Annotated in this window: 50 protein-coding genes, 1 other RNA gene and 3 pseudogenes (2 of these 54 only partly in view); 29 read left to right on the top strand and 25 right to left on the bottom strand. The window is 73.6% G+C overall.

Annotation, left to right across the window (positions count from 1 at the left end; all coding sequences use genetic code 11):
• From ACFY7C_RS12635 to ACFY7C_RS12650, 4 genes are all read left to right on the top strand, one after another.
• Positions 1-684, top strand: partial view of an acyl-CoA dehydrogenase gene (locus ACFY7C_RS12635; protein ID WP_389648024.1) — the 3' end only. 1488 nt of this gene lie to the left of the window's left edge; the window shows 684 of its 2172 coding nt (coding positions 1489-2172); its start codon lies beyond the left edge, outside the window; the stop codon is at positions 682-684.
• Positions 685-697: 13 nt separating this feature from the next.
• Positions 698-1900 (top strand): lipid-transfer protein, encoded by a 1203-nt coding sequence (locus ACFY7C_RS12640; protein WP_389648027.1) that lies wholly within the window; start codon positions 698-700, stop codon positions 1898-1900.
• Positions 1901-2034: 134 nt separating this feature from the next.
• On the top strand, positions 2035-3579 hold the full coding sequence (locus tag ACFY7C_RS12645; protein ID WP_389648030.1) for an MFS transporter: 1545 nt from the start codon (positions 2035-2037) through the stop codon (positions 3577-3579).
• Positions 3580-3593: 14 nt separating this feature from the next.
• The gene (locus tag ACFY7C_RS12650; protein WP_389648033.1) at positions 3594-4886 is read left to right on the top strand and encodes a phosphatidylserine/phosphatidylglycerophosphate/cardiolipin synthase family protein; all 1293 of its coding nucleotides are present in this window, start codon (positions 3594-3596) and stop codon (positions 4884-4886) included.
• Between the two features lie 67 nt (positions 4887-4953).
• Here ACFY7C_RS12650 and ACFY7C_RS12655 read toward each other — a convergent pair whose 3' ends face one another.
• From ACFY7C_RS12655 to ACFY7C_RS12675, 5 genes and pseudogenes are all read right to left on the bottom strand, one after another.
• Entirely contained in the window at positions 4954-5586 is a 633-nt protein-coding gene (locus ACFY7C_RS12655; RefSeq protein WP_389649482.1) for a response regulator, read from the bottom strand.
• A gap of 39 nt (positions 5587-5625) precedes the next feature.
• Complete coding sequence (locus ACFY7C_RS12660; RefSeq protein WP_389648035.1) at positions 5626-6084, bottom strand: MarR family winged helix-turn-helix transcriptional regulator; 459 nt, start codon at positions 6082-6084, stop codon at positions 5626-5628.
• Between the two features lie 94 nt (positions 6085-6178).
• On the bottom strand, positions 6179-7315 hold the full coding sequence (locus tag ACFY7C_RS12665) for a sensor histidine kinase (RefSeq protein WP_389648038.1): 1137 nt from the start codon (positions 7313-7315) through the stop codon (positions 6179-6181).
• 10 nt (positions 7316-7325) lie between these two features.
• Positions 7326-8048: pseudogene (locus ACFY7C_RS12670) on the bottom strand (ABC transporter permease).
• On the bottom strand, positions 8045-9007 hold the full coding sequence (locus ACFY7C_RS12675; RefSeq protein ID WP_389648041.1) for an ABC transporter ATP-binding protein: 963 nt from the start codon (positions 9005-9007) through the stop codon (positions 8045-8047). The pseudogene ACFY7C_RS12670 and the gene ACFY7C_RS12675 overlap by 4 nt, the downstream one beginning before the upstream one ends.
• Before the next feature lie 261 nt (positions 9008-9268).
• On the opposite strand from ACFY7C_RS12675, the gene ACFY7C_RS12680 reads away from it, so the two are divergent.
• The 3 genes from ACFY7C_RS12680 to ACFY7C_RS12690 all read left to right on the top strand — a co-directional run bounded on the left by ACFY7C_RS12680 (position 9269) and on the right by ACFY7C_RS12690 (position 12316).
• Positions 9269-10126, top strand: a complete 858-nt coding sequence (locus ACFY7C_RS12680) for a MaoC/PaaZ C-terminal domain-containing protein (protein WP_389648044.1) — start codon at positions 9269-9271, stop codon at positions 10124-10126.
• Between the two features lie 47 nt (positions 10127-10173).
• A complete protein-coding gene (locus tag ACFY7C_RS12685; protein ID WP_389648047.1) occupies positions 10174-11250 on the top strand; it encodes a Zn-dependent alcohol dehydrogenase in 1077 nt (358 codons plus the stop codon).
• Positions 11251-11371: 121 nt separating this feature from the next.
• Entirely contained in the window at positions 11372-12316 is a 945-nt protein-coding gene (locus ACFY7C_RS12690; protein WP_389648050.1) for a 3-oxoacyl-ACP reductase, read from the top strand.
• 81 nt (positions 12317-12397) lie between these two features.
• On the opposite strand, the gene ACFY7C_RS12695 is transcribed toward ACFY7C_RS12690, so the two are convergent.
• On the bottom strand, positions 12398-12520 hold the full coding sequence (locus tag ACFY7C_RS12695) for a hypothetical protein (RefSeq protein ID WP_389648052.1): 123 nt from the start codon (positions 12518-12520) through the stop codon (positions 12398-12400).
• A gap of 47 nt (positions 12521-12567) precedes the next feature.
• A complete protein-coding gene (locus tag ACFY7C_RS12700) occupies positions 12568-13731 on the bottom strand; it encodes a hypothetical protein (protein WP_389648055.1) in 1164 nt (387 codons plus the stop codon).
• Between the two features lie 349 nt (positions 13732-14080).
• On the opposite strand from ACFY7C_RS12700, the gene ACFY7C_RS12705 reads away from it, so the two are divergent.
• The 5 genes and pseudogenes from ACFY7C_RS12705 to ACFY7C_RS12725 all read left to right on the top strand — a co-directional run.
• A complete protein-coding gene (locus ACFY7C_RS12705) occupies positions 14081-15121 on the top strand; it encodes an ABC transporter substrate-binding protein (RefSeq protein WP_389648058.1) in 1041 nt (346 codons plus the stop codon).
• Between the two features lie 112 nt (positions 15122-15233).
• Positions 15234-16064 carry a Nif3-like dinuclear metal center hexameric protein gene (locus tag ACFY7C_RS12710; RefSeq protein ID WP_389648061.1) on the top strand — a complete coding sequence of 277 codons (831 nt, stop codon included), beginning with the start codon at positions 15234-15236 and terminating at the stop codon, positions 16062-16064.
• On the top strand, positions 16061-16804 hold the full coding sequence (locus ACFY7C_RS12715) for a zinc ribbon domain-containing protein (RefSeq protein WP_389649485.1): 744 nt from the start codon (positions 16061-16063) through the stop codon (positions 16802-16804). Before ACFY7C_RS12710 ends, ACFY7C_RS12715 begins: the two co-directional genes overlap by 4 nt.
• On the top strand, positions 16804-18336 hold the full coding sequence (locus ACFY7C_RS12720; RefSeq protein WP_389648064.1) for a bifunctional RNase H/acid phosphatase: 1533 nt from the start codon (positions 16804-16806) through the stop codon (positions 18334-18336). The genes ACFY7C_RS12715 and ACFY7C_RS12720 overlap by 1 nt, the downstream gene beginning before the upstream one ends.
• Before the next feature lie 560 nt (positions 18337-18896).
• Positions 18897-19214: pseudogene (locus ACFY7C_RS12725) on the top strand (GNAT family N-acetyltransferase); the annotation flags it as partial.
• Positions 19215-19255: 41 nt separating this feature from the next.
• On the opposite strand, the gene eda reads toward ACFY7C_RS12725, so the two are convergent.
• Both eda and yaaA read right to left on the bottom strand, forming a co-directional pair.
• Positions 19256-19906 (bottom strand): bifunctional 4-hydroxy-2-oxoglutarate aldolase/2-dehydro-3-deoxy-phosphogluconate aldolase, encoded by a 651-nt coding sequence (gene eda, locus ACFY7C_RS12730; protein WP_389648067.1) that lies wholly within the window; start codon positions 19904-19906, stop codon positions 19256-19258.
• A 116-nt stretch (positions 19907-20022) separates the two neighbouring features.
• Positions 20023-20790 carry a peroxide stress protein YaaA gene (gene yaaA / locus ACFY7C_RS12735; RefSeq protein ID WP_389648070.1) on the bottom strand — a complete coding sequence of 256 codons (768 nt, stop codon included), beginning with the start codon at positions 20788-20790 and terminating at the stop codon, positions 20023-20025.
• A 95-nt stretch (positions 20791-20885) separates the two neighbouring features.
• On the opposite strand from yaaA, the gene ACFY7C_RS12740 reads away from it, so the two are divergent.
• Positions 20886-22337, top strand: coding sequence for an RNB domain-containing ribonuclease (locus ACFY7C_RS12740; protein WP_389648073.1), 1452 nt, complete (start codon positions 20886-20888; stop codon positions 22335-22337).
• On the opposite strand, the gene ACFY7C_RS12745 is transcribed toward ACFY7C_RS12740, so the two are convergent.
• Positions 22282-23178: a hypothetical protein gene (locus ACFY7C_RS12745; protein ID WP_389648076.1), complete on the bottom strand. Its 897-nt coding sequence runs from the start codon at positions 23176-23178 to the stop codon at positions 22282-22284. The genes ACFY7C_RS12740 and ACFY7C_RS12745 overlap by 56 nt on opposite strands.
• Positions 23175-23978, bottom strand: coding sequence for a MerR family transcriptional regulator (locus ACFY7C_RS12750; protein WP_389648079.1), 804 nt, complete (start codon positions 23976-23978; stop codon positions 23175-23177). The genes ACFY7C_RS12745 and ACFY7C_RS12750 overlap by 4 nt, the downstream gene beginning before the upstream one ends.
• A gap of 146 nt (positions 23979-24124) precedes the next feature.
• Here ACFY7C_RS12750 and rnpB point away from each other — a divergent pair.
• Together rnpB and ACFY7C_RS12760 are read left to right on the top strand one after the other, a co-directional pair.
• An RNA gene (gene rnpB, locus ACFY7C_RS12755) (RNase P RNA component class A) lies at positions 24125-24523 on the top strand.
• Positions 24524-24652: 129 nt separating this feature from the next.
• The gene (locus ACFY7C_RS12760; protein WP_389648082.1) at positions 24653-24985 is read left to right on the top strand and encodes a nuclear transport factor 2 family protein; all 333 of its coding nucleotides are present in this window, start codon (positions 24653-24655) and stop codon (positions 24983-24985) included.
• Between the two features lie 24 nt (positions 24986-25009).
• On the opposite strand, the gene ACFY7C_RS12765 is transcribed toward ACFY7C_RS12760, so the two are convergent.
• Complete coding sequence (locus ACFY7C_RS12765) at positions 25010-25768, bottom strand: SDR family oxidoreductase (RefSeq protein WP_389649488.1); 759 nt, start codon at positions 25766-25768, stop codon at positions 25010-25012.
• A gap of 147 nt (positions 25769-25915) precedes the next feature.
• Between ACFY7C_RS12765 and ACFY7C_RS12770 the strand changes: the two genes are divergently transcribed.
• From ACFY7C_RS12770 to ACFY7C_RS12780, 3 genes are all read left to right on the top strand, one after another.
• Complete coding sequence (locus ACFY7C_RS12770; protein ID WP_389648085.1) at positions 25916-27562, top strand: alkaline phosphatase D family protein; 1647 nt, start codon at positions 25916-25918, stop codon at positions 27560-27562.
• Between the two features lie 97 nt (positions 27563-27659).
• Positions 27660-28928 carry a Bcr/CflA family multidrug efflux MFS transporter gene (locus ACFY7C_RS12775; protein WP_389649491.1) on the top strand — a complete coding sequence of 423 codons (1269 nt, stop codon included), beginning with the start codon at positions 27660-27662 and terminating at the stop codon, positions 28926-28928.
• Positions 28929-28996: 68 nt separating this feature from the next.
• Positions 28997-30010, top strand: coding sequence for a small ribosomal subunit Rsm22 family protein (locus ACFY7C_RS12780; RefSeq protein ID WP_389648088.1), 1014 nt, complete (start codon positions 28997-28999; stop codon positions 30008-30010).
• A gap of 7 nt (positions 30011-30017) precedes the next feature.
• Here the strand turns inward: ACFY7C_RS12780 and ddaH are convergent, their stop codons facing one another.
• Complete coding sequence (gene ddaH, locus ACFY7C_RS12785; RefSeq protein ID WP_389648091.1) at positions 30018-30848, bottom strand: dimethylargininase; 831 nt, start codon at positions 30846-30848, stop codon at positions 30018-30020.
• A gap of 168 nt (positions 30849-31016) precedes the next feature.
• Here ddaH and ACFY7C_RS12790 point away from each other — a divergent pair, with 168 nt between their 5' ends.
• Together ACFY7C_RS12790 and ACFY7C_RS12795 are read left to right on the top strand one after the other, a co-directional pair.
• A complete protein-coding gene (locus tag ACFY7C_RS12790) occupies positions 31017-31643 on the top strand; it encodes a TetR/AcrR family transcriptional regulator (protein WP_389648094.1) in 627 nt (208 codons plus the stop codon).
• Positions 31644-31785: 142 nt separating this feature from the next.
• Entirely contained in the window at positions 31786-32565 is a 780-nt protein-coding gene (locus tag ACFY7C_RS12795; RefSeq protein ID WP_389648097.1) for a bifunctional DNA primase/polymerase, read from the top strand.
• Positions 32566-32686: 121 nt separating this feature from the next.
• Here the strand turns inward: ACFY7C_RS12795 and ACFY7C_RS12800 are convergent, their stop codons facing one another.
• The 4 genes and pseudogenes from ACFY7C_RS12800 to ACFY7C_RS12815 all read right to left on the bottom strand — a co-directional run bounded on the left by ACFY7C_RS12800 (position 32687) and on the right by ACFY7C_RS12815 (position 37307).
• Positions 32687-33727 carry a hypothetical protein gene (locus ACFY7C_RS12800; protein WP_389648100.1) on the bottom strand — a complete coding sequence of 347 codons (1041 nt, stop codon included), beginning with the start codon at positions 33725-33727 and terminating at the stop codon, positions 32687-32689.
• A 147-nt stretch (positions 33728-33874) separates the two neighbouring features.
• Positions 33875-34810, bottom strand: a complete 936-nt coding sequence (locus ACFY7C_RS12805) for a heme ABC transporter ATP-binding protein (protein ID WP_389648103.1) — start codon at positions 34808-34810, stop codon at positions 33875-33877.
• A pseudogene (locus tag ACFY7C_RS12810) lies at positions 34807-35883 on the bottom strand (FecCD family ABC transporter permease); the annotation flags it as partial. The pseudogene ACFY7C_RS12810 and the gene ACFY7C_RS12805, both read right to left, overlap by 4 nt.
• Before the next feature lie 404 nt (positions 35884-36287).
• On the bottom strand, positions 36288-37307 hold the full coding sequence (locus ACFY7C_RS12815; RefSeq protein ID WP_389648106.1) for a hemin ABC transporter substrate-binding protein: 1020 nt from the start codon (positions 37305-37307) through the stop codon (positions 36288-36290).
• Between the two features lie 122 nt (positions 37308-37429).
• Between ACFY7C_RS12815 and ACFY7C_RS12820 the strand changes: the two genes are divergently transcribed.
• From ACFY7C_RS12820 to ACFY7C_RS12835, 4 genes are all read left to right on the top strand, one after another.
• A complete protein-coding gene (locus tag ACFY7C_RS12820) occupies positions 37430-38875 on the top strand; it encodes an HtaA domain-containing protein (protein ID WP_389648109.1) in 1446 nt (481 codons plus the stop codon).
• 34 nt (positions 38876-38909) lie between these two features.
• A complete protein-coding gene (locus tag ACFY7C_RS12825) occupies positions 38910-40433 on the top strand; it encodes an HtaA domain-containing protein (RefSeq protein WP_389648112.1) in 1524 nt (507 codons plus the stop codon).
• A 123-nt stretch (positions 40434-40556) separates the two neighbouring features.
• Positions 40557-41405 (top strand): hypothetical protein, encoded by an 849-nt coding sequence (locus ACFY7C_RS12830; protein WP_389648115.1) that lies wholly within the window; start codon positions 40557-40559, stop codon positions 41403-41405.
• Positions 41386-42054, top strand: coding sequence for a PhzF family phenazine biosynthesis protein (locus ACFY7C_RS12835; protein WP_389648118.1), 669 nt, complete (start codon positions 41386-41388; stop codon positions 42052-42054). The genes ACFY7C_RS12830 and ACFY7C_RS12835 overlap by 20 nt, the downstream gene beginning before the upstream one ends.
• Positions 42055-42057: 3 nt before the next feature.
• Here ACFY7C_RS12835 and ACFY7C_RS12840 read toward each other — a convergent pair whose 3' ends face one another.
• Together ACFY7C_RS12840 and map are read right to left on the bottom strand one after the other, a co-directional pair.
• The gene (locus ACFY7C_RS12840; RefSeq protein WP_389649496.1) at positions 42058-42711 is read right to left on the bottom strand and encodes a heme oxygenase (biliverdin-producing); all 654 of its coding nucleotides are present in this window, start codon (positions 42709-42711) and stop codon (positions 42058-42060) included.
• A gap of 152 nt (positions 42712-42863) precedes the next feature.
• Positions 42864-43721, bottom strand: coding sequence for a type I methionyl aminopeptidase (map, locus tag ACFY7C_RS12845; protein WP_389648121.1), 858 nt, complete (start codon positions 43719-43721; stop codon positions 42864-42866).
• A gap of 58 nt (positions 43722-43779) precedes the next feature.
• Between map and ACFY7C_RS12850 the strand changes: the two genes are divergently transcribed.
• Positions 43780-44058, top strand: coding sequence for a hypothetical protein (locus ACFY7C_RS12850; RefSeq protein ID WP_389648124.1), 279 nt, complete (start codon positions 43780-43782; stop codon positions 44056-44058).
• Here the strand turns inward: ACFY7C_RS12850 and ACFY7C_RS12855 are convergent.
• Together ACFY7C_RS12855 and ACFY7C_RS12860 are read right to left on the bottom strand one after the other, a co-directional pair.
• Complete coding sequence (locus ACFY7C_RS12855) at positions 44055-45404, bottom strand: MFS transporter (RefSeq protein ID WP_389648127.1); 1350 nt, start codon at positions 45402-45404, stop codon at positions 44055-44057. The two genes, ACFY7C_RS12850 and ACFY7C_RS12855, sit on opposite strands and share 4 nt — an antisense overlap.
• A 63-nt stretch (positions 45405-45467) precedes the next feature.
• Positions 45468-46073: a hypothetical protein gene (locus tag ACFY7C_RS12860; protein WP_389648130.1), complete on the bottom strand. Its 606-nt coding sequence runs from the start codon at positions 46071-46073 to the stop codon at positions 45468-45470.
• 101 nt (positions 46074-46174) lie between these two features.
• Here ACFY7C_RS12860 and npdG point away from each other — a divergent pair, with 101 nt between their 5' ends.
• Complete coding sequence (npdG, locus tag ACFY7C_RS12865) at positions 46175-46879, top strand: NADPH-dependent F420 reductase (RefSeq protein ID WP_389648132.1); 705 nt, start codon at positions 46175-46177, stop codon at positions 46877-46879.
• A gap of 83 nt (positions 46880-46962) precedes the next feature.
• Positions 46963-47136 carry a hypothetical protein gene (locus ACFY7C_RS12870; protein WP_389648135.1) on the top strand — a complete coding sequence of 58 codons (174 nt, stop codon included), beginning with the start codon at positions 46963-46965 and terminating at the stop codon, positions 47134-47136.
• Positions 47137-47161: 25 nt separating this feature from the next.
• Here the strand turns inward: ACFY7C_RS12870 and ACFY7C_RS12875 are convergent, their stop codons facing one another.
• Positions 47162-47956, bottom strand: a complete 795-nt coding sequence (locus tag ACFY7C_RS12875) for a site-2 protease family protein (RefSeq protein WP_389648138.1) — start codon at positions 47954-47956, stop codon at positions 47162-47164.
• 219 nt (positions 47957-48175) lie between these two features.
• Between ACFY7C_RS12875 and ACFY7C_RS12880 the strand changes: the two genes are divergently transcribed.
• A complete protein-coding gene (locus ACFY7C_RS12880) occupies positions 48176-51448 on the top strand; it encodes a BTAD domain-containing putative transcriptional regulator (protein ID WP_389648141.1) in 3273 nt (1090 codons plus the stop codon).
• A 99-nt stretch (positions 51449-51547) separates the two neighbouring features.
• Here the strand turns inward: ACFY7C_RS12880 and ACFY7C_RS12885 are convergent, their stop codons facing one another.
• The 3 genes from ACFY7C_RS12885 to panB form a co-directional block, all read right to left on the bottom strand.
• Positions 51548-52402: an ABC transporter permease gene (locus ACFY7C_RS12885; protein WP_389648144.1), complete on the bottom strand. Its 855-nt coding sequence runs from the start codon at positions 52400-52402 to the stop codon at positions 51548-51550.
• A complete protein-coding gene (locus tag ACFY7C_RS12890; protein WP_389648147.1) occupies positions 52399-53400 on the bottom strand; it encodes an ATP-binding cassette domain-containing protein in 1002 nt (333 codons plus the stop codon). Before ACFY7C_RS12890 ends, ACFY7C_RS12885 begins: the two co-directional genes overlap by 4 nt.
• 162 nt (positions 53401-53562) lie before the next feature.
• Entirely contained in the window at positions 53563-54426 is an 864-nt protein-coding gene (gene panB, locus ACFY7C_RS12895) for a 3-methyl-2-oxobutanoate hydroxymethyltransferase (protein ID WP_389648150.1), read from the bottom strand.
• Between the two features lie 223 nt (positions 54427-54649).
• Between panB and ACFY7C_RS12900 the strand changes: the two genes are divergently transcribed.
• A protein-coding gene (locus ACFY7C_RS12900; protein ID WP_389648153.1) for an MFS transporter crosses the window boundary here: on the top strand, positions 54650-55443 show its 5' end (the start). 799 nt of this gene lie beyond the right edge of the window; 794 of the gene's 1593 nt are visible here — the first part of the coding sequence; the start codon lies at positions 54650-54652; its stop codon lies off the right edge, out of view.

Raw genomic sequence — 55443 nt, forward strand, 5'->3', positions numbered from 1 at the left:
CGGATCAACGGGCAGAAGGTGTGGACGAGCTCCGCTCAGCAGGCCGACTACGGCATCCTCCTCGCCCGCACCGACCCCGGCGCGCCCCGGCACCGGGGTCTCACCTACTTCGTCGTCGACATGAAGAACACCCCGGGCATCGACATCCGCCCGCTCAAGGAGATCACCGGGGAGTCCCTCTTCAACGAGGTGTGGTTCGACGACGCCGTCCTCCCCGCCGACGCCGTCGTCGGCGAGCTGAACGACGGCTGGCGGGTCGCCCGCAACACCCTCGGCAACGAGCGCGTCCACATGGCCGACCAGGTCGCCTTCGACACCGGACTCGAAGCGCTCATCAAGGCGGCGAGCGAAACGGACAGCCACGTACGCGCCCGGGTCGGCGCCCTCCTCGCCGAGGCGCACGCACTCGCCTGCATCGACCTGCGCACCACCCTCCTCCAGGTCTCCGGCCTCGAACCCGGCGCGGGCGCGAGCGTCCGCAAGCTCGTCCAGACCGTCCACCAGCAGAAGGTCGCCGAACTCGCCCTCGAACTCCTGGGCCCGGCGGGCGCGGTGGCCGAGGGCGTCGGGGAGCGGGCCGTGCACGGACTGCTGATGTCGCGCTGCCTGACGATCGCGGGCGGCACCACGCAAGTCCAGCTCAATGTCGTCGCCGAGCGCCTGCTCGGCCTGCCGAGAGACTGAGGGGGCCCCGGAGATGGGCAAGGCGTACATCGTGGGTGTGGGCATGACGAAGTTCGAGAAGCCGGAGACCCGGGACTGGCAGTACTGGGACATGGCGAAGGAGGCCGGCAGCGCCGCCCTGGCCGACGCCGGCGTCCCGTACGAGCGCGTCGAGCAGGTGCCCGTCGGCTACTGCTTCCAGGCCTCCACGGCCGGTCAGCGCGCCGCGTACGAACTCGGCCTGACCGGCGTGCCCGTCTACAACGTCAACAACAACTGCGCGACGGCGTCGACGGCGCTGATGCTGGCGCGGCAGTGGGTGGCGGGCGGGGCCGCCGACTGCGTGCTCGCGCTCGGCTTCGAGAAGATGGCGCGGGGCGCGCTGGGCGGCGGCGGTTCGGCGGGGGGCGGCGGTGCCGACTTCGCGACCTCGCCCGTCGCCCGGCACTACGGGATCATGGCGGCGGGGCACGGCTTCGAGATGTCCCCGCCCACCGCCCAGATCTTCGGCAACGCGGCCCGCGAGCACATGGACCGGTACGGCACGACGGAGGTGCAGCTCGCGGCCGTCGCCGCCAAGAACCACCGGCACTCCTCCCGTAACCCCAACGCCCAGTTCCAGGACGTCTACACGGTCGAGGAGATCCTCGCCGCCAAGACCATCCACCGGCCGCTGACGAAGCTCCAGTGCTCACCGACATCGGACGGCGCGGCCGCCGCGGTCGTCGTGTCGGAACGTTTCGTCGACGAGCGCGGTCTCGGCGACCGGGCCGTGGAGATCGTTGCGCAGGCCATGACGACGGACACGGAGGAGTCCTTCGCCTCCGGCTCCTGCATCGACGTCGTCGGCCGCCCCATGTCGAGGGCGGCGGCCCGGCAGGTGTACGAGGCGTCCGGGCTCGGCATCGAGGACGTCGACGTCATCGAGCTGCACGACTGCTTCTCCATCAACGAGCTGCTGACCTACGAGGCCCTCGGCATGTGCGAGGAGGGCGCCTCGGGCAAGCTCGTGGAGTCGGGCGCGACGACGTACGGCGGCCGGTGGGTCGTCAATCCGTCCGGCGGGCTCATCTCCAAGGGCCACCCCCTGGGCGCGACCGGCCTCGCGCAGGCCGCGGAACTGGTGTGGCAGCTGCGCGGCGAGGCGGGCGGGCGCCAGGTGCCGGGGGCGCGGGTAGGACTCGCGCACAACATCGGCCTGGGCGGGGCGGCGGTGGTGACGATGCTGCGGAGGTGACGATGCTGCGGAGGTGACGATGCTGTGGAGGTGACGACGCTGCGGAGGTAAGTCGGAGTGTCCTCAGGCAGGCCGTCCGCGACGCCGGTCGTAGGGCGTGAGGCCGATGTACGGGTCGGGGTCGGTCTGCGACCATGACACGCATGCCGCGTACACGCACCGAGAAGGACTCCGCCACCGACCCCTCCATATCCCCCTCCTCCCCAGCCACATCCGCGTCCTCGTCCCCGTCCCCGCCCGCCCGCCTCTGGCTTGTCGTCCTCGTCGCCTGTGCGGGCCAGTTCCTCGTCGTCCTCGACGTGTCCGTCGTGAACGTGGCGCTGCCGTCGATGCGGACGTCCCTGGGGCTCACGGCGCCGGGCCTCCAGTGGGTGGTGAACGTGTACTCGATCGCGTTCGCCGGCTTCATGCTGCTCGGCGGGCGGGCGGCGGACCTCTTCGGCCGCAAGCGCATGTTCATGGTGGGCCTTTCGCTGTTCACCCTGGCCTCGGTGGCGGGCGGGCTCGCGACGGAGGGCTGGCAGCTGCTCGCCGCCCGCGCCGTCCAGGGCCTGGGCGCGGCCGTGCTCTCCCCGTCCACGCTGACCCTGGTGACCGCCGCCGTCCCGGCGGGGCCCGCCCGTACCCGGGCCGTCGGCACCTGGACCGCGGTCGGCGCGGCCGGCGGAGCGGCGGGCGGCTTCGTCGGCGGTGTCCTCGTCGAGCTGCTCTCCTGGCGCTGGGTCCTGCTCATCAACGTGCCCATCGGCGCGCTCGTCCTGGCCGGCGCCTTCTGGTGGCTGGGCGAGAGCCGCGCCGGTGGCGGGCGGCGCCTCGACCTGCCCGGCGCGGTCCTCGTCACGGCGGGGCTTGCGACCCTCGCGTACGGCATCGTGCAGACCGAGCAGTCGGGCTGGACCTCCACGGCGACCCTGCTGCCGCTGGCCGCGGGCGCCCTCCTGCTCGTCGCCTTCGTGCTCGTCGAACGGCGTGCGGCGGAACCGCTGATGCCGCTGCGGATCTTCCGTACGCGCGCGGTGTCGGCCGCGAACGCGACCATGCTGCTGTGCGGTTCGACCTCCTTCGGCATGTGGTTCTTCATGACGCTCTACGCCCAGAACGTCCTCGGCTATCCGCCGCTCCAGGCCGGGCTCGCCCTCGTGCCGAGCTCCGCCGCCGTCATCGCCGGCTCCAAACTGGCCCCGCGCCTGATGCCTCTCATCGGCCCCCGTACGACCGCCGTGCTCGGCGCCCTCGTCGGGGCGGCCGGCTTCGCCTGGCAGTCGACCATGACCGTCGACGGCAGCTACCTGACCACGATCCTCGGCCCGGGCATCCTCATGATGTTCGGCATCGGCGCCGCCTCCACGCCGCTCGCGATCCTCGCCACCACCGGCGCCCCCGCCTCCGAGGCCGGCCTCGCCTCCGGCCTCATCAACACCTCGCGCACCATGGGCGGCGCCCTCGGCCTCGCCACCCTCTCCACCGTCGCCGCCTCCGTGACTGCCGGCGCCACCACCCCGGAGGCCCTGACCGCGGGCTACGCGGCGGCGTTCCGGCTGGCGGCGTGCGTGCTGGTGGGCACGGTGGTGGTGATGGTGCTGTGGCTGCCGAAGCAGGCGAAGGCGCGGGCGACGGAAGGGACGGAGGAAGGGGCGAAGGAGGGGACGAAGGAGGGGAGTCCGGCCGGACGTGGGTGAGTGACAATGCGCGCATGATGATGATCAAGAGCAGGTTCAGAACGGCCGTCACCGCGCTCGCCGTCGGCGCCGCGCTGACGGTCGCCCCCTCGGCCTCGGCGGAGCCGGTCGTGGCCGTGACCACCGGCGCGGTGTTCAACGACCCGTCGAGCTCCGAGGCCGCCGCCACGGGCCGCATCCTCTTCCACCTGGCGGACCTCGTGGACGGCGCCGAGGCGGGCTCGTCCATCCGGATATCCCTCTACCTGTTCCAGTCGCAGTATCTGGCCGACAAGCTGGGCGCCGCCCACCGGCGGGGCGTCTCGGTCCAGGTCGTGCTCGACAGCGACAGCTCTTCCGGGGCGGCCACCAGCCTGCGGAGCCAGCTCGCGGAGCCGGGCGGCGCGGACTCCTGGGTGCGCGGCTGCGCGTTCCAGGAAGCCTGTCTCGCCCTCGACCCGACCGCCACGGAGACCGACCCCGACGGCCGGATCGACAACGTCAACCACAACAAGTTCTTCCTGTTCTCCCGTACCAAGGGCAAGGGCGACGTCCCGGTCGACAACGTCGTGGTGCAGTCCTCCGGCAACCTCACCGGGCAGGACGTCCACGCGTGGTGGAACGACGCGCTGACGGTGGCCGGCAACGCGGCGCTGTTCACCGCGTACACGACGTACTTCCAGGACCAGGCGGCCGCGGCCATCGGGCAGAAGGCGAAGGTCGCCGACTACGCGCACGACACCCAGGCGGGCAATGCCAAGGTCTACTTCTTCCCGCGGTCCAGCACCGACACGGTCGTCAACATCCTGAAGACGGTGGCGCCGACGGGAACCGCGAACCCGTGCGGCGGCAACTCCGCCGGCTTCGGCACGCCGGACGGCCGTACGAAGATCCGCATCGCCCAGGGGCACATCACCCGCACGGCGGTGGCCCAGCAGCTGTGGAACCTCGCCCAGGCCGGCTGCCACATCGAGATCGTCTACCGGTCGCTCGACAACTGGGACCAGGAGACCCATACGCCGATGTCGGAGGTGGCCGACTGGCTGACCAGGCCGACGACCGGCAAGGGCCGCATCATCCTGCACGACCTCGACAACGACGGCCGCGGCGGCAGTGACACCCACACCAAATACCTGCTGATCGAGGGCACGTACTTCGGCGGCACCGACAAGAAGATCGTCTTCACCGGCAGCCACACCTACACCGCGTCGGCGCTCAAGTACAACGACGAGACGCTGCTCAAGTACGAGGACCCGGCGGTCTTCGCGCAGTACGTGGCCAACTTCGAGTCCCAGCGCGCGGCCTCCCTCACGGAGCGCGACCTGTAGCCGGACCTGTAGCCGGACCTGTGGCCGGACCCGGGGCCGGACCTGTGGCGCCGCCTGGAACCAGCCGCTACAGCCAGCCCTGCTGACGGGCCGCCCGGACCGCTTCCATCCTGTTCCGGGTGCCCGTCTTGCCGATGGCCGACGAGAGGTAGTTGCGGACCGTCGACTCCGACAGATGGAGCTTCGCCGCGATGTCCGCGATCGTCGCCCCGTCCACCGAGGCGCTGAGGGCGTCCCGTTCGCGGGCCGTCAGCGGATTCGGCCCGGCGCTCAGGGCGGCGGCCGCGAGGGCCGGGTCGATGACCGTCTCCCCGCGCAGGGCTTTGCGGATCGCCTCGGCCAGCTCCTCCACCGGCCCGTCCTTCACCAGGAAGCCCGCCGCGCCCGCCTCCATCGCGCGGCGCAGATAGCCGGGCCGGCCGAACGTCGTCAGGATCAGCACCCGGCAGTCCGGAACCTCGTCACGCAGATCCGCCGCCGCGTCCAGACCCGAACGGCCCGGCAACTCGATGTCCAGCAGCGCCACCTCCGGCCGCGCCACCAGCGCCGCCTCCACGATCTCGTCGCCCCGCCCCACCTGCGCGACGACCTCGATGTCCGGCTCCATGCCGAGCAACAGCGCGAGCGCGCCGCGCATCATGCCCTGATCCTCGGCGAGGAGCACTCTCGTCCGCCGGAGCGGCCGGTGGTCCTGCGGCATCTCGTTCACGAGGGACAGCGTAGAGCGGCGAGGCGGCACCTAGTGGTGCCAGGCCCTTCCGCCCGTGTTGTGGATGAAGCGCTGCAGGACCTTGAGCGTGGTGAGGTATTCCTCGTCGGAGATGCCCGCGTGGCGTTCGGCCCACAGCTCGTCCTGGAGGGCCGCGGCCTTGTCGAAGAAGGCCCGGCCGTCGGGGGTGAGGGTCAGGTGGCCTTCGGGGGTCTCGGTGGTCCAGCCCCGGGCGATCGTCGTGTCGATCTCCTCCTCCATGGTCTCCGCGCCCGTGCGGAGGTAGCCGCGGAGGGTGCGGGAGACCTCCTCGCGGGTCAGGGGCTTCTCGGCGCGGGCGAGCCGGGCGAGGATCCACCACTGGGGCTGGGTGGTGCCGAGTTCGGCGAGGGCGCCGCGGGTGCGGGTGACGACGGCGTCGTAGGCCGCCCAGCTCCAGTAGCCGATCGGCTGCTTGATCAGTTCCGCGTCGTCGTGCGAGTACTGCATGGCCGGATCCTCCGTGTTGCGTCGAACAAGTGCTTCGAACGGGTGCGACGGGAACGACCGTAGAAACTCAACCGGACTTGAGGTCAAGGTCCGACTATGCGGGCTCCACGGGGAGTTCCGCCAGGACCCGGAACCCGCCGCGTGGGGCCGGTCCCGAGACGAGGGTGCCGCCCGCCGCCGCGAGGCGCTCGCTCAGGCCCTTCAGACCGCTGCCGGGGGTGCCGGTGCCGGGGTTTCCGGTGACGGGGGTGCCGCGACCGTTGTCGGTCACCGTCAGCCGCACCCGTTCCGGGCCGCCACCGACTTCGATCTCGCAGCGCGTCGCGCCGCTGTGGCGTACCGCGTTGGTCGCCGACTCCCGCACCACCCAGCTCAACAGGGCCTCCGTCCACGGCTCCAGCGGCGGGCCGGACTGCCGGACGACCGGTTCCATGCCGGCCGAGGCCAGCGCGTCGCGGGCCCGGTCGAGCTCCGTGGTGAGGGAGGCCTCGCGATAGCCGGTCACCGCCTCCCGGATCTCGGTCAGCGCCTGCCGCCCGACCGACTCGATGTCCGCGACCTGCGCGAGTGCCGCGTCCGGGTCGCGCGGGGCGAGGCGGCGGGCGGCCTCCGACTTCACGACGATGACGGAGAGCGTGTGGCCGAGCAGATCGTGCAGGTCCCGGGAGAAGCGGAGCCGCTCCTTCTCCACCGCGGTGCGGGCCAGTTCCTCGCGGGTCGCCCGCAGCTGCCGGACCGTCTCGTCCAACGCGAGGATCGCCGACGTCACCATGACCGAGATGAACGTCCCGTACACGACACCGAACGACGTCCAGCTGTCCCGCCACAGGGTCACCAGCGCCACCGCCGTACAGAGCGGGAGCACGATCAGGGACAGCCGGCGGGGACGCCGCACCACCGCCCCGACCGCCAGGCCGAGCAGCGGGAAGAGGAGGAGCCACTCCCGGCCGTAGCCGATGGCGAGGGCGAAGGCGAGCGCTCCGAGGGCGGCGAGCAGCCCCCGTGTGAGCGGAGTCCTGCGCCGGCGGTGGTCGAAGGCGCGAAGGACGACCGCGATGTACAACCCGCTGAAGGCGAGCAGACCGAGGCCGCCGAGCCAGGGTCGGGGCGCTTCGCCCCGGACCAGGTGGGACAGCGCCCCCATGCCCATCAACAGCCAGGGCAGCAGGCTTCGCCCGCTCGGCCCGCGCTCCCGCGCCCGCAGGGCCCTTCGTCGCCACCGGTTCCTCATCGCCGCTCCCTCACACCCTCCGCGGCGAACGACGGTACGAGATCGCGGCGTACGCCCCGAACACCACCGCCCACGCCCCCAGGATCACCACCGCCGTGACCCCGGGTGCCGAACCCTCCGTCACCGCGCGGCCCAGCTCCGAGAAGCGGTTGGTCGGCGAGTACGAGGAGAGGATCGCCAGCCAGCGGGGGAAGAGGTCGACGGGGAACCACAGGCCGCCGACCACCGCGAGCCCCAGATTGCAGGCTACGTTGACGGCGCCGGTCGTCTGCGGGGGCAGGCGATAGCCGTTGCCGAGGCCGAGCAGGGTGTAGGGCAGCGAACCCGCCCACAGGGCGAGGGCCACCGTGGCCCACTGCCAGGCGTCGAGCCGTACGCCGTTGACGAGGCCGCCGGCGAGCAGGACGGCGACGATGGCGGGGAGGACGACGACCGCGCCTGTCAGGGCGCGGCCCAGCACGACCTGGCGGGGTGTCATGGGCGTGATCCGCAGCTGGCGCAGCTAGCCGGTGGTCTTGTCCTCGGCGACCACGTTGCCGACGGACAGGGCGGCGCCGAGCGCCCCGTACGCCGCCATGCCGACCATCGCCGCGGTGCGGTAGCGGAGGTCGTCGGCCGCGAGCAGGTTGGTGAAGAGCAGATACATCACCACCGGCACGGCGACGCTGGAGATGAGGAACCCGGGCTCGCGCAGCATGCGGCGGGCTTCGAGGCGGACGTATGCGGTGATCATCGGGACGTCTCCGGGGCGTGGGCCGCTATGCGCGGGCTCTCGCGGGTGAGGGCCAGGAAGGCGTCGTCGAGCGACACCGGGGCGACTTCCAGGCCCCGCACGGCGTTCCGCGCGGCCAGGGCGAGGACGGTCGCGTCGGGGTCGTCGCTGCGCAGCTGCGCCCGGTCGCCGCGGATCTCCACCGAGGTCACGCCGGGCAACCGGGCCAGTCCGTCGGTCGGTTCCCCGGCCAGGTCGACGGAGACGCGGGTGCCGCCCGCGACCTGTTTGAGCTGCCCGGCGGTGCCGTCGGCGAGCACCCGGCCGGAGTCGACGACGACGATCCGGTCGGCGTGGGCGTCGGCCTCCTCCAGATGGTGCGTGGAGAAGAGCACCGTGCTGCCACGCCGGGAGCAGTCCCGTATCGCGTGCCAGAAGGTCTCGCGGGTCTCCATGTCGAGGGCGGCGGTCGGCTCGTCCAGGACCACCAGCTCGGGGTCGCCGACCAGGGCGACGGCGAAGCGGACCCTCTGGGCCTGGCCGCCCGAGAGGCGGTCGACGCGGCGGCCCGCGAGCGGGGCGAGGCCGGCGAGCTCCAGGGCCTCGGCGACCGGCAGCGGCTCCGCGTACGTCCGGGCGACGAAGTCGATGAGCTCGCGGACGGTGACCCGGGGCACCGGCCGGGCGTCCTGGAGCATGGCGCCGACCCGCCCGGCCCGCACCGCGCGGGCGGGCGCCTCGCCGAAGAGCCGCACCCGCCCGCGGTCGGGCACGTCGAGACCGAGGAGGAGGTCGAGCGTGGTGGACTTGCCGGCGCCGTTGCGCCCGAGGAGGGCGACCGTCTCGCCGCGGCGGACGGTGAGGTCGATGCCGTCCACGGCGCGGACGGGACCGAAGGAACGGACGACTCCGGCGAAGGCGACCGCGGGCTCGGTCTCCTCGGCGCTCGTCAGGGGCGTGCTCACGGCTGCTGTCTCCATGGCCTCGACGCTACGGAGCGGGGACCGTGGACCGGCAGGCTCAGGTGTACGGACCTGACGGTGACAAATGTCCTGGGTGGCCGGGGAGCACCGATCTGACATGCCGTCAGTAGGGTTCACAAGCCCCATGCCCTCGGCTATACATGGGATCACCGAACTGGAACGCGTTCTAGGTTCGTTCGGTCCCGCACGGCCTCGGCGCGGTCGACGGTGCGGACGGCCGCGCCGAGGTCTTCACCTGCCACAAGGAGCCGCAACGCGATGCCCATTGACGCCGCCAAGGCCGTCGCCGCCGAACCCCGCAGCGCCGAGATCACCTGGGACCACAAGGACGTCCAGCTCTACCACCTCGGTCTCGGCGCCGGCGTCCCCGCGACCGACCCCGACGAGCTGCGCTACACCCTCGAGTCCCGGCTCCACGTCCTGCCCAGCTTCGCCACCGTCGCGGGCGCGGGCATGGGCGTCGTCGGCGGCCTCTCCGCCCCCGGCATCGACATCGACCTGGCCGCCGTCCTGCACGGCGGCCAGTCGATCACCCTGCACCGCCCGCTGCCCGTCGCCGGCAAGGCCGTCTCCACCTCCCGCGTCGCCGCCGTCCATGACAAGGGCAAGGCGGCCGTCCTGGTGCTCCGTTCGGAGGCCGTCGACGCCGACGGGCCGCTGTGGACCAGCGACGCCCAGATCTTCGTACGCGGAGAGGGCGGCTGGGGCGGCGACCGCGGGCCCTCCGAGCGCCTCGAACCGCCCGCCCGCGAGCCCGACGCCACCGTCGAACGGCCCGTCCGCGAGGACCAGGCCCTGCTCTACCGGCTCTCCGGCGACTGGAACCCGCTCCACGCCGACCCCGAGTTCGCCAAGCTCGCGGGCTTCGACCGGCCGATCCTGCACGGCCTCTGCTCGTACGGCATGACCCTGAAGGCGGTCGTCGACACCCTCCTCGACGGCGACGTCACCCGCGTCGGCGCCTACCGCACCCGCTTCGCCGGAGTCGTCTTCCCCGGCGAGACGCTGCGGATCCGGATGTGGCGGCAGGGCGACGACACGATCCAGGTCGCCGTCACCGCCGTCGAACGCGACGACGCCCCCGTACTCGCCGACACCCTCGTGCACCACTCTTGACCACCCTGTGACCACCCTGATCAACCCGGGCTGATGGGAGCCGCTCCATGCGCGCAGCCGTACTGCAAGAGATCGGCCAGGACAAGCTCGACGTCCTCGACGACGTCGAGGCGGTGGGCTTCGGCCCCGGCAAGGTGAGGATCCGGGTCCGGGCCACCGGCCTGTGCCACTCCGACGTCTCCGCCATGAGCGGCGTCCTCCCGCAGCCCGCGCCCTTCGTCCCCGGACACGAGGGCGCCGGCGAGATCATCGACATCGGCGACGGCGCCACCGGACTCACCGAGGGGCAGCGGGTGCTGCTGTGCTGGCTGCCGGCCTGCGGCGGCTGCCCCGCCTGCAGGCGCGGGCAGACCCAGCTGTGCCTGGCCGGGTTCATGAACGCCGGCACCCCCAACTTCAGGCGCCCCGGCGGCGACGTCTTCGGCTTCGCCGGCACCGGCACCTTCGCCGAGGAGGTCGTCGTCGACGCCGGCTGCGCCGTCCCCGTCCCCGACGACGTGCCCTTCGACATCGCCGCGCTCATCGGCTGCGGCGTGACGACCGGACTCGGCGCCGCCATCAACACCGCCAAGGTCGAGGCCGGTGCGTCGGTCGCCGTCATCGGGTGCGGCGGAGTCGGCATCTCCGCGATCCAGGGCGCCAGGCTCCAGGGCGCCGCCCAGATCGTCGCCGTCGACCCCGTCGAGTCCCGACGCGAGGCCGCCCTCCGCTTCGGCGCCACCGAGGCCGTCGCCCCCGACGCGCTCGCCGACGCCAAGCAGCGCATCACCGGCGGCGAGGGCTTCGACTACGTCTTCGAGGTCGTCGGCAAGTCCGCCACCGCGCGCACCGCCTACGAGACGACCCGGCGCGGCGGCACCCTCTGCGTCGTCGGCGCCGGCGCCCTCGACGACTTCCTCCAGCTCAACATGTTCGAGCTGTTCTTCGACGAGAAGCGGATCCTGCCGTCGATGTACGGGGGCGGCGACGTGCTCCGCTCGTACGAACGGGCCATCGCCCTGTGGCGGGCCGGCCGCATCGACCTGGAGTCGCTGATCACGCACCGGGTCCCGCTGGCCGGGATCAACGAGGCGCTGGAGCAGATGCGGACGGGCGTGGCGCTGCGCACCTGCATCGAGATCTGAGCTGGATCCAATATCCCGGATGTTGGATCCAATATCCGGGATCCAATATCCGGGATCCGATATCCCGGATTCAACCGCGGATTGGATCCGATATCCCGTCGAACTCTGAGAGGACCGACCCATGTCACTCCCTCTTGAGGGACTGAGCGCGATCGTCACCGGTGCCGGGCGCGGGCTCGGCCGGGCCGAGGCGCTCGAGCTGGCCCGGCTGGGCGCCGCCGTCGTCGTCAACGACTACGGCCAGCCGGGCCGGGACGGCTCCGGCGAGGCCTCCGCCGCGCCCGCCGAGGAGGTCGCGGCGGAGATCCGCGCGGCCGGTGGCCGGGCCGTGGCGCACCTCGGCGACGTCGCCGACTTCGAGACCGCGCGCGGGCTGGTCGATCTGGCCGTCGCCGAGTTCGGCAAGCTGGACGTCCTGGTCAACAACGCGGGCATCCTGCGCGACCGGATGGTCTTCTCCATGAGCGAGGACGAGTGGGACGCGGTGATCCGGGTCCACCTCAAGGGGCACTTCAACACCACCCACTTCGCCGCCGTGCACTGGCGGGGCCGGGCCAAGGCCGGGGAGAGCGGTGTCTACGGCCGGATCGTGAACACCTCTTCCGAGGCCTTCCTCGCGGGATCGGCCGGTCAGCCCAACTATGCGGCGGCCAAGGGCGGGATCGTCGGTCTCACCACGTCCACGGCGCTCGCCCTCGCCAAGTACGGGGTCACCGCCAACGCCATCTGTCCCCGCGCCCGTACCCGTATGACCGAGGACGTGTTCGCGGGCTTCGCCGAGCCGGCGGCGGAGGACGAGCTCGACCCGCTGTCGCCGGAGCACGTGGCGCCGCTCGTCGGCTACCTCGCCTCCCCTGCGGCCGCCGGCGTCAACGGCCAACTGCTCGTCGTCCACGGTGGCATGGTGGCGATCGTGGACCGCCCCAAGGTGTCCGCCAAGTTCGACACGGCCAAGGACGTCTTCACGTACGAGGAACTGGACGGGCTGCTCACCCCGCACTACGCGGCCCGGCCGGCGGGGGAGACCTTCGCGGCCGCGGAGGTCCTCGCCCTGAAGAAGGGCTGAAGAGGAAGCCGAGGCGAGACGAAGCGGAAGCTGAAGGGGAAGACGAACGGCCCCCGGGTTCCCCCGGGGGCCGTTCGTCGTTCACTGGGAGTCGGACTCGCGACGGTGGCGGCCGTGCGGCGAGGACGTGGAGTCCTCCGCCGGTGCGGCCGGGCCCCGGTGCTTGCCGGAGCCGTTGGACTCCTGTGCCTCCGTGTTGCTCATGGTGGAACTCACCCCGTAGAAATCGCTCTTGCTGTGCGGCCCGGAGTCTAGCCAGCGGGTTTTCGGTCCGTCAGGGGAGCCTGCTGCAACGGCACGGGGCGGCATACCTTGGGCCCCTCGGGGACCGGTGCAGGCTCCCGTTCCCGCCCCGGTCCCGGTCCCCGTTCCATCCCCGGTACGGGGAGGTCGGCCGGCTCCTCCAGGGCGGCGAGTCCGCAGGGCGTCGCGGGCGTCGCGTACGGCAGCCGCAGCACGCCGTCGGCCGTCCACAGGCCGGATCCGGCCAGCCAGCCGAGGGGTGCGGCCAGTTGGAGCATCCGGCGCGAGGAGGGCCGCCACATCCCCACCCAGCTGCCCGCCGCCGCGTCGATCCGCAGCGCCACACCGCAGCTCTCCGGCATGAGCACCTGCCCGGGTTGCACGGCGAACGGTGTCACCGCCGCGTCGTCCAGCCGCAGACACTCCGGGAAGCGCACCGGCAACAGGCTTCCGAGCACTCCCCAGCCGAGCCGGTCGTGCCCCGGGGACGGCGCGTCGGAGCGGATCAGCAGCAGTCCGCTGTCCGGGTCCGCGAGCAGCAGCCGGTCATGGCTCTCCTCCGTGATCTGGAGCAGGGGCGTGACCTCCCCGCCGCGCTCCAGGTCGATCGCCACCGCCTTCACCGGGCCGTCGTCCAGCTGCCGGTCGAGGGCCAGCATCCGTCCCGTACGGTCCAGCCAGACCCCGCCCGAGCAGCGGCCCTTGATCTCGGCCACCTGCTCCGGCCCGAACGCCCCGCCGGCCACCAGCCACAGGGTCGTGGTGTCCTCGCCGACGCCCATGGCGTAGGCGCAGATGCCGTCCGGCGACGGCGGGAGGAGCACCAGGGCGCCCGAGGGGGGTGCCTCGACGGCGCCCAGGATCAGTTCGCCGGTCTCCGGGCCGGTCGGGTAGAGCAGCGAGAACGTGTGCCGGCGCCCGTCCACCCGGCGTCCGATCAGCACCCGTCCGTCCGCCAGCGGCAGCAGCAGCGAGCCGGGCTCCTCGGGCTGGGAGAGGGGAAGCGGTACGGCGTACGGCTCGGGGCCGTCCAGCGTCCACCGCTCCACGTACAGCGCGTCCCCCGATCCGGCGAGCCGCGCCGCGTAGGCGCCGTTCGCCGTGATCGTGAACCCCGTGGGCCAGACCGCGTCGCCACCTTCCGTGGCGGTCTCGATGGCACAGGCTGTCATCGACTCGTCACCTCCGGCCACGAAGCTAGTTTTCGCACTTCCAGCCGAACAACACGAGCCATCCCACTTCACACCAAAGGGTGGCGGTCCGGCGATTCCGCTGAGCGGAGGGGGCGGGTTGTGCTCGTGTGACCAGGGGTGGATAAGGTAAGGCGACCCTAAGTGGAAGCTGTCAGTCCGCGGACGGGTCGCGAACCGCCGATACGCCGGTCCCGGCCGTGCCGCTCGGCCGTGCCGCTCGGCCGTGTCGCTCGGCCGTGTCGCTCGGCCGAGTCGTCTGACCGCGCCGCCCGACCGTGCCGTTCGGCCGTCACCGCCCGCCGTCACCGTACGTGTACAGGAGCCCGCCATGTCCCTCCGCCGCCGCGGCACCGCTGCCGCCGCCCTCGGTCTCGCCGCCGCGCTCACCCTCGCGGCCTGCGGAGGCGGTGACGGCTCCTCGGACGCCGCCAAGAAGGACGACGGCGGCAAGAAGAAGGACGTCGCCACCGGCGGCAAGGACTTCGGCGACGCCGCCGCCAAGACCGCCGCGATGGGCACGGACGCCAAGCCGGGCCAGTTCCCGCGCACCCTCACCCACGCCCTCGGCAAGACGGAGATCCCGGCCGCGCCCAAGCGGGTCGTCGTCCTCGACGTCGGCGAGCTCGACAACGTCGTCTCCCTCGGGGTCAAGCCCGTCGGCTACGCCCCCGCGGAGGGCGACGACGGCATCCCCGGCTACCTGAAGAAGGACGCCGGCAGCCCCAAGTCCGTCGGCACCATCAACAACCTCAACCTGGAGGCGATCGCCAACCTCCAGCCCGACCTCATCCTCGGCAGCCAGCTGCGCGCCGCCGACAAGTACGACGAGCTGTCGAAGATCGCCCCCACCGTGTTCTCCATCCGCCCGGGCTTCACCTGGAAGGAGAACTACCTCCTCAACGCCGCCGCCCTCGACAAGACCGCCGACGCGAAGTCGAAGCTCGCCGCGTACGAGACCAAGGCCAAGCAGCTCGGCACGGACATCGGCCCGAACAAGCCGACCGTCTCCATGGTCCGCTACCTTCCGGGCAAGATCCGCCTCTACGCCAAGGCCTCCTTCATCGGCACCATCCTCGAGGACGCCGGCCTGCCGCGGCCCAAGAACCAGCAGATCAACGAGCTGGCCGCCGAGATCAGCCCGGAGAAGATCGACCAGGCCGACGCCGACTGGATCTTCACCGGCGTCTACGGCGACCCCAAGGCCACCAAGCGGGACACCGCCCAGGCCAACCCGCTGTGGAAGAACCTCAAGGCCGTCAAGAGCGGCCAGGCCAAGGACGTCCCGGACGAGACCTGGTACCTGGGTCTGGGCGTCACCGCGGCGAACAGCGTCCTGGACGACCTGCGCGCCGACCTCGTGAAGAAGTAGGACGGCGGCGCACGGCTTTCCCGTACCTGGTGGGACCACGGGAGACCTCGTGGGTCGTGGGTTATCCACAGGTCAGGACGGCGGGGCACGGAGGACAGGTAGCCTTTCCCCCGTGCCCCGTCTGTCTGAAGTCATCGCCGAGCTCGACGCCCTCTGGCCGCCCGAGCGGGCCGAGCAGTGGGACGCCGTCGGCACCGTCTGCGGCGACCCCGACGCCGAGGTCCGCCGTGTCCTCTTCGCCGTCGACCCCGTCCAGGAGATCGCCGACGAGGCGATCGCCCTCGGAGCCGACCTCCTCGTCACCCACCACCCGCTCTATCTGCGCGGTACGACGACCGTCGCGGCCTCCCACTTCAAGGGCCGCGTCGTGCACAGCCTGATCAAGCACGACATCGCCCTCCACGTCGCGCACACCAACGCCGACACCGCGGACCCCGGCGTCTCCGACGCCCTCGCCGGCGCCCTCGACCTGCGCGTCACCGGACCGCTCGTCCCCGAGAACGGCCTCGGCCGGATCTGCGAGCTCGACCAGCCCGAGACCCTCGCCGAGTTCGCGGCCCGCGCCGCGAAGCGGCTGCCCGCCACCGCGCAGGGCATCCGGGTCGCCGGCGACCCCGACATGGTGCTGCGCAGGGTCGCCGTCAGCGGCGGCTCCGGCGACAGCCTCTTCGACGCCGTTCGGGCGGCGGGCGTGGACGCCTTCCTCACCGCCGACCTGCGCCACCACCCCGTCTCCGAGGCCACCCAGCACGCCCACCGGTCCCAGCCGCTCGGCCTGGTCGACGCCGCCCACTGGGCCACCGAATGGCCCTGGTGCGAGCAGGCCGCCGCGCAGCTCGACACCATTTCCGACCGCCACGGCTGGGACCTCCGCGTCCACGTCTCGAAGACGGTCACCGACCCCTGGTCCTCCCACCACACCTCCCCTGGAGCCCCCAACTGAACGCCGCGCCCGCCGACCAGATCCGACTCCTCGACGTCCAGGCCCTGGACGTGCGTCTCCAGCAGCTCGCGCACAAGCGCCGGTCGCTGCCCGAGCACGACGAGATCGAATCGCTGAACAAGGACCTCACCCAGCTGCGTGACCTGCTCGTCGCCGCGCAGACCGAGGAGAGCGACTGCGCCCGCGAGCAGACCAAGGCGGAGCAGGACGTGGACCAGGTGCGTCAGCGCGCCGCCCGCGACCAGCAGCGTCTCGACTCCGGCGCCGTCTCCTCCCCGAAGGACCTGGAGAACCTCCAGCGCGAGATCACCTCGCTCGCCAAGCGCCAGGGCGACCTGGAGGAGATCGTCCTGGAGGTCATGGAGCGCCGCGAGTCCGCCCAGGAGCGGGTCACGGAGCTGACCGAGCGGGTCTCCGCCGTCCAGGCGAAGGTCGACGACGCGACCGGCCGCCGTGACTCCGCCGAGGCCGAGCTCGACGCCGAGAGCACCTCGGTCGCCAAGGAGCGCGAGCTGGTGGCGGGCTCCGTCCCCGCCGACCTGATGAAGCTGTACGAGAAGCTGCGCGAGCAGCAGGGCGGTGTCGGCGCGGCGCGGCTGTACCAGCGCAAGTGCGAGGGCTGCCACATCGAGCTCAACATCACCGAGGTCAACGAGGTCCGCGCGGCCGCCGCCGACGCGGTGCTCCGCTGCGAGAACTGCCGCCGGATCCTGGTCCGCACGTCGGAGTCCGGCCTGTAATGCGCGAACTCGTGGTCGAGGCGGACGGCGGCTCCCGGGGCAATCCGGGACCCGCCGGTTACGGCGCCGTCGTCCTCGACCCGGCGACGGGGGAGACCCTGGCCGAGCGGGCCGAGTACATCGGCGTGGCCACGAACAACGTCGCCGAGTACAAGGGCCTGGTGGCGGGACTGCGGGCGGCCTTCGAGCTGTTCCCCGACGCCATGGTCCATGTGCGCATGGACTCCAAGCTGGTCGTCGAGCAGATGTCCGGCCGCTGGAAGATCAAGCACCCCGACATGAAGCCGCTGGCCGCCGAGGCCGCCCGGGCCTTCCCGGCCGGCCGGGTTCGCTACGAGTGGATCCCGCGCGAGCGCAACAAGCACGCCGACCGGCTCGCCAACGAGGCGATGGACGCGGGGCGCCGGGGCGAGCAGTGGAGCCCGGCCGCCTCTACCGCGGCCGTCACCGCCGCCGCCCCGGCTGCCGACCTCGCGGCGGCCCGCAACGCGGCGGGCGACGCGACGGCCGGCGCGGCCCGGGCCCGCGCGGCACTGGCAGGCTCGGGTAAGGGTACGGGTACGGGCACGAGCCCGAGCACGGGTGCGAGCACGGGCGTGCGCGCCCGCTCCGGGGCGGAGCCCCAGCCCGAGGGCCTGTTCGCTCCTGACGCGGCCCTCGCGTCCCAGGCGCGCGCGTCGCTGGCGACCGCGGCGACGGCCGACCGTGACGCGACGGCCGACCGCGAGGCGGCGACCGGCGACTTCGAGGCGGAGGCGGCCCATCCCACGGGCGGAGCCGTCGTCACTGCCCAGCCCCAGCCCCAGCCGCAGCCGGAGCCCCAGCCGGAGCCCCAGACGGGGGCCCAGGCCCCGGCGCGGACTTCGGCGCGGACGCCCGTCTCGCAGGGCTGGGCCGGACCCGACATGGGGGCGCCGGCCACGTTCGTGCTGCTGCGGCACGGGGAGACGGCGCTGACTCCCGAGAAGCGGTTCTCCGGCAGCGGGGGCGGCGACCCCGAGCTGTCCGCGGCCGGACGGCGGCAGGCCGAGGCCGTGGCCGCCGCGCTCGCCGCGCGCGGCACCATCCAGGAGATCGTCAGCTCGCCGCTGACCCGCTGCCGCCAGACCGCCGAGACCGTCGCCGCCCGCCTGGGCCTGGACGTGCGGATCGAACAGGGCCTGCGCGAGACCGACTTCGGCGCCTGGGAGGGGCTGACCTTCGCCGAGGTCCGCGAGCGGTACAAGGACGACCTCGACGCCTGGCTCGCCTCCCCGAAGGCCGCGCCGACCGGCGGCGGCGAGAGCTTCGCGACCGTCTCCCGGCGGGTCGCGGCCACCCGCGACCGCCTGACGGCCGCCCACCCCGGCCGCACGGTGCTCCTGGTCACCCATGTGACCCCCATCAAGACCCTGATCCGTCTCGCCCTCGGCGCCCCGCCGGAGTCCCTCTTCCGCATGGAGCTCTCGGCGGCGTCCCTCTCGGCCGTGGCCTACTACGCGGACGGCAACGCGTCCGTACGGCTCCTGAACGACACCTCGCACCTGCGCTAGTACGACGGCCCGGCCCTCCGGGCCGGCGCCCGCCGGCCCCCGTCCCGCCCGTCCCGCCCGCCCCGGGAAACGGCTGGACCCGCGCCCCCTCCCCGTACCACCATCGCGGCATGAGCTGGCACTTCACCGAGGATCCGGAGGAATTCCGGGGCGTCGCGCGCGGGTATCTGGAGGGGGACGCGGCGCGGAACACGCTGCTGCTCACCCAGCTCGACGCGGACGGGACACGCGGCTGGTGGGTCGCCCCCCGCGGCCGGGACCGGGGCCGGGTGGCGGCGGCCTGTCAGATCCTCGGCGCACCGGGGGTGTTGGTGCTCGGGGCGATGCCCGACGCCGCGGCTCGGGAGCTCGCGGGCCGGCTGCCCGGCGAGGAGCGGGTGAGCGAGGTGCGGGGGGAGTCCGGGGCCGTCGAGGAGTATGCCGCCGCGCGGGGCGGAGCTTCGGCGGTCACGCGCCGGATGCGGCTGTTCCGGCTCGGCGCGCTCACGCCACCGGACCCGGTGCCGCCCGGCCGGGAGCGGGTGGCCGGCCCCGGGGACGTACCGCGGGCGCTGGCATGGATGCGGGAGTTCGCCCGGGACATCGGGGAGGACCCGGACGCCGACTACACCGCGAACGTCGAGGCCCGGGTCGCCGAGGGGCGGCTGTGGTTCTGGGAGGCGGACGGGGCGCCCGTCGCGATGGCGAGCGTCTCGCGGCTGGTGGCCGGCCAGGCCCGCGTCTCGCCGGTCTACACCCCGCCCGCCCACCGCGCCCGCGGCTACGGCGGCGCGGTGACGGCCGCGGTCAGCCGGGCCGCCCTCGACGCGGGCGCCGCGGAGGTGCTGCTCTTCACGGACCTGGCGAACCCGACCAGCAACGCGCTCTACCGGCGGCTCGGTTACCGGCCCGTCGGCGACCACACCGCCGTCGCGTTCGGTCAGCGGGCAGCGGCCAGCCCCGACGCCTCGCGGGCCAGCTCCTCCACCCGGCCCCAGTCCCGCGCCTCCAGCGCGTCCGCCGGCAGCATCCACGTACCGCCGACGCAGGAGACGTTGGGCAGGGCGAGGTAGGACGGCGCGGAGGCGAGGGAGATGCCGCCGGTCGGGCAGAAGCGGGCCCCGGGCAGCGGACCGGCGAGGGACCTCAGGTACGGGACGCCGCCCGCCGCCTCCGCCGGGAAGAACTTCATGTCCGTCACCCCGCGTTCGAGCAGGGCCACGACCTCCGAGGTCGTCGACACGCCCGGCAGGAACGGCACGCCCGAGCCGCGCATCGCGTCCAGCAGTCCGTCCGTCCATCCCGGGCTCACCAGGAAGCGCGCCCCCGCGCCGACCGCGTCCGTGACGCCCGCCGCCGAGACGACGGTGCCCGCGCCGACGACCGCCTCCGGGACCTCCGCCGCGACGGCCCGGATCGCGTCCAGAGCCGCCGGGGTGCGCAGCGTCACCTCGATCACCGGCAGCCCGCCGGCCACTAGCGCGCGGGCCAGCGGCACGGCGTGCTCGGCGTCCTCGATCACGACGACCGGGACGACGGGAGCGGGGGAGGCGGTGGAAGCGGCGGAGGCAAGGTCGAGCACGCTCGTCATGGGCTCATCCTGTCCAGGGCAAGCGGACCATGCAACGGGCGTTGCGCATAACGCAACGCCGTCGAGTGGGCGTTCCAGAGGAGGGGGCGTCTCAGAGGAAGAAGCCACCGAACCCCTCAGTGGATCTCGTCCACCAGCACGTCCAGCACCCCCGCCTTACCGCCCTCCTCCACCACGTAGCCCAGCTCCCGCAGCGCCTCCACCAGCCCCTCCCGGCCCGTCGGCTCCGCGCCCGCCTCCAGGAGACTGCGCACGATGCGGCCCTTCGTCGCCTTGTTGAAGTGGCTCACCACCTTCCGCGTCGGCGCGTGCAGCACCCGTACCGTCGCCGTCCGCGCCGCCACCTCGCCCTTCGGCTTCCACGCCGCCGCGTACGCCGACGAGCGCAGGTCGAGCACCAGACCTTCGCCCGCCGCCTCCGGCATCACCGAGGCCATCGCCCCGCGCCAGTGCGCGCCGAGCGCGCCGAGGCCCGGCAGCTTCACGCCCATCGAGCAGCGGTACGACGGAATCCGGTCGCCGACCCGTACCGCGCCCCACAGGCCGGAGAACACCAGCAGCGACTCGTCCGCCCGCTCCCGGGCCGCCGCGTCGAGCGTGGCCAGGCCGAGCGCGTCGTACAGCACCCCGGTGTAGATCTCCCCGGCGGGCCGCGCCCCGGCCGTCCGCAGCTCGGCGTTCTTGGCGACCTCGCCGCGCAGCCCCTCGCTCAGGCCCAGCACCTCGCGCGCCTTCTCCTCGTCGGAGACACACAGCTCCACCAGCTCGTCGAGGACCGCCGCCCGCGCCCGCGCGAGCCCCGGCAACGACAGCGACTCCGGCTTGAGCGGCGCCCCGCCCCCCGAGGAGGCCTTTCCTTCGGAGGGCGGCAACAGGACGAGCACGGCGGTTCTCCTTCGTACGTACGGGGGTGGGGGTGCGGCCCCAGAGAGCCAGCGTACGAGGTGCCGACCCCCGGCCCCCGACCTACGCTCGGTCCATGCCCCGTCGCCACCTCCACGTGACCGCCGCCGCGGACGCCCCGCTGCGGGCCGCCCTGCGTGCGCTCCGCACCGAGCTGGGGATCCCCGACGGCTTCCCGCCCGCCGTCCTCGCCGAGGCCGAGGAGGCGGCCAGAGCACCGCGCCTGCCCGTGGACCCGTACGACGCCACCGACATCCCCTTCTTCACCATCGACCCGCCGATGTCCAGGGACCTCGACCAGGCCATGCACCTGGCCCGCCGGGACGGCGGCGGCTACCGGGTCCACTACGCCATCGCCGACGTCGCCGCCTTCGTCACCCCCGGCGGAGCCGTCGACGCCGAGGCGCACCGCCGGGCCACGACCCTCTACCTCCCCGACGGCAAGGTGCCGCTGCACCCGGCCGTCCTGTCCGAGGGCGTCGCCAGCCTCCTGCCCGACAGCACCGTGCCCGCCCTGCTGTGGCGCATCGACCTCGACGCCGAGGGCCGCACCGTCGCGACCGACGTACGCCGCGCCCTCGTCCGCAGTCGCGCCCGGCTCGACTACGCGGGCGCCCAGACCGCGATCGACTCCGGCACCGCCGAGGAGCCGCTCGCCCTGCTCCCGGACATCGGCAGGCTCCGCGAGGCCCTGGAGATCGAGCGCGGCGGCATCTCCCTCAACGTCCCCGAGCAGGAGATCGCCGAGGCGGCCGACGGCACGTACACCCTCCACTACCGCGCCCCGCTGCCCGTCGACGGCTGGAACGCCCAGATCTCCCTGCTCACCGGCATGGCCGCGGCCGACCTGATGGTCGCCGCCGGCACCGGCATCCTGCGCACCCTGCCGCCCGCCCCGGACGGCGCCGTCGCCCGGCTCAGGCGTTCGGCGAAGGCCCTCGGGATCGACTGGCCGCACCACGTCTCGTACGCGGCGCTCATCCGCTCGCTCGACCCGCGCCACACCCGCCACGCCGCCTTCCTCCAGGACGCGACCACGCTCCTGCGGGGCTCCGACTACACGCCCTTCACCGGCGGGCACGTCCCCTCGCCCGCGGTCCACGCCGCCGTCGCCGACGAGTACACCCACTGCACGGCTCCGCTGCGCCGGCTCGTCGACCGTTACGCGGGCGAGCTGTGCCTCGCCGCGGTCGCGGGCACCGAGCCGCCCGCGTGGGTGCTCGACGCGCTGGACGGCCTGCCGCGGGACATGGCGAGGGGGACGAGGCTCGCCAACACCGCCGAGCGGGAGTGCGTCGACATCGTCGAGGAGGCGCTGATGAGCGACCGGATCGGCGAGACCTTCGACTCGGTCGTCATCGACGTGAAGGAGCACGAGCCGGACGTCGGCACCGTGCACCTGGAGGACCCGGCGGTGATCGGCCGGGTCCTGGCCGACGGAGCGGCCCTGCCGCTCGGCGAGCGGCTGCTGGTCAGGCTGACGCAGGCGGATCCGGGACGGGCGAAGGTCGGCTTCGCTCCGGCGTGAGGACCTGCTCGGGCTTCGGTTCGGGGGCGGGCGTCGGCTCCGGGGCGCGCGTGCGCTCCAGGGCCCGCCCCAGCTCGCGGACGAGGGCTCCGGCGTCGTCCGCGTGCAGCCGGACGGTCCGTACGGGGCGGGGCGCGCCGAGCAGCCGGGGCGCGTCGACCGGTTCGGTGAGCTCCAGGGTGAGGGAGGTCTGCGAGCCGACCGCCAGGTTCAGCTCGCCCTCGACCCTCTCGTGCGTGAACAGCGTCTCGCGCCGGACGGTGGCGATCCGGTCCAGCGGGATCCGCACGTCCACATGGGCCGCCTGCCGCACCCGCAGCGCGTCCTCGGTCAGCACGTGCGGGCGGGTCACCGAGGCGGCGTGCAGGCCGAGGACGAAGGCCACCGTGTAGACGTCGAGGACCAGCACGACGGCGTGGACCACCGGCAGGTCGGCGAGCAGGTACGACATGCCGGCCGTCTCCACCAGGCAGACGAAGGCGAAGCCGTACATCAGCGCCGCCTGGTCCCGGGCGTGCGGGAACGCGAGCGCGCCCGGGGCGCCGACCCCGTGCGGCCGCCGCGCCACCCAGCGGACCAGGCTGGTCATCAGCCGCAGCTCGTGCCCGACGAGCCGCAGCACGGACTCGGGCACCAGCCGGTGCAGCGCCTCACGGGCGGTCAGACCGCGCCGCCGCAGCCGGATCCAGGCGATGCCGTGGCCGACGAGCAGGAGCGCCACGGCGGCCTCGGCGGCGGCGAGGACGGGCGGCGGGATGCGGATGCCGGCGACGAGACAGACGACGAGGACGAGCTCGGCGGGCAGCAGGGCCCAGGCGAGACAGGCGCGGACCCGCTTCACCGCCCGTCCTCCGCCCGCTCGGACTCCAGCTCGGGCCCGTCCGCCGGCGAAGCCGCCTCCGCCCGCTCCGAGACGAGACGGAGCGCGCGGCGTACGGCGGCGGCCTGGGCGGGCGCGAGGTCGCCGAAGAACACGTCGGCGAGCCCGCCCTCGGGCACCGTCACGCCGGCCTCGTCGGGCAGGCAGGCGGCGAGCGCCGCGGCCGCCTCCGCGACCCGGGGATCGCCGGGGCCGGCATCGGCGAGGGCGTCGAGGAGCGCGTAGATCTCCGGCGCGTGCCCGGACGCGTCGCGCATCAGCTCCATCAGCCGGACCCGCTCGGCCTCCGGCACGACGGAGTCGAGCAGGGTGAGCAGTTCCCGGTCCTTCACGGCCATCGGCGACGCAGCCGCCCCGGGCTCGCCGAGGTCGCCGAGCTCCGCGAGCAGACCGGCCAGCTCGGGGGACACCGGCCCCTCGGCCGAGAGCCGTCCCTCCCGCGCCCGCGCCAGCAGGTCCGCGAGCCGTGCCCGCCGCTCCCGGATCACCCGCTCCTGGCGCGCCAGATCGTCGTCCAGCTCCGCCAGCACCTCCACGAGCTCCCGGCCCTCGTCCCCGGCGAGCACCTCCCGCACCTCGTCGAGGCCGAGGCCCAGCTCCACCAGCCGGCGGATCCGGGCCAGCAGGACGGCGTCCCGGATCCCGTACTCCCGGTACCCGTTGCCGCGCCGCGGCGGCTCGGCGAGGAGCCCGATCCGGTGGTAGTGCCGCACCGCCCGCGGGGTGACCCCCACGAGCGCGGCGAGCTCGCCGATCCGCATGCCCGGGCCCGTGCCCGTAGCCCTGCCCGTGCCCCGTCCCCTACCCGTACCCGTGCTCATGTGCTCAGTAGAAACCTTGACGCTGCGACAAGGTCAAGGGCGCGAGCTCCGCCCGGAACGCCAGGTAGCATGGTCGTCACGGCAGACGAGCCGGGCGGGCGGCCGCGTGGGGATCCTCGGATCCTCCCGAGGAACGTCCGGGCTCCACAGGGCAAGGTGGTGGCTAACGGCCACCCGGGGTGACCCGCGGGACAGTGCCACAGAAAACAGACCGCCGGGGACCTCGGTCCTCGGTAAGGGTGAAACGGTGGTGTAAGAGACCACCAGCGCCTGAGGTGACTCAGGCGGCTAGGTAAACCCCACCCGGAGCAAGGTCAAAAGGGGACACCCCGGTGTCCCTGCGCGGACGATCGAGGGCTGCCCGCCCGAGTCCGCGGGTAGACCGCACGAGGCCGGCGGCAACGCCGGTCCTAGATGGATGGCCGTCACCCCGACGACCGCGAGGTCCCGGGGTACAGAACCCGGCGTACAGCCCGACTCGTCTGCCCCTTCCGCCTCAGGTTCCGTATCAGGGTCCGTATCGGGCCGCGCCGCTCGCCCAGGTGGCCGACCCCGCGCGCTGACGCGCGGCCCGGTTCCCCGGCGGGCGGGGCGGGCCGGTGTACGGCTAGGGCATGACCATTCCCGTGAACCGGCTCAGCGACCCCACCGTGCGGGCCTTCGTCACCGCCCTCAACGCCAACGACCAGTCCGCCCTCCACGACCTCCTCGCGCCCGACGCCACCATGGCCGACGACGGGTCGGACCGGAACGTGCGGGAATGGCTCGACCGGGAGGTCTTCTCCTCGAACGGGCACATGGAGGTCGAGGACGAGACGGACGGGGGGCTCGGCCTGGTCGCCACCTACCGCAACGACACGTGGGGGGCGATGCGGACCGCGTGGCGCTTCACCGTCGAGGGCGGCAAGGTCACCCGCTTCGAGACGGGCCAGGCCCCGGCCGACTAGCGCCACCCCCTCGCCCCCGCCCCCTCACCCCCGCCCGATGTACGGCATCGTCGTCGCCATCACCGTCGCGAACTGGACGTTCGCCTCCAGGGGCAGGCCCGCCATGTGGACCACCGTCGCCGCCACGTCCGACGCGTCCATCACCGGTTCCACGGCGAGTTCGCCGTTGGGCTGGAGGATGCCGGTCTGCATGCGGGCGGTCATGTCGGTGGCGGCGTTGCCGATGTCGATCTGGCCGCAGGCGATCCGGTACGGGCGGCCGTCCAGGGACAGGGACTTCGTCAGGCCCGTCATGGCGTGCTTCGTCGCCGTGTAGGCGATCGAGTGCGGGCGCGGCACATGGGCCGAGATCGAGCCGTTGTTGATGATCCGGCCGCCCTGGGGGGACTGCTCCTTCATCGCCCGGTAGGCGGCCTGCGCGCACAGGAACGCGCCCGTGAGGTTGACGTCCACCACCGTGCGCCAGGTGTCCGGGTCCAGGTCCTCCACCGGTACGCCGCCGCCCGCGAACGTGCCCGCGTTGTTGAAGAGCAGGTCCACCCGGCCCCATCGGGCCCGTACCGCCTCGAAGAGTGACGCCACCTGCTCGGCGGAGGTCACGTCCGTCGGGACGCACAGTGCCGCGTCCCGGTCGGGGAAGGCCGCGGCCGTCTCCTCCAGGGGCTCCGCGCGGCGGCCCGCGAGCGCCACCCGCCAGCCGGCCTCCGCCAGCGCCCGTGCCACGCTCCGGCCGATGCCCGACCCGGCTCCCGTGACCACGGCGACGCGCGACCCGTAACTCATCTCCGTACTCATGGCCGCGCAGCGTACGGCAGACGCGTGCCCCATGAACTCATCCGTCCGACACGTGGATGTTCTGTACCCGACAACGTGAGGTCGTCCCGCCCCTCTGCAATACCCGACGGACAACATCCGTCAGGGGAGGGGCACATGACCGCCGCACACACCCGCACCGACGCCTACGCGGAACAACTCCGCGCCGTCGCCCGCCACTTGGGGCGCCGCCACTTCCTCACCGTCACCGGCGCCGCCGCCGCGCTCGCCTTCGCCGTCAACCTCCCGGCGGCCGGCACGGCCGCCGCGGCCGAGCTCGACGGCCGTCGCCTCACCGAGGACCCGTTCACCCTGGGGGTGGCCTCCGGCGACCCGCTGCCGAACTCCGTGCTCCTGTGGACCCGGCTCGCCCCCCGCCCGTACGAGACCGGCGGCGGCCTGCCCGCCGGCACCCGGGTCGCCGTCGAGTGGGAGCTCGCCCACGACGAACGCTTCCGCCGGGGCGTCCGGCGCGGCACCGCCCTCGCGCACGCCGAGTTCGACCACACCGTCCACGTCGAGGTCGACGGCCTCGCCCCCGGCCGCGACCACTTCTACCGCTTCCGCGTCGGCGCCTGGACCAGCCCCGTCGGCCGCACCCGCACCGCCCCCGCCCCCGGCGCCCGGCCCGCCGCGGTGAAGCTCGCCGCCGTCTCCTGCCAGGCCTACCACGACGGCTACTTCACGGCCTACCGCCACCTCGCCGACGAGGACCTCGACGTCGTCCTCCACCTCGGCGACTACCTCTACGAGTACGCCGTGAACGCCACCGGCGGCGCCCGCGCCTACACCGACCGCACCCTGCCGGACGTCTTCGCCCGGGAGACCGTGACGCTGGAGGACTACCGGCTGCGCTACGCCCTCTACAAGAGCGATCCCGACCTGATGGCCGCGCACGCCGCCCACCCCTTCGCCGTCACCTGGGACGACCACGAGACCGAGAACAACTACGCCGGGGACATACCGGAGAACGGCGTCCCGCCGGAGGAGTTCCTGATCCGCCGCGCCGCCGCCTACCGCGCCTACTGGGAGAACCAGCCGCTGCGCCGCCCGCAGCGGCCCACCGGACCCGACATGCGGCTCTACCGGCGGCTGCGCTTCGGCCGGCTCGCCCAGTTCGACATCCTCGACACCCGCCAGTACCGCTCCGACCAGGCCTACGGCGACGGCTGGCAGACGCCGGGACCCGCCTCCGAGGACCCGTCGCGCACGATGACCGGCGCCGCCCAGGAGCGCTGGCTCCTCGACGGCTGGCGGGACTCCCGCGCCACCTGGAACGTCCTGCCCCAGCAGGTCGTCTTCTCCGAGCGCCGCAACCTGCCCACCGACGCGTACAAGCTCTCCATGGACTCCTGGGACGGCTACCCGGCCTCCCGCCGACGCGTGCTGGCCGGGGCCGAGGCCGCCGGGATCGAGAACCTGATGGTGCTCACCGGTGACGTGCACGTCGCCTACGGACTCGACATCAAGGCCGACTTCCGCGACCCGGCCTCCCGGACCGTCGGCACCGAGATCGTCGCCACCTCCATCAGCAGCGGCAGGAACGGCGCCGACCGGCCCGCCAACTACGACAACCTCACCCGCGCCAACCCGCACCTGCGCTACTACAACGGCCGGCGCGGCTACGTCACGGTCGCCCTCACCGAGGACAGCGCCCGCGCCGACTTCCGTACGGTCTCCGCGGTGACCACGCCGGGCGCTCCGGTCGCCACGGCCGCCTCGTTCGTCACAGAGGCCGGACGGCCCGGTCTCACGCCCGCCTGACACGCGTAACCTTCGGGAGGGATCCGAGAGAAAGGGATCCGATCGAAGCGGTAGCGAAGAAGACGAAGAAGCGGACGAAACGGAGCAGTCCATGGCGATGCCGGAGAGCGGCCGGGCCACCACCACCGACGATCACATAGGGCCCGCCCCGGCCGCCTCCACCCGGAGGGCCGGGCTGCTCGTCACCCTGGTGCTCGGCGGGCTCACCGCCCTCCCCCCGCTCTCCATGGACATGTACCTGCCGGCCCTGCCGGAGGTCACCGAGGCGCTGCGCTCACCCGCCGCCACCATCCAGCTCACCCTGACCGCGTGCCTCGCCGGCATGGCGCTCGGTCAGCTCGTCGTCGGCCCCATGAGCGACAAGTGGGGCCGGCGGCGGCCGCTGCTCATCGGCATGATCGTGTACGTCCTCGCCACCGCCGTCTGCGCCTTCGCCCCCTCCGCCGCACTCCTCATCGGCTTCCGGCTCCTCCAGGGCCTCGCGGGCGCCGCCGGCATCGTGATCGCCCGCGCCATCGTCCGCGACCTCTACGACGGCGTCGAGATGGCCCGGTTCTTCTCCACCCTGATGCTCATCTCCGGAGCCGCGCCGATCATCGCCCCGCTCATCGGCGGCCAGATCCTGCGGATCACCGACTGGCGGGGCGTCTTCCACGTCCTCACCGCGGTCGGGATCGTGCTCACCCTCGTCGTCTGGCGCTTCCTCCACGAGACCCTGCCGCCCGAGCGGCGCCACGCGGGCGGCGTCGGCGATGCCCTGCGCACCATGCGCGGCCTCCTCGCGGACCGCGTCTTCACCGGCTACATGCTGGCCGGCGGCCTCGCCTTCGCCGTCCTCTTCGCCTACATCAGCGCCTCGCCCTTCGTCGTCCAGGAGATCTACGGAGCCTCCCCGCAGACCTTCAGCCTGCTCTTCGGGCTCAACTCGATCGGCCTCGTCGTCGTCGGACAGATCAACGGCAAGCTGCTCGTCGGCCGCGTCAGCCTCGACAAGGTGCTCGGCTGGGGCCTCGGCGTCATCCTGCTCGCCGCCCTCGCCCTGCTCCTGATGACCAGCGGGGTCTTCGGCGAGCCCGGACTCGTCGCCGTGGCCGCCGGACTGTTCGTCCTGATGTCGGCCATGGGCCTCGCGATGCCCAACACCAACGCGCAGGCCCTGATGCGCACCCCGCACGCCGCCGGCTCCGCATCCGCCCTGCTCGGCACCTCCTCCTTCCTCATCGGCGCCGTCGCCTCGCCCCTCGTCGGCATCGCGGGCGAGACCACCGCCGTCCCCATGGCCGTCGTCCAGCTCGTCTGCGCGACCGCCGCCCTCGCCTGCTTCCTCCTCCTGTGCCGCCCCTGGCGCGCACGGGCGGGCCAGTGAGTCCCCGGCGTCCCCGCCGGCCGTACCGGCGCGCGGGGGAGCCCCCGCTCGAACACTAGAATGTCGAGGTGAACGCCTCCCTCCCCTCCGCCGAGACCCTGCGCACCGCGCTCGGCGCGGTCCTCGACGGGCTGCCGCCCCGGCAGGCCGCGCAGGCCGTCGAGCGGCTGATCGCCAACTACCGGGGGGCCACCCCGACCGACGCGCCCGTGCTGCGCGACCGGTCCGACGTCGCCGCCTACGCCGCGTACCGGATGCCCGCCACCTTCGAGGCCGTACGGAGCGCCCTGTACGCCCTCGCGGACGCCGCGCCCGACTGGGCGCCCGCCACGCACACGGACGTCGGCGGCGGAACGGGCGCGGCGAGCTGGGCGGTCGCCGAGACGTGGGAGGGCTCCGCCCGCACCACCGTCCTGGACTGGGCCGAGCCGGCCCTCACGATCGGCGCGGAGCTCGCCCGTGGCGTCTTCGAGGCCGACTGGCGCCGCGAGCGCATCGGCGGGGCGCTGCGCCTGGCCGACACCGATCTGGTGACCGTCTCCTACGTCCTCAACGAGCTCACCGAGGCCGACCGCACGGCGCTGGTGACCGAGGCCGCCCGGGCGGCGCGGGCGGTCGTCATCGTCGAGCCCGGCACCCCCGACGGCTACGAGCGGATCATCGCGGCCCGCGACCTCCTCGTCGCCCAGGGCTTCACCGTCGCCGCGCCCTGCCCGCACAGCGGCGCCTGCCCGATCGTGCCGGGCACCGACTGGTGCCACTTCGCGGCCCGGGTCAGCCGGTCGTCCCTGCACCGGCAGGTGAAGGGCGGCTCGCTGCCGTACGAGGACGAGAAGTACGCCTACGTGGCCGCGACCAGGTTCCCGGCGGCCCAGGAGACCTCGGCGGCCCCGGCGGTCGCGGTGACGCCGGTGACCGCCCGGATCACCCGCAGGCCGCAGATCCGCAAGGGCCAGGTGCTCCTGGAACTGTGCGGGCCCGACGGGCTCGGGCGCGAGACGGTCACCAAGCGGCACGGCGCGCTCTACAAGGAGGCCAGGGACGCCGAGTGGGGCGACCCCTGGCCCCCCGCCGAGGACTAGCCGTGCCTCAGGGCCGCAGCTCCTGCGTGCAGCACTTCACGCTGCCGCCGCCCTTCAGCAGCTCGCCCAGGTCCATCCCGATCGGCTCGAAGCCGCGCTCCCGCAGCGGGCCGAACAGGCCCACGGCCGTCTGCGGGAGCAGCACGTGCCGCCCGTCGCTCACCGCGTTCAGACCGAGCACGGCGGCGTCCTCGGCCGGGACGAGCAGGGCGCCGGGGAACAGCCGCTCCAGGACGGCGCGGCTGCCGGGGGAGAAGGCGTCCGGGAAGTACATGACCTCGTCGCGCGCGTCGTCCAGGACGCACAGTGCCGTGTCCAGGTGGTAGTAGCGCGGGTCCACCAGCTCCAGGCCGATCACCGGCCGCCCGAAGAACTCCTGGGCCTCGTCGTGCGAGAGCGGGCTGGAGCGGAAGCCGCGGCCGGCCAGGATCCAGGACGCGGTCACGGCGAAGTCGCCCTCGCCCTCGTTGACGTGCTCCGGCACCCGCACGTCGGTCTCCGCGTAACCGTTCCCGCGGAACCAGGCCAGGTGCGCCGCCGCCTCGTCGGCGCGCTCCGGATAGGCGAACCTGGCGCCGAAGACCCGGCCGTCCACCACGGTCGCGCCGTTCGCGGCGAAGACCATGTCCGGCAGGCCCGGGACCGGGTCGAGCAGCTCGACGGTGTGGCCGAGCGCGCGGTAGCGGTCGCGCAGGTCCTCCCACTGGGCGAGGGCGAGCGGCAGGTCGACCGGTTTCGTGGGGTCCATCCAGGGGTTGATGGAGTACGTCACCTCGAAGTGCGTGGGTGGGCACATCAGATAACGGCGGGGCGAGGCCTCGCGCGGAGTGTTGCGCAAAGAGGGCTCCTCTACGGTCGATGAGCGTTGAGCTCATGGTCCGCCTTCGGGGGGCGGCGCGCAGTGGACCGATCGGGTGATTCGGATGAAGAGCGGCCCACCGAACGGGTGAGGACGGATGGACGAGTGGCGAGACGGTGCGTCTCGCCTGCTGGTAGATTGGGGGCCATGTCCGACACCAAGGCGCCCGACTCCTCCCGCCGCAGCGAACGCTCCCGCCGCGCCATCTACGCCGCCGCCCTCGAACTCGTCTCCGAGCAGGGCTTCGCGAAGACCACCGTCGAGGGCATCGCCGCCCGCGCGGGCGTCGGCAAGCAGACCATCTACCGTTGGTGGCCCGCCAACTCCAAGGCCGCCGTCCTCCTGGAGGCCTTCCTCGACCTCGCCGAGCAGGCGGCCGAGGCGGTGGGCGGTGACCTCGACAGTGAGATCCCCGACAGCGGGGACCTCGCCGCCGACCTCAGACTCGTGCTGCGGGCCACCGTCGACGAGCTCAACAACCCCGTCTTCGACCGGCCCAGCCGCGCCCTCGCCGCCGAGGGGATCGTCGACCCGGCGCTCGGTGCCGAGTTCACCGCCAAGCTCCTGGAACCCCAGCTCCAGGTCTACGCCCGCCGCATCGAGGCCGCCCAGGCCGCCGGGGACGTCGACCCGGGCGTCGACCCGCGCATCGCCCTCGAAATGCTCGTCGGCCCCCTCCACCACCGCTGGCTGCACCGCACCCTGCCGCTCACCCACGCCTACGCCGACGCCCTCGTCGACCACGTCCTGCGGGGCCTCGCACCCCGCGCCTGACGGGTCCGCGAGCCCGGCTCCCGACGCGGTGTCCGCCGTTTTCCGACCCCGGTTCCCGACTCCGGTCACCCGAGGCGCAGGATGGTGGGACCATGGAGAGCCCGTGAGACCGAACGGGCGAGCATGAGGTGTGAGGGGATAGATGGGCGACGGCATCGGCCGCTACCGCGGCACGGAGAGCAAACTCGCACAGTGGCTGCGCAGGCGCCCCAAGCGGAGCGCGGCCGACATCGAGAACGACCGCGAGAAGGCGCTCCTGGCCGTCGCCGCCGCGGGGATGCCCCTCGCCCCCGCCGCGTATCCCGTCGGCTATCGCTGCTCCTGTGAGCGGATCGGCTGTCCCACCCCCGCCCGGCACCCCGTCTCCTTCGCCTGGCAGACCCAGTCGACCACCGACCGCGCCCAGATCGAGCGCTGGGCACGCAACCAGCCCGAGGCGAACTTCATCACCGCCACCGGCATGGTCCACGACGTCCTCGACGTCCCCCTCGCCGCCGGGCGCGCCGCCCTGGAGCGGCTGCTCGCCGAGGGCGTCGAGGTCGGGCCGGTGGCCGTGTCCGGCGCGGCGGAGGACCGGCCCTCCGAGGGCCGGATGCTCTTCTTCACCGCCACCCGGGGCACCCCCGAGGACGAGGACGAGTGGTGGCCCTGCGAGCTGGACTGCCACCCCGAGACCATGGACGAGCATCCGGGCCTGCGCTGGCACTGCCGCGGCAGCTACGTCCTCGTCCCCCCGTCCCGGCTCCCCGGCGACGAGAGCGACCACCCGGTCCTCGCCTGGCTGCGCGGCCCCGAGCACGCCCTCCCCGAGCCCCTGAACCTCCTCGAGGCCCTCACCGACGCCTGCGCCCGCCACGCGGCCGCACAGGCGGAACAGGGCGAGCCCGCGGACCACGGGGTCGCCTGGCCGCTGAGCCGCTGAGCGGCTCACTGAGCCCGGTGGCCGCTGAGCCGGGCGGCCGCTGAGCCGGGCGGCCGCTGAGCCGGGGGCCGGCAGGCGCCCCGGCACCGGTCCGGGCCCGGCCTCGCCCCGGCCGAGGCGACTACGACCCTTCCGCCGCCGTCACTCCCTGGAGGCGGCCCACGACGACGACGCCGTCGGCCGTCGTGCCCGCCGGCTTGACCAGGACGGACTGGCTGGAGACCCAGCGCTTGGTGACCGTGCTCTTGATCTCGCCGGTCAGCAGGGCCTTCACATCCGGCCCGACCTTCGGGCGGTAGCCCGGTGCGGCCGTCTGGCGCTCGAAGTAGCGGGTGGCGAAGAAGACCAGCGCCCCGCCGTCCTCCGTCGCCAGGCCGAGCGGGGCGAAGTCGCCACGGCTCTCGGGCTGGTCGACGTACTGGGTGACGAGCCCGGGGCGGTTGGCGGCCTTCTGCCGTTCGGCCCGCCACTCGGTGGTGTGCGGGCCCGCCGCGAACGGCCCCGGCTGCCCGTCCTTGAGGAAGGCCGCGTACCGCTCGCCGAGGGCCTCGGGCGCGACCGCCAGGTCGGCGGTGTCCGGGGCGACCGGCACCGCGAACCCCGCGTCGGTTTTGAAGGCCGGGACCTCGTCCGGCGTCAGGATCGACAGATAGGCGACCTCCCACAGCTGGGAGGCGCTGCCCTTCAGGAAGACCAGGACCCAGCGGTTGTCGCCCGCGCCCTGGTCGGTGTCCCGGTTGGAGTCGGTGTCCGCGACGAACCAGCGCGGCCAGCCGGCCTTCCGGGGTATGACGAACTTCGCGTCGGTGAGCTCCAGCGGCTGGTGTTCCTTGTTGCCGCCGGGGCTCGTCACCTGACGGGACTTGAGGCCCGCCTGGTTGATCTCGCCGAGCGGGCCGGTGACCCGCTCCGCGTCGAGCGCCGGGTCGTAGGCCTTGTCGGCCTTGTTGAACGCGACCGTGAAGTCCTTCAGGGCCTGCTCGGCCTCGGCCTGCGTGGCCGCCGGGATCAGCTCCCGCTCGCCGTGCACCGTCACGCACCCGCTCGCGGTCAGCGCCAGCACGGACGCGGTCGCCGCGGCGAGGAGCGTGTCAGCCGCTCGCCTCCGCCTGGTCCGCCTCTGCTCGGCTCGCCTCGGCTCGGGCCGCCTCAGCCTTCTCATCGGTCTCGATCGCCTTCTGCTTCTCCACCCGCTGGGACGGACCCGACCCTACCGGGGCCGGGAACAGCGCGAGCATCGGGATCGGATAGCGCGCCCACACCGTGACCTGAGGGACCGTCGGCTCGGGCCGGAAGCCGAACCCGCCCTTCAGGACCTGGTGTCCCGCACCGGAAGCACCAGCGGGACGCCGGTGCGGGGATGCGGGAACACCTCCACCGGCTGCCGGTAGACCCGGCCGAGCACCTCCCCGTCGAGCACCTCCGCCGGCGGCCCGGCCACCGCGATCCGGCCCTCGTGCAGCACCCCGACCCGGTCCGCGTGCGCCGCGGCGAGCCCGAGGTCGTGCAGCACCACGACCACCGCCGCGCCCGCCGCCGCCCGCTCCCGGCAGACGCCCAGGACCAGTTCCTGATGGCGCAGGTCGAGCGCGGCGGTCGGTTCGTCGAGCAGCAGCAGCCCGGTCCGCTGGGCGAGCACCCGGGCCAGCGCGACCCGGGCCCGCTCGCCGCCCGACAGCGCCGAGAACGGCCGCTCGGCGAACGCGGTCGTCTCGGTCGCGGCCATCGCCTCCGTGACCGCCGCCTCGTCCTCGTCCTCCCGCGCTCCGCCCGCCCACGGGGCCCGGCCCATCCGGACCACCTCGGCGACGGGGAAGGGGAAGGACAGCTCGGCGGACTGCGGCAGCACGGCCCGCCGCCGGGCGAGTTCACCGGCGGACCAGTCGCCGGCCGGGCGCCCGGCGATCCGCACCTCGCCGCCCTCCGGCACGAGATCGGCGGCGAGCGCGGCGAGCAGCGTCGACTTCCCGGCCCCGTTGGGTCCCACCAGGGCCAGCACTTCCCCGGCCCGTACGGCGATCCCGGCCCCGTCGAGCACGGCCCGCCCTCCCCGCGCGACCCGCAGGTCACGGGCCTCGGCGACGAGCTCCCCGGGCGCGGCGAGCGCGGGCAGGTCCTGCGTACGGCGCCCGGTCAGAATGTGTCGGATCGTCGAACGAGAGCGGCTCGTCGATCGAGAGCGGCTCGTCGAACGGGAGCGGCTCGTCGAACGGGAGCGGGTCGTCGAACGGGAGCGGGTCGTCATGCCCAACCACCTTGCCTGCGACGGGTCCTGCGCAGCAGCCAGAAGAAGAACGGGCTGCCGACGAGGGCGGTGAGGACGCCCAGGGGGAGTTCGGCCGGGGCGGCGACCGTACGGGCGGCGAGGTCGCCGGCCAGCAGCGCCACCGCGCCGCCGAGCGCGCTGCCCGGGACGAGGAAGCGGTGGCCGGGGCCGTTCGCCATGCGCAGCAGATGCGGGACGACCAGGCCGACGAAGGAGACGATGCCGGAGACGGCGACGGCCGCCGCGGTGAGCAGCGCCACGACCAGGATCAGGGAGACCCGCAGCCGCTCGACGTCGACGCCCAGGTGGCGGGCGGGGCGCTCGCCGAGGGCGAGCAGGTCGAGCCGGCGGGCGTGGAGCGGGGCGACGAGCAGACCGAGCAGCGCGCACGGCAGCACCGCGAGCACCTTGGGCCAGGTGGCCTGGGCGAGCGAGCCCAGCTGCCAGAAGGTGATCTGGCTGATCTGCGCGTTGTCGGCGAAGAAGAGGAACAGGCCGATGAGCGCGCCCGCGAACGCGGTCACCGCGATCCCGGTGAGGATGAGCGTGACGACCTCGGTCCGGCCGCCCGAGCGGGACATCGCGTACACGAGGACGACGGTGACGAGACCGCCCGCGAAGGCGCAGACCGTCACCGTCCAGGTCCCGAGGAAACCGGCCCCGAGCACGATCGCGCCGACCGCGCCGACGGCCGCGCCGGAGGAGATCCCGATGACGCCGGGCTCGGCGAGCGGATTGCCGAACACCCCCTGCATCAGCGCGCCCGCACAGCCGAGCGAGGCGCCCACGAGCAGGGCCAGCACGACCCGGGGCAGCCGGATGTTCCACAGCACGCTCTCCGCCGTCCGCTCCAGCGCGTGCCCGCCGAGACCCGTCCGGTGCCGCACGGAGGCGACGACGTCGCCGAGCGGAATCTCGTACGCCCCGAGCCCGGCGGACAACAGCGCGAGCAGCAGCACCGCCCCCAGCAACCCGCCGGCCAGCGCGAAGGACCGTCCCCGGCGCCGGGTCGGGGCGAGGTGTCGCCCGGAAGGCGAGCTCGCGGCGGGGGCGGCGGCGACCGGCGGGCCCGGGGTCCCGCCGGCGTCCGGCGAGCCGGTGGCCCTGGCCGCGTCCGGCGCGCCCGCCGCCTCGGCTGCGTCCGGGCTTCCGGCGGCGTCCGGCGTGCCGGCGTTCCCGGCCGCGCCCGATGGGGCCGCGACCCCCGCCGCGCCCCGCGCGCCCGTGGCCCCGACAGCGTCCGGCGTGCCCGCGACCTCGGCGGTGACCGGCGTGCCTGCGCTCCCGGCCGCGTCCGGCGTGCCTGCGTTCTCGACGGCGACCGGCGGCTCCGTGGCCCTGGCCCCGTCCGTTGCGCCCGCGCGCCCGGCGGCGTCCGGCGGGGCCGTGGCCCCGGCCCCGTCGGGCGGGGCCCCCGCCCCACCCGGCCTCCCCGCCGCCCCCTCCCTCAGCGGTGTCACTTGCCGCTCCCGTACAGCTGGTCGGCCAGGGAGGTCAGCACCTGGTCGGTGCGGGGACCGTAGTTGAGGAGGATGCCGTCGTCGACGGTGACGACGCGGCGGTCGAGCCCGGCGGGGGTCTCGGCGACGCCGGGGATCTTCACGAGGCCGTCGACGCCGCCGACCGATTCGAGGCCCTTGCGCATGACGAGGATCGCGTCGGGCGCGGCCTTGACGAGGGCCTCGCTGGTGACGGGGGTGAAGTCCTTGCGCAGCCCGGACTCCTTGCCCGCGTCGACCGCGCCGGCCGCCTCCAGGAGGGAGCTCGCCCCGGACTCCGCGCCGCCGAGGAGATAGACGGCGGCCGAGCCCCGTACGTAGAGGAAGGCGACCCGCGGCTTCTCCTCACGGGCCGGAACGTCCTTGCGCACGGCGTCGATCCGGGCCTCGGTGCGCTGCCTGAGCGCGGCGCCGGCGTCGGGGACGCCGAGCGCGGCGGCCACCGCGTCGATGCGCCGGGGCACGTCGGCGAGGCCCCTGGCGGGGGAGACGACGACGAGCGGGACGCCCGCGTCGCGGAGCTGGGCGACGGCCTCCGCCGGGCCGGTGGTGTCCTCGGCGAGCACCAGGGTCGGCTTCAGGGAGAGCACGCTCTCGGCGGAGACGTCGTGCGCGCGGGTCACCACGGGAAGTCTCCCGGCCTGTTCGAAGGTGGCGGTGATGTCCCGGGCGACGACCCGGTCCCCGAGGCCGAGGGTGAAGACGAGTTCGGAGAGCGAGCCACTCAGCGGCACGATCCGCTCGGCGGAGGTCACGGTCACCTTCCGCCCGTCCGCCGAGGCGACGGTGACGGGCAGCCGGGGCCGCGCGGCGGGCGCCGCCAGCGGCTCGACCCGGTCGGCGGCGCCGCCCGCCGAGGGTCCGGCCGCCGAGGAGCCGCCGGTCGTCGCCGGGGTGCCGCCGGCACCGCAGCCGGTCGCCGTGAGGGCGAGGGCGAGCGCCGCTGTCAGCGCTGTCGCGAGGCGGGCTGTGCGCACCGGACACCGTCCTGTCGTTCCAGAGGGGCGAGTTGGGGAGCCGAGGTCGAAGGGCTTCCGACCGTGACTCGATCTAGCTTAGGTTAGCCTTGCCTTACCTTCTAGCCCTCGAAGGGGGTCCCATGCTGCCCTTGTCCCGACCCGCCCGGGCATCCGCCGTCGCACTCGTCGCGGCGCTGCTCGCCGTCCTCCTCCCGGCCCTCACGGCCCGGGCCGAGGACCGCACGGTCCAGGGCGGACGGCTCGACTGGGGCATCAAGGCCTCCTTCCAGAGCTACGTCACCGGGCCCGTCGCGCAGGGCAGTTGGAGCCTCACCGGCGGCGCCGCCACCGTCGGCTCCGGCCGCTTCCGCTTCCACTCCGCCCAGGGGGCCTACGACCCGGCCACCGGCGCCTTCGAGGCCGCCTTCGGCGGTGGGGTCCGCTTCCTCGGCCACCGCGGGGCCGACGGCACCCACGAGCTCGACCTGACCGTCAGCCGCCCGCGCGTCCGCATCGGCTCCGGACGGGGCACCCTCTACGCCGACATGGCGAGCAGGGCCAAGGGCGGCGGCGGCCTCACCACCCGCAGCGGCGTCCCGCTCGCCACCCTCGACCTCTCCGGCATCGACATGCGCGGCGGCGGCAGCCCCGTCTCGCTGCGCGACGTCCCCGCCACCCTCACCGCCCAGGGCGCCACCGCCTTCGCCGGCTACTACCCGGCCGGCACCCGGCTCGACCCCGTCAGCCTCACCGTCGACGTCCGCCGGCCGGCCGGGAAGCCGACGACGAGCCCCACGAGCCCCACGACGCCGACCACGGGCGGATTCCGCGACGCGGCCGTCGACTGGGGCGTACGGCGGACCTTCCGCGAGTACGTCACCGGGGCCATCGCCCGGGGCCGCTGGACCCTCTCCGGCGGCGCCCAGGACGGCGGCGCGCTCTTCCGCTTCCCGAACGGCAAGGGCACGTACGACCCGGAGAAGCAGAGCCTCGACGCCACCTTCGCGGGCAGTGTCCGCTTCACCGGCACCCACCTCGACCTCACCTTCGGGAAGGTCACCGTCGCGGTCACGGGCGGCCGGGGCACCCTGAGCGCCGACGTCACCGGCGCGGGGCGGCCCACCGAGAAGGCCGTCCCCCTCGTCACCTTCCCCGTCGCCGACCTCGCCCCCAGGAACGGCCTCGCCGTCGTCACCGAAGCCCCCGCCACCCTCACCGACGGCGGCGCCAGGGCCTTCGCCGGCATGTACAGGGCCGGCACCGCGATGGACCCCGTCTCGCTCGCCGTCACCGTCGACGCCAGGGCCGCGCTGCCGCCGCTGCCCGACCTCGGCAGCGACTCCACGACCACCGGCCCGGCACCCGCGTCCACCCCCGGTGCCGCCAAGCCCGCCGACGAGACCGCCGCCGAGGCCCGGGACGACGACGCGACGACCCCCGTCACCTGGATCGCCCTCGGCGCGGGCGTCCTGCTCGCCACCGCCCTCGCCCTCGCCCTCGCCTTCGCGCGAAAGCGCCGTACGGCCGCGGCCACGACCGAGACCCCGGCCGGGGACGCGACCGCCACCGGCCCCACCACCGACTGACCCACCGTCACCCCGTACGAGGAGACCACCCTTCATGGCCACCCCCCTGCGCCGCCCCGTCACCCTCGCCGCCGCCGTCGCCACCGTCGCGGCCCTCGGCGCCGGCGCCCTCGCCCTGCCCGCCGTCGCCGCCGACGCCGCGGCGCCACCGGTGCCGCTGACGAACGGCACCCTCGACTGGGGCATCAAGGCGTCCTTCCGCTCCTACCTCGCCATGCCCTTCGCCAAGGGCAGGACCACCGTCGAGGGCGGCGCCAGGCAGGCCCCGAACCACGGGATCCTCACCTTCGTCGACGGCGCCGGCACCTACGACACGGCCACCCACGCCACCGCCAACTCCTTCAAGGGCGGGGTGCGCTTCGAGGCTCACGACGGCGCGCTCGACATCCGGATCTCGGACGTCCGGCTGAGCACCAAGGGCTCGGCGGCGCCCACCGGCGAGATCACCGCCGACGTCGTCACCAAGGAGAAGGACGGCTCCGTCAGCACCCGCAACGACATCGCGCTCGCCGCGCTCGACATGACCGGCGTCCGGCCCGGCCAGGGCACCGGTGGCGCCATGGTCTTCAAGGACATACCGGCGAAGCTGACGAAGGACGGCGCGGCGGCGTTCGCGGGCTTCTACAAGGAGGGCGACGCCCTCGACCCGGCGACCCTCACGGTCACCGCCGGCGGCACCAGGCCCACCCCGGCCCCGACGCCCACCCCGACGTCCACGCCCACCCCGACCAGGACCCCGGCCCCCACGCCGACCGCCACGAAGACCACGACGCCGAAGCCCACGGCTCCCACCACCCCGGGCCCGACAAGGGTCCCGACCAAGGCCCCCGCCGGCGTCTTCGACGGCCGCCTCACCTGGGGCGTGAAGGCGTCCTGGCGCTCCTACGTCACCGAGACCTGCGGCGGCGCCGTCACCCCCGCCCGGGGCGCCGAGACCAATGGCTCGGCCTACGACTTCGCCTTCCGCGAGGCCGACGTGACCGCCGGCGCCCGCAAGGCCGACACGGCCTTCTCCGGCACCCTCCGCTTCGCCTGCGCCGCCCACCGGATCGACTGGACCATCGGCGACGTCAAGGTGAAGGCGAACGGAGCCAAGGGCACCCTGGTCGCCGACGTCACCACCGCCGAGGGCACGAAGAACGACGTCGTCTTCGCCGACCTCGACCTGTCCCAGGCCGACTGGACCGCCAGGAACGGCGTGATCACCCTCGCCGCGCTCCCGGCCAGGCTCACCGCCGCCGGTGCCGCGCAGTTCGCCGGCCCGAACGGCGAGGCCTTCTACCGGACCGGCACCGCCATCGACCCCGTCACCGTCCGCCTCACCGTCACCAAGGGCGCCGGCCTGCCGACGTCCTCGGCCCCGGCCGGCTCGGCGTCCTCCACTTCCACGACGGGCGGCTCCGGCGGCACGGTGGGCGGCACCGTCGGCGGCGGCGCCGGCTCCCTCGCCGCGACCGGCGCCGATGCCCCCACCGGCGCCCTGCTCGCCGCCGCCGGCCTCACCGCCGCCGCGGGCGCCGGCATCGTCATCGCCGTCCGCCGCCGCGCCCTGGCCTGACCCCCGCACCGCCGCCTCCCACCCCCACAGGCAGGGCCGCACCCCGGAAACGGCGGTGCGGCCCTGCCGCCCGTCCGGACACGACACGACACGACACGACACGACACGGGCTAGCGTGCGGACATGCGCCGCGAGAACCTCCCCGGAGCCGTCGTCCTCACCGGCCACGCCGACCGGCTTCCCGCCCTGCGCCTGGAGACGGCCCCCGGCGGCCGGATGCTCCTCCGCCAGGGCGCCCGCCCCGTCCTCCTCGCCCGCCTCGACGGGGACCGCCACGGGGTCACCGTCCACCGCCGCGACGGCTACCGCTCGCCGCTGCCGCCCCTGCGCGTCGACGAGGCCCGGCAGAGCCCCGACTGGCCGCACCGCTTCGCGAGCGGCCTCGCGGCCTCCGACCGCGGGCCCCTCCACGCGGACCGCCTGCTCCTCACCCGTCGGTCCGGCTTCCCGCCGTACGTCTGGCACGACGACCTCGTACGCGACTGGCCGACGGTCCACCTGGACCACGACCGCACCGGCTGGAACGGCGTGCTGCCGCTGCGCCCGCTGTCCGCCGCCGACGCGCCGCGCGTCAAGGCGTACCGCCGCCAGGCCCGCGAGGGCGTCCTGCCGCCCGTACTGCTGTGGTCGATCCCGGAGTTCGACGGATGGCTGGTCCTCGACGGCCACGACCGCGCGGTCGCCGCCCTCGCCGAGGGGCGGGACCCGGACGCGGTGGTGCTGGCACGCGGCGAGGACGAGGAGACCCGAGCCACCGCCTACGAGGCCGTGTCCGCGTCCTTCGAGCGGCGGCTCGCGGACATCCCGCCCGGACAAGGGCCGGCGCGACGGGCGCTGACCCGGTCCCACGCCGCCGCTCTGGCCTCCGTCCCGTACGACGAGGCCCCCACGCCCACCTGGCCGATTTCCGGCGGAGCCGCCGCATGGGACGCCTGGATGCTTGAATTCCGCCATGAACACGACTGTCACTGACATCGACGTCCTGCGGGTCTTCTGCGCGGGCGACGGCCGCCACGGCAACGCCCTCGGTGTCGTACGCGACGGGCGCGGGTACCCCGACGAGGCCGCCCGGCAGGCGCTGGCCAAGGAACTCGGCTTCAGCGAGACCGTGTTCGTGGACGACCCCGAGCGCGGGACCGTCGACATCTACACCCCGGGACTGCGCCTGCCCTTCGCCGGGCACCCGCTGGTCGGCGCCGCCTGGCTGCTCGACCTGGAGGTCGTGTGCCCGCCGGCGGGAGAGGTCTGGGCGCGCGGCGACGGCGAGTTCACCTGGATCGAGGCCCGCGCCGAGTGGGCCCCGCCGCGCATCCTGCGCCAGTACGGCTCCGCCGCCGAGGTGGAGGCCCTGGAGGTGCCGGAACCCGGCCGGTGGATCTACGCCTGGGCGTGGGAGGAGGAGGCCGCCGGCCGGATCCGGGCACGGGCCTTCCCCGGGCGCGGCGACGGCATCGACGAGGACGAGGCGACCGGCGCGGCGGCGCTGCTGCTCACCGCCGAACTCGGCCGGGCGCTCAACATCACCCAGGGCCGGGGCTCGCAGCTGCTCACCGCCCCGGGCCCCGACGGCATCGTCGAGCTCGGCGGCCGGGTCCGCCTGGAGCGGACCCTCACCTGGTGATCGTCAGGCGGCGCTGAGCGGGAACTCCGCCGCCAGCTCCCGGAACACGGCCCCGTTGAAGTCGAAGGCCCGCTTGCACTCGTCGATGATCCGCTGCTTCTCCAGGTCGTCGGCGTTCACGCCGTCGAGCAGCTCCCGGTAGGCCCGCTTGAAGGCGGCCGGGTTGGTGATCGCGTCGAAGACGTAGAACCGCACGCCGTCGCCCTTGCGCGCGAAGCCCCAGGTCCGCTCGGCCTTGTCGCGGATGATCTGTCCGCCCGAAAGGTCGCCCAGATACCGGGTGTAGTGGTGCGCCACATAGCCGGCCGGCCAGTCACGGGCGCACTCGGCGACCCGCGCCGCGTACGCCTGTGTCGCCGGCAGCGCGGAGAGCCCGGCGCGCCAGTCGGGGCCGCGCAGATGGGCGAGGTCCTGCTCCAGGGCGGCCGTGCGGAACAGCTCCGGCTGTATGAACGGCCCGGCGACCGGGTCGTCCCGCAGGGCCTCGGCGCCGTCCTCCAGGGCGCGGTACACGAACCAGAGCTGCTCCGTGTAGCGCGCGTAGGCGTCGACGGCCAGACGTCCGCCGAGGAGGTCGCTCATGAACGTGGACGACTCCGCTTCCGTGTGCTGCTCGTGCGAGGCGGTGCGGATGAGCGTCGAGAAGGGTGTGTCCACCGTGTCCAAGGCGTGCCTCCGGGACCGTAGGGGGTCGGGAACCTGCGATCGAGGACGATCCTGCCGACTTAGGCTTACCTAAGTCAACTGGTTCCCGACGACCTGTCGGTAAAAACGCTACCCACGGAACGGGCCGGGGCAACGTGTCACGGTCACGGCAGGGTGAGGATCTCGGCCCCGGTCTCCGTCACCACGAGCGTGTGCTCGAACTGCGCGGTCCGCTTCCGGTCCTTGGTCACCACGGTCCAGCCGTCCTCCCACATGTCGTACTCGTGCGTGCCGAGCGTCAGCATCGGCTCGATCGTGAACGTCATGCCCGGCTGCATCACCGTCGTGTGGTGCGGGGAGTCGTAGTGCGGAATGATCAGCCCGGAGTGGAAGGACGAGTTGATGCCGTGCCCCGTGAAGTCCCGCACGACGCCGTAACCGAAGCGCTTGGCGTACGACTCGATGACCCGGCCGATGATGTTGACCTGGCGGCCCGGCTTGACCGCCTTGATCGCCCGGTTCAGGGACTCCCGGGTCCGCTCGACGAGCAGCCGCGACTCCTCGTCGACGTCGCCGCAGAGGTAGGTGGCGTTGTTGTCGCCGTGGACGCCGTGGATGTACGCGGTGACGTCCAGGTTCACGATGTCGCCGTCCTTCAGGACGGTCGAGTCGGGGATGCCGTGGCAGATCACCTCGTTGACCGAGGAGCACAGCGACTTCGGGAAGCCGCGGTAGCCGAGCGTGGAGGGGTAGGCCCCGTGGTCGCACATGAACTCGTGGGCGACCCGGTCGAGCTCGTCCGTGGTGACACCCGGGGCGATGTGCTTGGCGGCCTCCTCCATCGCCTGCGCGGCGATGCGGCCGGCGATCCGCATCCGCTCGATGGTGTCGGAGTCCTGCACCTCGGGCCCCGAATACGGGGTAGGAGCGGGCTTGCCGACGTACTCGGGACGGCGGATGGCCCCGGGAACGGAACGGTGGGGGGAGAGCTCCCCCGGTACGAGAAGCGACTGGCCAGACATGTCAGCGAGTCTAACGACCGCGTCTGGGGCAGCATGGTGACGGAGGAAGGAGCCGAGGATGGCCCTGTTCAAGAAGCGCACGGCCGGCAAGCCGGGCGAGTGGTTCTACTGCCTGGAACACAAGAAGGTCGAGGAGGGACCCGAGTGCCCGGCCAAGAACCGCTTCGGCCCCTACGGGAGCCGTGAGGAGGCCGCCCGCGCCCTGGAGACCGCCAAGGAGCGGAACCTGGAGTGGGAGACGGACCCGCGCTGGCACGACAAGTCGGGCGGCGCGACCGGGGACGCGACCGGAGACGGGACGGGCGGTGCGACGGGCAAGGACGAGGTCCCCGACTAGGCCGACGCCTGCCGGGGCGCCCGGGGCTCCTGCCCGAGCTCCTGCTGCGCCTCCTGCCGTGCCTCGCGCCGGGCGTCCTGCCGGGCGTCCTGCTGGGCCTTGCGCCGCAGGGCGTCCTCGTCCGTCGTCGCGTCGTACGCGAGCAGCTTCGGCAGCGCGAGGCACAGCAGGCCCACCGACGCCACACAGGCGACACCGCCCGACCAGACCGCCGTCCGGGTCCCCGTCCAGCCGGCCACCCCGCCCGCCCGGATCTGGCCGAGCTGGGGGCCGACGCTGTACGAGAGCACCTCGATGCCCGCGAGCCGCCCGCGCAGCTCCTCCGGGATCGTCTGGTTCCAGATCGTCGACCGGCCGAGCCCGCTCAGCATGTCGCCGGCGCCCGCGACGGCCAGGCACAGCAGCACCACCCACACGTTCGCGAACCAGCCCGCCGCCGCGACGGCGAGCCCCCAGCCGGTCGCCCCGGCCACCACCAGCAGACCGTGCCGCCGCACCCGCGACGTCCAGCCGCTCGTCATCCCCAGCACCAGCGAGCCCACCGACCCCGCCGCGTACATCAGGCCCAGCGACCACTCCGCGTCCAGGTCGTCCGCGAGGAACGGGAAGATCGTGTTCGGGAAGGCGAAGAACATCGCGGCCAGATCGATTGCGTACGTGCCGAGCAGCACCGGCCGCGACCACGCGTACCGCGCGCCCTGCGCGATACCGCGCAGCGAGGGCCGGTCGGCGTCGTGCGCGGGCGGCGCCGGGGACAGCCCCCGGCACAGCAGCACGGACAGCGCGTAGCCGGCCAGCGTCACCCCGTACGCCGCCGCGTGCCCCACGTACGCCACCACCAGGCCCGCCAGGGCGGGCCCCGCGATGGATCCCAGCTGCCAGCGCAGCGAGTTCAGGGCGGCGGCGGCCGTCTGCTGCTCGTGCGGCACGATCCGGGCGAGCAGCGAGTCCAGCGCGGGCCGCTGCAGCCCCGCCAGGGCCGAGACGCCGGCGGCGACCACGTACAGCGGCCAGAGCATCGGGTTCGGCAGCAGCGCGTTCACGAGCAGGACCAGGGCCAGCAGACCGAGCCCCGCCTCGGTCGCCACGATCACCTTGCGCCGGTCCACCGCGTCGGCGAGCGCCCCGCCGTACAGCCCGAACACGACCAGCGGCACCAGCTCCACGGCCCCCATCACCCCGACGGCGAGGGGAGAGCCGGTCAGGTCCTTGATCTGCAGCGGCAGCGCGACCAGGGCCATGAACGACGCGAAGACGGTGACGAGCCCCTGCACCCACAGCAGCCGGAAATCGGAGGATGAGCGCCAGGGCGCGAGGTCGGGCAGCAGACGGGCGAGGCGTTTCACGAGGGCTCATGCTCGGCGCGCCCCGCAGCCCGCGGCAACCGAATTAACCGGCCGCGCGGGGCGTCACCACCGTGCCGGTGGCGGGGCCGTCAGGTGGTCCGCGAGCCGGGACAGACGGTCGCGGAGGCTCAGCCGGCCGCGCGGCACCGGCGGCAGGCAGTTCTCGCCGGTGGCCGCGCTCACCAGGTGCTGGACGGTGTCGAGGTCGACCTCCGCGGCCGCCGGCACCGAGAGCGTCTCGTGCGCGAGCCCGGCGAGCTCCGTGTCGCCGGCGTCCAGGGACAGCACCGTCGCCCCCGCTCTGCGGGCGTCGTGGACCCGCTCGAGAAGCCCCTCGTCGGGCCGTGACGGCGCGACCATCAGCAGCGTCTCCCCGCGCCCGGCCGACTCGATCCGGCCGAGCCCGACCGCCAGGTGCGCCGGGTCGCCCGGCCGCGCCCGGTGCCGCACCAGCGTCGGGGCCAGCTCGGGCCTGCCCGACCAGGCCGACTCGTCCACGAGGTGCGCGGCCAGGTGCCAGGGCTCGTACTCCTCCGTGCCGACGAGCAGCAGCCCGCCGCCGTGCGGGACGACGGAGGAGCGCAGCGAGCCGGCGAACCGCCGGGCGGCGGCCGGCCACTCCGTACCGGCGAGGACCTCACGCAGCAGTGCGACACGAACGGCGTCCATGGGGCCGCATGGTGCCCCCCGACGGGCTCCGGGGCCGGACGTTCGAGGCGGACTCACCCGTACGGGGGTCGCGGAGGCGACCGGCCAGTAATGTCGGGGCCATGACTTCCTCCACCACCGCACCCCAGGCCGCCCCCAAGGACCCGTGGGACCTCCCCGACGTCTCCGGACTCGTCGTCGGCGTCCTCGGCGGCACCGGCGACCAGGGCCGCGGCCTCGCCTACCGGCTCGCCAAGGCCGGTCAGAAGGTGATCATCGGCTCGCGCGCCGCGGACCGCGCCCGGGCGGCGGCCGGCGAGCTCGGCCTCGGCATCGAGGGCGCCGACAACGCCGAGTGCGCCCGCCGCAGCGACGTCGTCATCGTGGCCGTGCCGTGGGACGGGCACGCCAAGACCCTGGAGTCGCTGCGCGAGGAGCTCGCCGGCAAGATCGTCGTGGACTGCGTGAACCCGCTCGGCTTCGACAAGAAGGGCGCCTACGCGCTCAAGCCCGAGGAGGGCTCCGCCGCCGAGCAGGCCGCCGCGCTGCTCCCGGACTCGCGGGTCACCGCCGCCTTCCACCACCTGTCGGCGGTCCTCCTCCAGGACGCCTCGATCGAGGAGATCGACACCGACGTGATGGTGCTCGGCGAGGTCCGCACCGACGTCGAGATCGTGCAGGCGCTCGCCGGGCGCATCCCCGGCATGCGCGGGGTCTTCGCGGGCCGGCTGCGCAACGCCCACCAGGTGGAGTCCCTGGTCGCCAACCTGATCTCGGTGAACCGCCGCTACAAGGCCCACGCGGGCCTGCGCGTCACGGACGTCTGAGCCGGTACCGGTTCGGAAAGGGGCATGGGGGACACTGGACGGGCACCACCAGCCGTACCGGTACCGGACAGGAGCCGACCCCCATGCCCCGCCTTGCCCTCTACGCCCTCGCCGTCTGCGCCCTCGCCGTCGTGGCGGCCGTCGTCTCCTTCGTCCAGGGCAGCTGGCTGGGCGTCGTCTGGGTGCTCTTCGCCGGCCTGTCCTCGAACATGGCGTGGTACTACGTGAAGCGCGGCCGCATCGCCCGCGACGCGTAGGGGCCGCGGGCCGACCGTCGGCGCACTAGATCTCGCAGATCTCCGGCTGGTCCTGCCAGAACCGGTAGAGGTTCGAGCCGCAGTAGCGCGACAGCTCCGGCACGCCCAGCGCCCGCATCAGCGCGTCGATGGCGTCGAAGAAGGCGCCGTTGACCGCCGGGACGAAGAGCAGCGCGATGACGACGAAGAAGCCGTACGGCGCGTACGGCTCGATCTGCCGCTTGATCCGGTACGACAGCCAGGGCTCGATCACGCCGTAGCCGTCCAGGCCCGGCACCGGCAGGAAGTTCAGCAGGGCCGCCGTCACCTGGAGGAACGCCAGGAAGGCGAGCGCGTACCGGAAGACGACCGGCACGCCGTCGAGGGCGCCGAGCCAGAACGGCGCGGTGCAGACGACGGCGAACAGGACGTTGGTGAGCGGGCCGGCCGCCGAGATCAGGCTGTGCTTCCAGCGGCCCCGGATCCGGCCGTGGTCGATGAAGACGGCGCCGCCCGGCAGTCCGATGCCGCCCATGATCACGAAGAGCACCGGCAGGATGATGCTCAGCACGGCGTGGGTGTAGGCGAGCGGGTTCAGGGTCAGATAGCCGCGGGCGCCGACCGTGATGTCCCCGCCGTGCAGGGCGGTGCGGGCGTGGGCGTACTCGTGGAGACAGAGCGAGACGATCCACGCCGAGGTCACGAAGAGGAAGACGGCGAGGCCGGGAGAGGCCGCGAAGTCCGTCCACACGGCCCAGCCGGTGACGGCCATGACCGCGAGGATCGCCAGGAAGACGGGACTGATCCGCCGTTCGTCGTGGCGCGAGGTGGTCGTGGACATGCGGGGCTCCCCGGGGCGGCGGTCTGCGTCTGCGCACGGTCGGACGGTGATCCGGCCGTGGTCTGTCGGTGGCGTGCTGTGTTCCGGGAAACGTACCGGGCGGCCGTACGGGTTCCTGAGGCGGGTTCCCGGAGGGGCCCGCGGTCGCGGCGCCCGGCGCGGGCCATGGGCGCCGGTTCGCGGCGCGGGGCCGGTCCGGCCTCACGGAGAATGGGGCCCGTGCGCTATTCGGTCCTCGGCCCCACCCGGGCCCACACCTCAGAAGGCACCGCCGTGGCCGTGGGCGGCCCGCGGGTGCGGGCGCTGCTCACCGTGCTCGCGCTGCGGGCCGGCCGCGCGGTGCCCGTGGGGGTCCTCGTCGACGAGGTGTGGGGCGCCGAACCGCCGGCCGACGCGGTCGCCGCGCTCCAGGCGCTGGTGGGCCGGCTGCGCCGGGCGATCGGCCACGAGCGGGTGCTGTCCACCGAGGGCGGCTACCGGCTGGCCGCCGCGCCCGACGACATCGACGCGCACCGCTTCGTACGGCTCTGCGCCGAGGGGATACGGGAGCTGGACGCGGGCCGCCCGGGCCGGGCCGCCGGGCTGCTCGACGAGGCCCTCGCCCTGTGGAGGGGCCCCGCCCTCGCCGACCTCCCGGACCGCGCGGCCGCGGCGGCCCGCTGGGAGGCCCGCCGGCTCGACGCCCGCCGGGCCGTGCTGACCGCGGCCCTCGCGCTCGGCGAGGCCGCCGCGGTGCTGCCCGAGCTCGACGCCCTGTGCGTGGACCACCCGCTGGACGAACCCCTCCAGGCCCTGCGGCTGCGGGCCCTGCGCGACGCGGGCCGCTCGGCGGAGGCACTGGCCGCGTACGACACGGTCCGCCGCGCGCTCGCCGACCGGCTGGGCGCGGATCCCTCGCCGGAACTCCAGGCACTCCACGCCGAGTTGCTGGAGGCGACGGCGCCCGTGGCCGAGAAGCCCGAGGCCGGTCGGGCGGTGGGCAATCTGCGGGCCCGGCTCACCAGCTTCGTCGGCCGCGAGGACGACATCGCCGCCCTCCGGGACGACCTGGGCACCACGCGTCTGGTCACCCTCCTCGGCCCCGGCGGTGCCGGGAAGACCCGACTGTCGCAGGAGGCCGCCGAGACGGTCGGCGGTGACTGGCCCGACGGCGTCTGGCTCGCCGAACTCGCCCCCGTCAAGGACCCCGAGGCCGTCACCGAGGCCGTCCTCGCCGCGGTCGGTGCCCGCGAGACCGTGCTGCGCGGCGCCGGCGCCGAGGAACTCCGCATCGGCGAGGACCCGACGGGCCGCCTCGTCGACCACTGTGCCCGGCGTCGGATGCTGCTGGTCCTGGACAACTGTGAGCATGTGGTGGGGGCGGCGGCGGGGTTGGTGGAGGTGTTGCTGGCGCGTTGTCCGGGGGTGACGGTGCTGGCGACGAGTCGTGAGCCGTTGGGTGTGCCGGGGGAGGTGGTGCGTCCGGTGGGGCCGTTGCCGCCGGAGACGGCGGTGCGGCTGTTCGGTGAGCGGGGTGCGGCGGTGCGGGCGGGGTTCCGGGTGGCGGACGATCCGGAGGCGGCGGCGGAGATCGTCCGGCGGCTGGACGGTCTGCCGTTGGCGATCGAGCTGGCCGCGGCGCGGCTGCGGATGCTGACCCCTCGCCAGATCGCCGATCGTCTCGACGACCGTTTCCGGCTCCTGACCTCGGGGGCGCGCACGGTGCTGCCTCGTCAGCAGACGCTGCGCGCGGTGGTGGACTGGTCGTGGGACCTGCTGGACGGTGCCGAGCGTGCGGTGCTACGTCGTCTGGCGGTCTTCACGGGCGGCTGTGACCTGGAGGCGGCGGAGGCGGTGTGCGGCGAGCCGGGGGGCGCGTCGGAGGTGCTCGACGTGTTGGGTGCGCTGGTCGACAAGTCGCTGGTGGTCGCCGGCCCGACGGAGGCGGGTATGCGGTATCGGCTTCTGGAGACGGTCGCGGAGTACGCGGGGGAGCGGCTGGACGAGGCGGGGGACCGGGAGGTGGCCGAGCGGCGCCATCTCACGTACTACCGCGAGCTCGCCCGGCTGACCGACCCCGAACTGCGGACCGGCCGGCAGGTCGCCGCCATCGGGCGGTTCACGGTCGAGTACGGCAATCTGCGGACCGCGCTGCGGCGGGCCGTCGAGGCGCGGGACGAGCAGGAGGGGCTCGTGCTGGTGCACTCCCTGCTCTGGTACTGGACCATGCGGGACCTGCGGGCCGACGCGCTGTACTGGGCGGAGGCGGTGTCCGCGCTCGGGCCCGATCCCTTCGCGCCGCCCGCCGCCCCCGTCGTACCGCTGCACGAGCCGATCACCGCGGCGCCGCCACCGCTGACCGAGGAGCAGGTGTGGGAGGCCAGACGCGGGGTGCGGCTGGTCGAGCTGCTCAACATGGACCACGAGACCGGCCGGTGGACGACTCCCGACGGAGTCGCGCGGCTGCGGCGGATCCACGCCGCGTATCCGCCGGGTCTCCCGCAGACCTGCCGGCTGCCCGGCTCCTTCGCCGTCTTCGCCGTCCTCCTCATCGCCGAACCCGGCCTCATGGGCAAGGCCCTCGACGACCATGTGGCCGCCTGCCGCCGCAACGGCTACGACTGGGAACTCGGCCACGCCCTCCAGCTGCGCGCCAACATGCTCGCCAACCGTACCGACCTGGCCGAGCGGGCCGCCGCCGACGCCGAGGAGAGCCTGGAGATCTTCGTGCGGCTCGACGACGCGTGGGGTGCCGCCGAGGCGCTGTCCTCACGCGCCGAGGCCCGCGAGCGACGGCTCGAGTTCCTGGGCGCCGCCCAGGACTTCGAGGCCGCCATCGGCTACGCGCGACGCATCGGCGCCCAGTCGCAGATGGCGCTCCTGCGCGCCCGGTACGCCGACATGCTGATCGAGACCGGCCGCCGCGAGGAGGCCGAGCACATCCTGCGCGAGATCGTGGACGGCGAGTACGGACGCGGCCACGAACCGATGCTCGCCGCGCGGATCTTCCTGGCGCTGCTGCTCGGCCGAACCGGGCGGACCGCCGAGGCCCGCACCCATCTGCGGCGGCTGCTCGACGAGTTCCGCTCCGAGACCTTCTCCCTCTTCGAGGGCTTCACGCTCGGCAGCCTGGCCTGGGTGGACAACCTCGACGGACGGTACGCCTCGGCGTTCGAGCTGGCCCGGCGGGCGTACGGCCGCGCCCTCGACGCGCTGTCCATCATGGTGGCCCCGCAGATGCCGGCGGTCCATCTCGTCACCGCCGCCTGGGCGCTGGCCGGGCTCGGCGGCCCGTCGGTCCGCACGGCGGCCGTCCTGCTCGGCGCGTACGAGGGGCTGCAGCCGCCCGGGCACCTGCCCCCGCCGATGGAGCGGGAGAACGTGGCGCGGGCGACCGAGCTCGCCCGCGCCGCGCTCGCCGACGACTCCGCCTTCGCGGCCGCGTACGCCGAGGGCGGCGGCCTCTCCCTGGAGGAGGCCGCCGCCCTGCTCGCACGCGCCGACGCGATCTGAGGCGCGCCGAGTACCGGATCCCCCGCCGTCGCGGACCGCCGTCCCGGACCGCCGTCCCGGACCGCCGTCCCGGGTGCCCGTTCCGAGTCCCGTCCCGGGTCAGGTCTTCTTGCGGAACTTGGCGACCGCGAGCGGCGCCGTGACCACGGTGATGGCCGCGGCCCAGCCGAGCGTCATCCACACCGAGTGGGCGACGGGACCGCCGTTGATCAGATTGCGGGCGGCGTCGGCGAGGTTGGACAGCGGGTTGTAGTCGGTGAAGGTCTCCAGCCAGCCCGGCATCGAGGTCGTCGGGGCGAAGATCGACGAGCCGAACTGGAGCGGCATCAGGACCAGCATCGCCATGCCCTGGACCGCCTGGGCGGTCTTCAGGGTGAGCCCGAGCAGGATGAAGATCCACATCAGCGACGCTCCGAAGACCATCGACAGGCCGATGGCGGCGAAGAGGTGGAGGACCGAGGTGTGGATCTCCAGGCCCAGCAGGAAGCCCGTACCGAGCAGGATCGCGGTGGCGATCAGCATCCGGCCGACCTCGACGACGATCTTGGCGATCAGGACCGAGGACCGGGCGATCGGCATCGTCCGGAACCGGTCCATGACCCCCTTCTTGAAGTCGTCGTTGATGCCGACACCGACGGCCATGGCGATGTTCATGCCCATCATCGCCATGAGGCCCGGGGTCACGTAGTTGACGTAGACGTCGTTGTTGCCCTTGCCGGCGATGGCGCCGCCGAAGACGTACACGAACAGCAGGATGAAGACGATCGGCATCAGGACGGCGTCGAACATCGACTCCGGGTCCTGCTTGATCTGGAGCGCGTTGCGGCGGGCGAGGGCGCCGATGTGGCGGAGGTTGGCCCGCAGGCCGATCCGGCCCTCGTCGGTCGCGGCCCGCTTGGCGGGGGCCGGCGCCGGGGCGGACGGGCGCGTGGCCGTGGTCGTGGTCGTGCTCATGCGGCGACCTCCTCGTGGATCGCGTCGGACGGGTGCGTCTTCTCGCCCGTGATGGCGAGGAACACCTCGTCCAGGCTGGGCAGGTGCGTGCCGATGTGGGCGATGCCGTAGCCGCGGGCACCGAACACGCCGACCACGGCGGTCAGTTGCTCGTCGCTGAGGATCGGCACGTACAGGGTGTCCTCGTCGGGGACGACGGTCACGCCGCCGATCCCGTCGAGACCGGCCTCGCGCAGCGCGGACGCCATGGCGGACAGATCGGCCGGGTCGGCCGGCCGGACCTTCAGGGTGCGGCCGCCGACCTTGGCCTTGAGCTCGTCCACACCGCCCTTGGCGATGACCCGGCCCCGGTCGATGACGGTCAGCTCGCTCGCGAGCTGCTCCGCCTCCTCCATGTACTGGGTGGTGAGCAGCACGGTCGCGCCCTCGGCCACCATCCGCTGGACCTCGTCCCACACCTCGTTGCGGGTGCGCGGGTCCAGGCCGGTGGTCGGCTCGTCCAGGTAGAGCACGGCGGGCTGCCCGATCATGGAGGCCGCCAGGTCGAGGCGGCGCCGCATGCCGCCGGAGTAGTTCATGGCGGGGCGCTTGGCTGCCTCGGTGAGGGAGAAGCGCTCCAGCATCTCGTCGGCGCGGCGGCGGGCGTCCTTGCGGGAGAGGTCGAGCAGCCGCCCGATCATGTAGAGGTTCTCCCAGCCGGACAGCTTCTCGTCGACGGAGGCGTACTGGCCGGTGAGGCCGATGGTGCGGCGCAGCTGCCGGGGCTGGCGCACCACGTCGTAGCCGGCGACGGTGGCGCTCCCGGCGTCCGGGACGAGGAGGGTGGACAGACAGCGGACGAGGGTGGTCTTGCCGGCGCCGTTGGGGCCGAGGACCCCGAGCACCGTGCCCTCGCGGACGTCCAGGTCGACCCCGTCGAGGGCCTTGGTCGCGCCGAAGTGCTTCACGAGGCCCCGTACCTCGACGGCGTTGGTGAGTGATCGCGTCATGGCCACCATGGAACAGGCCGCCACCGACAGCGCACCGACAGCCGACCGACAGCACCGCCGGCAGCGTGTCCACGGCTGTCGGTGGTCGCCCGCGGAATGTCGACAGCCCGCCGACGGGGGACGGTCGGCGGGCTGTCGGTGGTGCCACAGGGGCTCTGGTGGCGAGGAGCTCTAGTGGAAGGTGTGCTCCTCGGCGGGGAACGCCCCGCCGGTCACGTCCTCCGCGAAGGCGCGGGCGGCGTCGCCCAGCGTCTCGCGCAGGTTGGCGTACTGCTTGGTGAAGCGCGGCACCTTGCCGCCGGTCAGGCCGGCCATGTCGGTCCAGACGAGGACCTGGGCGTCCGTGCCGGCGCCCGCGCCGATGCCGATGGTGGGGATGTGCAGGGAGCGGGTGACCTCGGCGGCCAGCTCGGCCGGGACGAGCTCCAGGACCACGGCGAAGGCGCCCGCGTCCTGGGCCGCCTTGGCGTCCCTGAGCAGCCGGTGGGCGGCCTCGTCGCTGCGGCCCTGCACCCGGTAGCCCATGGTGTTGACGGACTGCGGGGTCAGGCCGAGGTGGGACATGACCGGGATGCCGGCCTGGACGAGCAGCTCGGTCTGCGGCAGCGAACGCTCGCCGCCTTCCAGCTTGACCGCGCCGACGCCCGCGTCCTTGACGAGCCGGGTGGCGTTGCGCAGGGCCTGGACGGGCCCTTCCTGGTACGAGCCGAAGGGGAGGTCGCCGACGACGAGGGCGCGCTTGGTGCCCCGTACGACGGCGGCGGACAGCATGGTCATCTCGTCCATCGTGACGGGCACGGTGGTGTCGTAGCCGAGGTGACAGTTGCCCATGGAGTCGCCGACGAGGATCACCGGGATCCCGGCCTCGTCGAAGACGGAGGCGGTCATGGCGTCGTAGGCGGTGAGCATGGGCCACTTCTCGCCCCGGACCTTGGCGGCGGCGATGTCGTGGACGGTGATGCGGCGGGTGCCCTTCCCCCCGTACAGCGCCTTGCTGCTGTCGGCGGGCGGTTTCTGGGCAGCCTGAAGCGTCATGGTGAACGGCTCCTCTTGTCATCTCGAGGCGCCCTGTGGCGTCCCCGGACCACGTCCATGGTGGCACTTCGCCGGGCGGACGGGGAAGTCGGGCGGCGCGGCGGGTCGGCGTGGCGCTGTTCACACCGCCGTAGGGATCACATCGCCGCAAAGAAAGGTCAGGACTCCGTCAAGTTTTTCAATACGAGACGGTCTCGTATCGAAATGGCTCTACGGTGGAGGCATGTCTCAGTCACACCGCCGCCGCTGGGCGATCCTCGCCGTGCTCATGCTCAGCCTGCTGATCGTCGTCCTCGACAACTCGATCCTCAACGTGGCGGTCAAGACGATCGCCAGCCCCGCTCCCACCGGCATCGCAGCCACCCAGAGCGAGCTGGAGTGGGCCATCAACTCCTACACGCTGGTCTTCGCCGGGCTCCTCTTCGCCTCCGGCCTCCTCGGCGACCGGCTCGGCCGCAAGCGGTCACTGCTCTTCGGCATCACCGTCTTCGGCATCGGCTCCGCGCTCGCCGCCCTGTCCACCACCCCCGGCGAGCTCATCGCCTACCGCGCGGTGATGGGCCTCGGCGCCGCCTTCGTCATGCCCGCCACCCTCGCCGTGCTCATGAACGTCTTCGAGCGCGACGAGCAGCCCAAGGCCATCGGCATCTGGGCCGGCAGCGTCGGCCTCGCCATCGCCATCGGCCCCATCACCGGCGGCCTCCTCCTGGAGCACTTCTGGTGGGGCTCGATCTTCCTCATCAACGTGCCCGTGGTGCTGCTCGCCCTCGCCCTCATGGCCTGGCTGGTCCCCGAGTCCAAGGACCCCGCGCCCGGCCGCATCGACCTGCCCGGCGTGCTGCTCTCCGTCCTCGGCCTGGTCCTGCTCGTGTACGGCATCATCCGCGGCGGCGAGCTCGCCTCCTTCACCGACGTCACCGTCCTGCTCCCGTCCCTCGCCGGCCTCGCGGTCCTCGTCGCCTTCGTCCTCTACGAGAAGCGGACCGCCCACCCGGCGCTCGACATCTCGTACTTCCG

It is taken from the genome of Streptomyces sp. NPDC012769 (assembly GCF_042901205.1).
GTDB lineage: Bacteria > Actinomycetota > Actinomycetes > Streptomycetales > Streptomycetaceae > Streptomyces.

Coding starts and splice junctions, on each gene's coding strand:
- ACFY7C_RS12885 (WP_389648144.1), bottom strand. CDS start 52,402: ATGAGCACGACCACGACCACGGCCACGCGCCCGTCCGCCCCGGCGCCG.
- ACFY7C_RS12800 (WP_389648100.1), bottom strand. CDS start 33,727: ATGAGAAGGCTGAGGCGGCCCGAGCCGAGGCGAGCCGAGCAGAGGCGG.
- panB (WP_389648150.1), bottom strand. CDS start 54,426: ATGACGCTTCAGGCTGCCCAGAAACCGCCCGCCGACAGCAGCAAGGCG.
- ACFY7C_RS12640 (WP_389648027.1), top strand. CDS start 698: ATGGGCAAGGCGTACATCGTGGGTGTGGGCATGACGAAGTTCGAGAAG.
- eda (WP_389648067.1), bottom strand. CDS start 19,906: ATGACGAGCGTGCTCGACCTTGCCTCCGCCGCTTCCACCGCCTCCCCC.
- ACFY7C_RS12750 (WP_389648079.1), bottom strand. CDS start 23,978: ATGCGGATCGGCGAGCTCGCCGCGCTCGTGGGGGTCACCCCGCGGGCG.
- ACFY7C_RS12825 (WP_389648112.1), top strand. CDS start 38,910: ATGGCCACCCCCCTGCGCCGCCCCGTCACCCTCGCCGCCGCCGTCGCC.
- ACFY7C_RS12685 (WP_389648047.1), top strand. CDS start 10,174: ATGCGCGCAGCCGTACTGCAAGAGATCGGCCAGGACAAGCTCGACGTC.
- ACFY7C_RS12680 (WP_389648044.1), top strand. CDS start 9,269: ATGCCCATTGACGCCGCCAAGGCCGTCGCCGCCGAACCCCGCAGCGCC.
- ACFY7C_RS12770 (WP_389648085.1), top strand. CDS start 25,916: ATGACCGCCGCACACACCCGCACCGACGCCTACGCGGAACAACTCCGC.
- ACFY7C_RS12645 (WP_389648030.1), top strand. CDS start 2,035: ATGACACGCATGCCGCGTACACGCACCGAGAAGGACTCCGCCACCGAC.
- ACFY7C_RS12720 (WP_389648064.1), top strand. CDS start 16,804: ATGCGCGAACTCGTGGTCGAGGCGGACGGCGGCTCCCGGGGCAATCCG.
- ACFY7C_RS12690 (WP_389648050.1), top strand. CDS start 11,372: ATGTCACTCCCTCTTGAGGGACTGAGCGCGATCGTCACCGGTGCCGGG.
- ACFY7C_RS12675 (WP_389648041.1), bottom strand. CDS start 9,007: ATGGAGACAGCAGCCGTGAGCACGCCCCTGACGAGCGCCGAGGAGACC.
- ACFY7C_RS12875 (WP_389648138.1), bottom strand. CDS start 47,956: ATGTCCACGACCACCTCGCGCCACGACGAACGGCGGATCAGTCCCGTC.
- ACFY7C_RS12830 (WP_389648115.1), top strand. CDS start 40,557: ATGCGCCGCGAGAACCTCCCCGGAGCCGTCGTCCTCACCGGCCACGCC.
- ACFY7C_RS12655 (WP_389649482.1), bottom strand. CDS start 5,586: ATGCCGCAGGACCACCGGCCGCTCCGGCGGACGAGAGTGCTCCTCGCC.
- ACFY7C_RS12850 (WP_389648124.1), top strand. CDS start 43,780: ATGGCCCTGTTCAAGAAGCGCACGGCCGGCAAGCCGGGCGAGTGGTTC.
- ACFY7C_RS12665 (WP_389648038.1), bottom strand. CDS start 7,315: ATGAGGAACCGGTGGCGACGAAGGGCCCTGCGGGCGCGGGAGCGCGGG.
- ACFY7C_RS12700 (WP_389648055.1), bottom strand. CDS start 13,731: ATGACAGCCTGTGCCATCGAGACCGCCACGGAAGGTGGCGACGCGGTC.
- ACFY7C_RS12820 (WP_389648109.1), top strand. CDS start 37,430: ATGCTGCCCTTGTCCCGACCCGCCCGGGCATCCGCCGTCGCACTCGTC.
- ACFY7C_RS12705 (WP_389648058.1), top strand. CDS start 14,081: ATGTCCCTCCGCCGCCGCGGCACCGCTGCCGCCGCCCTCGGTCTCGCC.
- ACFY7C_RS12795 (WP_389648097.1), top strand. CDS start 31,786: ATGGGCGACGGCATCGGCCGCTACCGCGGCACGGAGAGCAAACTCGCA.
- ACFY7C_RS12760 (WP_389648082.1), top strand. CDS start 24,653: ATGACCATTCCCGTGAACCGGCTCAGCGACCCCACCGTGCGGGCCTTC.
- map (WP_389648121.1), bottom strand. CDS start 43,721: ATGTCTGGCCAGTCGCTTCTCGTACCGGGGGAGCTCTCCCCCCACCGT.
- ACFY7C_RS12765 (WP_389649488.1), bottom strand. CDS start 25,768: ATGAGTTACGGGTCGCGCGTCGCCGTGGTCACGGGAGCCGGGTCGGGC.
- ACFY7C_RS12660 (WP_389648035.1), bottom strand. CDS start 6,084: ATGCAGTACTCGCACGACGACGCGGAACTGATCAAGCAGCCGATCGGC.
- ACFY7C_RS12890 (WP_389648147.1), bottom strand. CDS start 53,400: ATGGTGGCCATGACGCGATCACTCACCAACGCCGTCGAGGTACGGGGC.
- ACFY7C_RS12835 (WP_389648118.1), top strand. CDS start 41,386: ATGAACACGACTGTCACTGACATCGACGTCCTGCGGGTCTTCTGCGCG.
- ACFY7C_RS12775 (WP_389649491.1), top strand. CDS start 27,660: ATGCCGGAGAGCGGCCGGGCCACCACCACCGACGATCACATAGGGCCC.
- ACFY7C_RS12805 (WP_389648103.1), bottom strand. CDS start 34,810: ATGACGACCCGCTCCCGTTCGACGACCCGCTCCCGTTCGACGAGCCGC.
- ACFY7C_RS12650 (WP_389648033.1), top strand. CDS start 3,594: ATGATGATGATCAAGAGCAGGTTCAGAACGGCCGTCACCGCGCTCGCC.
- npdG (WP_389648132.1), top strand. CDS start 46,175: ATGACTTCCTCCACCACCGCACCCCAGGCCGCCCCCAAGGACCCGTGG.
- ACFY7C_RS12740 (WP_389648073.1), top strand. CDS start 20,886: ATGCCCCGTCGCCACCTCCACGTGACCGCCGCCGCGGACGCCCCGCTG.
- ACFY7C_RS12695 (WP_389648052.1), bottom strand. CDS start 12,520: ATGAGCAACACGGAGGCACAGGAGTCCAACGGCTCCGGCAAGCACCGG.
- ACFY7C_RS12870 (WP_389648135.1), top strand. CDS start 46,963: ATGCCCCGCCTTGCCCTCTACGCCCTCGCCGTCTGCGCCCTCGCCGTC.
- ACFY7C_RS12860 (WP_389648130.1), bottom strand. CDS start 46,073: ATGGACGCCGTTCGTGTCGCACTGCTGCGTGAGGTCCTCGCCGGTACG.
- ACFY7C_RS12790 (WP_389648094.1), top strand. CDS start 31,017: ATGTCCGACACCAAGGCGCCCGACTCCTCCCGCCGCAGCGAACGCTCC.